The 57,671-nt window shown below is 56.8% G+C and carries 50 protein-coding genes (2 of these 50 running past the window's edge); 12 read left to right on the top strand and 38 right to left on the bottom strand.

The window, feature by feature from the left end; all coding sequences use genetic code 11:
• A protein-coding gene (locus C6V82_RS06220) for a hypothetical protein (protein ID WP_102586623.1) crosses the window boundary here: on the bottom strand, positions 1-115 show its 5' portion. 182 nt of this gene lie to the left of the window's left edge; the window shows 115 of its 297 coding nt (coding positions 1-115); it begins with the start codon at positions 113-115; its stop codon lies beyond the left edge, outside the window.
• Between the two features lie 349 nt (positions 116-464).
• On the opposite strand from C6V82_RS06220, the gene C6V82_RS06215 reads away from it, so the two are divergent.
• Positions 465-1,274 (top strand): helix-turn-helix transcriptional regulator, encoded by an 810-nt coding sequence (locus C6V82_RS06215; protein WP_102586624.1) that lies wholly within the window; start codon positions 465-467, stop codon positions 1,272-1,274.
• Positions 1,275-1,480: 206 nt separating this feature from the next.
• Here the strand turns inward: C6V82_RS06215 and C6V82_RS06210 are convergent, their stop codons facing one another.
• The 8 genes from C6V82_RS06210 to C6V82_RS06175 all read right to left on the bottom strand — a co-directional run bounded on the left by C6V82_RS06210 (position 1,481) and on the right by C6V82_RS06175 (position 12,875).
• Positions 1,481-1,861, bottom strand: a complete 381-nt coding sequence (locus tag C6V82_RS06210; RefSeq protein ID WP_102586625.1) for a histone-like nucleoid-structuring protein, MvaT/MvaU family — start codon at positions 1,859-1,861, stop codon at positions 1,481-1,483.
• A gap of 351 nt (positions 1,862-2,212) precedes the next feature.
• Positions 2,213-3,889 carry a 30S ribosomal protein S1 gene (rpsA, locus tag C6V82_RS06205; protein WP_102586626.1) on the bottom strand — a complete coding sequence of 559 codons (1,677 nt, stop codon included), beginning with the start codon at positions 3,887-3,889 and terminating at the stop codon, positions 2,213-2,215.
• A 214-nt stretch (positions 3,890-4,103) separates the two neighbouring features.
• Positions 4,104-4,799, bottom strand: coding sequence for a (d)CMP kinase (gene cmk / locus C6V82_RS06200; protein ID WP_102586627.1), 696 nt, complete (start codon positions 4,797-4,799; stop codon positions 4,104-4,106).
• On the bottom strand, positions 4,796-7,093 hold the full coding sequence (locus C6V82_RS06195; protein WP_102586628.1) for a bifunctional prephenate dehydrogenase/3-phosphoshikimate 1-carboxyvinyltransferase: 2,298 nt from the start codon (positions 7,091-7,093) through the stop codon (positions 4,796-4,798). Before C6V82_RS06195 ends, cmk begins: the two co-directional genes overlap by 4 nt.
• A gap of 2 nt (positions 7,094-7,095) precedes the next feature.
• Positions 7,096-8,196: a prephenate dehydratase gene (gene pheA, locus C6V82_RS06190; RefSeq protein ID WP_102586629.1), complete on the bottom strand. Its 1,101-nt coding sequence runs from the start codon at positions 8,194-8,196 to the stop codon at positions 7,096-7,098.
• 191 nt (positions 8,197-8,387) lie between these two features.
• Positions 8,388-9,521: a 3-phosphoserine/phosphohydroxythreonine transaminase gene (gene serC / locus C6V82_RS06185; RefSeq protein WP_102586630.1), complete on the bottom strand. Its 1,134-nt coding sequence runs from the start codon at positions 9,519-9,521 to the stop codon at positions 8,388-8,390.
• Positions 9,522-9,568: 47 nt separating this feature from the next.
• Positions 9,569-12,313: a DNA gyrase subunit A gene (gene gyrA / locus C6V82_RS06180; RefSeq protein ID WP_102586631.1), complete on the bottom strand. Its 2,745-nt coding sequence runs from the start codon at positions 12,311-12,313 to the stop codon at positions 9,569-9,571.
• Between the two features lie 139 nt (positions 12,314-12,452).
• Complete coding sequence (locus tag C6V82_RS06175; RefSeq protein WP_102586632.1) at positions 12,453-12,875, bottom strand: acyl-CoA thioesterase; 423 nt, start codon at positions 12,873-12,875, stop codon at positions 12,453-12,455.
• A 149-nt stretch (positions 12,876-13,024) separates the two neighbouring features.
• On the opposite strand from C6V82_RS06175, the gene C6V82_RS06170 reads away from it, so the two are divergent.
• From C6V82_RS06170 to C6V82_RS06160, 3 genes are read left to right on the top strand one after another with little or no spacing between them, the layout of a single operon-like run.
• Positions 13,025-13,957 carry a recombination-associated protein RdgC gene (locus C6V82_RS06170; protein ID WP_102586633.1) on the top strand — a complete coding sequence of 311 codons (933 nt, stop codon included), beginning with the start codon at positions 13,025-13,027 and terminating at the stop codon, positions 13,955-13,957.
• Complete coding sequence (locus C6V82_RS06165; protein WP_102586634.1) at positions 13,954-15,135, top strand: 1-acyl-sn-glycerol-3-phosphate acyltransferase; 1,182 nt, start codon at positions 13,954-13,956, stop codon at positions 15,133-15,135. The genes C6V82_RS06170 and C6V82_RS06165 overlap by 4 nt, the downstream gene beginning before the upstream one ends.
• Complete coding sequence (locus C6V82_RS06160) at positions 15,132-15,950, top strand: glycosyltransferase family 32 protein (RefSeq protein ID WP_102586635.1); 819 nt, start codon at positions 15,132-15,134, stop codon at positions 15,948-15,950. Before C6V82_RS06165 ends, C6V82_RS06160 begins: the two co-directional genes overlap by 4 nt.
• 51 nt (positions 15,951-16,001) lie before the next feature.
• On the opposite strand, the gene C6V82_RS06155 is transcribed toward C6V82_RS06160, so the two are convergent.
• The 15 genes from C6V82_RS06155 to C6V82_RS06085 form a co-directional block, all read right to left on the bottom strand.
• The gene (locus tag C6V82_RS06155) at positions 16,002-17,297 is read right to left on the bottom strand and encodes an O-antigen ligase family protein (RefSeq protein ID WP_102586636.1); all 1,296 of its coding nucleotides are present in this window, start codon (positions 17,295-17,297) and stop codon (positions 16,002-16,004) included.
• A gap of 97 nt (positions 17,298-17,394) precedes the next feature.
• Positions 17,395-18,777 (bottom strand): undecaprenyl-phosphate glucose phosphotransferase, encoded by a 1,383-nt coding sequence (locus C6V82_RS06150; RefSeq protein ID WP_102586637.1) that lies wholly within the window; start codon positions 18,775-18,777, stop codon positions 17,395-17,397.
• 88 nt (positions 18,778-18,865) lie between these two features.
• Positions 18,866-19,399, bottom strand: coding sequence for a dTDP-4-dehydrorhamnose 3,5-epimerase (rfbC, locus tag C6V82_RS06145; RefSeq protein WP_102586638.1), 534 nt, complete (start codon positions 19,397-19,399; stop codon positions 18,866-18,868).
• A complete protein-coding gene (gene rfbA, locus C6V82_RS06140) occupies positions 19,396-20,274 on the bottom strand; it encodes a glucose-1-phosphate thymidylyltransferase RfbA (RefSeq protein WP_102586639.1) in 879 nt (292 codons plus the stop codon). The genes rfbC and rfbA overlap by 4 nt, the downstream gene beginning before the upstream one ends.
• Positions 20,275-20,353: 79 nt before the next feature.
• A complete protein-coding gene (locus C6V82_RS06135; protein WP_102586640.1) occupies positions 20,354-21,469 on the bottom strand; it encodes a DUF1972 domain-containing protein in 1,116 nt (371 codons plus the stop codon).
• Positions 21,470-21,504: 35 nt separating this feature from the next.
• The gene (locus C6V82_RS06130; protein ID WP_102586641.1) at positions 21,505-22,629 is read right to left on the bottom strand and encodes a glycosyltransferase family 4 protein; all 1,125 of its coding nucleotides are present in this window, start codon (positions 22,627-22,629) and stop codon (positions 21,505-21,507) included.
• A gap of 44 nt (positions 22,630-22,673) precedes the next feature.
• Positions 22,674-23,516: a glycosyltransferase gene (locus C6V82_RS06125; protein WP_102586642.1), complete on the bottom strand. Its 843-nt coding sequence runs from the start codon at positions 23,514-23,516 to the stop codon at positions 22,674-22,676.
• A gap of 111 nt (positions 23,517-23,627) precedes the next feature.
• Entirely contained in the window at positions 23,628-24,935 is a 1,308-nt protein-coding gene (locus C6V82_RS18000) for a hypothetical protein (protein WP_146009655.1), read from the bottom strand.
• Positions 24,932-26,110, bottom strand: coding sequence for a polysaccharide pyruvyl transferase family protein (locus C6V82_RS06115; protein ID WP_102586644.1), 1,179 nt, complete (start codon positions 26,108-26,110; stop codon positions 24,932-24,934). The genes C6V82_RS18000 and C6V82_RS06115 overlap by 4 nt, the downstream gene beginning before the upstream one ends.
• On the bottom strand, positions 26,107-27,345 hold the full coding sequence (locus C6V82_RS17995) for an MATE family efflux transporter (RefSeq protein ID WP_146009656.1): 1,239 nt from the start codon (positions 27,343-27,345) through the stop codon (positions 26,107-26,109). The genes C6V82_RS06115 and C6V82_RS17995 overlap by 4 nt, the downstream gene beginning before the upstream one ends.
• 234 nt (positions 27,346-27,579) lie before the next feature.
• A complete protein-coding gene (locus C6V82_RS06105) occupies positions 27,580-28,383 on the bottom strand; it encodes a Wzz/FepE/Etk N-terminal domain-containing protein (RefSeq protein WP_102586646.1) in 804 nt (267 codons plus the stop codon).
• Positions 28,384-28,679: 296 nt separating this feature from the next.
• The gene (locus C6V82_RS06100) at positions 28,680-30,005 is read right to left on the bottom strand and encodes a UDP-glucose dehydrogenase family protein (RefSeq protein ID WP_102586647.1); all 1,326 of its coding nucleotides are present in this window, start codon (positions 30,003-30,005) and stop codon (positions 28,680-28,682) included.
• A gap of 118 nt (positions 30,006-30,123) precedes the next feature.
• On the bottom strand, positions 30,124-31,602 hold the full coding sequence (locus tag C6V82_RS06095) for an MBL fold metallo-hydrolase RNA specificity domain-containing protein (RefSeq protein WP_102586648.1): 1,479 nt from the start codon (positions 31,600-31,602) through the stop codon (positions 30,124-30,126).
• A 58-nt stretch (positions 31,603-31,660) separates the two neighbouring features.
• Positions 31,661-32,089, bottom strand: a complete 429-nt coding sequence (mscL, locus tag C6V82_RS06090; RefSeq protein WP_102586649.1) for a large conductance mechanosensitive channel protein MscL — start codon at positions 32,087-32,089, stop codon at positions 31,661-31,663.
• A gap of 93 nt (positions 32,090-32,182) precedes the next feature.
• Positions 32,183-32,761 (bottom strand): YqhA family protein, encoded by a 579-nt coding sequence (locus C6V82_RS06085; RefSeq protein ID WP_102586650.1) that lies wholly within the window; start codon positions 32,759-32,761, stop codon positions 32,183-32,185.
• Positions 32,762-32,915: 154 nt separating this feature from the next.
• On the opposite strand from C6V82_RS06085, the gene C6V82_RS06080 reads away from it, so the two are divergent.
• Both C6V82_RS06080 and C6V82_RS06075 read left to right on the top strand, forming a co-directional pair.
• The gene (locus C6V82_RS06080) at positions 32,916-33,350 is read left to right on the top strand and encodes a DUF488 domain-containing protein (protein ID WP_102586651.1); all 435 of its coding nucleotides are present in this window, start codon (positions 32,916-32,918) and stop codon (positions 33,348-33,350) included.
• Positions 33,351-33,465: 115 nt separating this feature from the next.
• Entirely contained in the window at positions 33,466-34,020 is a 555-nt protein-coding gene (locus C6V82_RS06075) for a hypothetical protein (protein WP_102586652.1), read from the top strand.
• Positions 34,021-34,037: 17 nt separating this feature from the next.
• On the opposite strand, the gene C6V82_RS06070 is transcribed toward C6V82_RS06075, so the two are convergent.
• The 10 genes from C6V82_RS06070 to dauA form a co-directional block, all read right to left on the bottom strand.
• Positions 34,038-35,192 (bottom strand): hypothetical protein, encoded by a 1,155-nt coding sequence (locus C6V82_RS06070; RefSeq protein ID WP_102586653.1) that lies wholly within the window; start codon positions 35,190-35,192, stop codon positions 34,038-34,040.
• A complete protein-coding gene (locus C6V82_RS06065) occupies positions 35,189-39,583 on the bottom strand; it encodes a peptidoglycan-binding domain-containing protein (protein ID WP_107164721.1) in 4,395 nt (1,464 codons plus the stop codon). The genes C6V82_RS06070 and C6V82_RS06065 overlap by 4 nt, the downstream gene beginning before the upstream one ends.
• Before the next feature lie 48 nt (positions 39,584-39,631).
• Positions 39,632-40,468: an SH3 domain-containing protein gene (locus tag C6V82_RS06060; protein WP_180978197.1), complete on the bottom strand. Its 837-nt coding sequence runs from the start codon at positions 40,466-40,468 to the stop codon at positions 39,632-39,634.
• A 762-nt stretch (positions 40,469-41,230) separates the two neighbouring features.
• A complete protein-coding gene (locus C6V82_RS06055; protein WP_102586656.1) occupies positions 41,231-42,196 on the bottom strand; it encodes an isopenicillin N synthase family dioxygenase in 966 nt (321 codons plus the stop codon).
• A gap of 41 nt (positions 42,197-42,237) precedes the next feature.
• Positions 42,238-43,023, bottom strand: a complete 786-nt coding sequence (locus C6V82_RS06050) for an ABC transporter permease (RefSeq protein WP_219724466.1) — start codon at positions 43,021-43,023, stop codon at positions 42,238-42,240.
• Between the two features lies 1 nt (position 43,024).
• On the bottom strand, positions 43,025-43,840 hold the full coding sequence (locus tag C6V82_RS06045) for an ABC transporter ATP-binding protein (protein ID WP_102586658.1): 816 nt from the start codon (positions 43,838-43,840) through the stop codon (positions 43,025-43,027).
• Positions 43,837-44,733: a LysR family transcriptional regulator gene (locus C6V82_RS06040; RefSeq protein WP_180978198.1), complete on the bottom strand. Its 897-nt coding sequence runs from the start codon at positions 44,731-44,733 to the stop codon at positions 43,837-43,839. Before C6V82_RS06040 ends, C6V82_RS06045 begins: the two co-directional genes overlap by 4 nt.
• A 14-nt stretch (positions 44,734-44,747) precedes the next feature.
• Entirely contained in the window at positions 44,748-45,770 is a 1,023-nt protein-coding gene (locus C6V82_RS06035; RefSeq protein WP_102586660.1) for an adenosine deaminase, read from the bottom strand.
• Positions 45,767-46,897, bottom strand: a complete 1,131-nt coding sequence (locus C6V82_RS06030; RefSeq protein ID WP_219724467.1) for an ABC transporter substrate-binding protein — start codon at positions 46,895-46,897, stop codon at positions 45,767-45,769. Before C6V82_RS06030 ends, C6V82_RS06035 begins: the two co-directional genes overlap by 4 nt.
• 438 nt (positions 46,898-47,335) lie before the next feature.
• Complete coding sequence (gene dauA, locus C6V82_RS06020) at positions 47,336-49,072, bottom strand: C4-dicarboxylic acid transporter DauA (protein WP_102586662.1); 1,737 nt, start codon at positions 49,070-49,072, stop codon at positions 47,336-47,338.
• Positions 49,073-49,282: 210 nt separating this feature from the next.
• Here dauA and C6V82_RS06015 point away from each other — a divergent pair, with 210 nt between their 5' ends.
• A complete protein-coding gene (locus C6V82_RS06015; protein ID WP_102586663.1) occupies positions 49,283-49,474 on the top strand; it encodes a CopG family transcriptional regulator in 192 nt (63 codons plus the stop codon).
• A gap of 39 nt (positions 49,475-49,513) precedes the next feature.
• Here the strand turns inward: C6V82_RS06015 and C6V82_RS06010 are convergent, their stop codons facing one another.
• The 3 genes from C6V82_RS06010 to C6V82_RS06000 all read right to left on the bottom strand — a co-directional run bounded on the left by C6V82_RS06010 (position 49,514) and on the right by C6V82_RS06000 (position 51,983).
• Positions 49,514-51,190 (bottom strand): putative bifunctional diguanylate cyclase/phosphodiesterase, encoded by a 1,677-nt coding sequence (locus C6V82_RS06010; protein WP_180978199.1) that lies wholly within the window; start codon positions 51,188-51,190, stop codon positions 49,514-49,516.
• Between the two features lie 287 nt (positions 51,191-51,477).
• Entirely contained in the window at positions 51,478-51,732 is a 255-nt protein-coding gene (locus tag C6V82_RS06005) for a Txe/YoeB family addiction module toxin (protein WP_102586665.1), read from the bottom strand.
• Entirely contained in the window at positions 51,729-51,983 is a 255-nt protein-coding gene (locus tag C6V82_RS06000; protein ID WP_102586666.1) for a type II toxin-antitoxin system Phd/YefM family antitoxin, read from the bottom strand. Before C6V82_RS06000 ends, C6V82_RS06005 begins: the two co-directional genes overlap by 4 nt.
• Before the next feature lie 250 nt (positions 51,984-52,233).
• On the opposite strand from C6V82_RS06000, the gene C6V82_RS05995 reads away from it, so the two are divergent.
• The 3 genes from C6V82_RS05995 (at position 52,234) to C6V82_RS05985 (ending at position 53,593) form a co-directional block, all read left to right on the top strand.
• Positions 52,234-52,938, top strand: a complete 705-nt coding sequence (locus tag C6V82_RS05995) for a transposase (protein WP_102586667.1) — start codon at positions 52,234-52,236, stop codon at positions 52,936-52,938.
• Between the two features lie 201 nt (positions 52,939-53,139).
• Positions 53,140-53,331, top strand: a complete 192-nt coding sequence (relB, locus tag C6V82_RS05990; protein ID WP_107164720.1) for a type II toxin-antitoxin system RelB family antitoxin — start codon at positions 53,140-53,142, stop codon at positions 53,329-53,331.
• Positions 53,318-53,593, top strand: a complete 276-nt coding sequence (locus tag C6V82_RS05985) for a type II toxin-antitoxin system RelE/ParE family toxin (RefSeq protein ID WP_107164719.1) — start codon at positions 53,318-53,320, stop codon at positions 53,591-53,593. Before relB ends, C6V82_RS05985 begins: the two co-directional genes overlap by 14 nt.
• 294 nt (positions 53,594-53,887) lie before the next feature.
• Here C6V82_RS05985 and C6V82_RS05980 read toward each other — a convergent pair whose 3' ends face one another.
• Entirely contained in the window at positions 53,888-54,373 is a 486-nt protein-coding gene (locus C6V82_RS05980) for a pilin (RefSeq protein ID WP_219724473.1), read from the bottom strand.
• Positions 54,374-54,683: 310 nt separating this feature from the next.
• Here C6V82_RS05980 and pilB point away from each other — a divergent pair, with 310 nt between their 5' ends.
• Together pilB and C6V82_RS05970 are read left to right on the top strand one after the other, a co-directional pair.
• Positions 54,684-56,483 carry a type IV-A pilus assembly ATPase PilB gene (gene pilB / locus C6V82_RS05975; RefSeq protein ID WP_102586963.1) on the top strand — a complete coding sequence of 600 codons (1,800 nt, stop codon included), beginning with the start codon at positions 54,684-54,686 and terminating at the stop codon, positions 56,481-56,483.
• Positions 56,484-56,848: 365 nt separating this feature from the next.
• On the top strand, positions 56,849-57,671 hold the 5' portion of the coding sequence (locus tag C6V82_RS05970; protein WP_102586964.1) for a type II secretion system F family protein. 416 nt of this gene lie beyond the right edge of the window; the window shows 823 of its 1,239 coding nt (coding positions 1-823); its start codon is at positions 56,849-56,851; its stop codon lies beyond the right edge, outside the window.

Genomic DNA, 57,671 nt, shown 5'->3' with positions numbered 1-57,671 from the left:
GACTATTGGGGTCATCGAGCTCACGCAAGGCATCGGCAAAGGCGTCATCAAGCTCTCGGAACTTGCGAAGTTTTTCGCGCTCATCCATCGGCTTTCGATTGGTTTGCTGTTTCATTCGTTTCCAGTTGTTTACTGTGCGCAGCCATCCCAGCATACATAATGGAGATGGGGTGACGCACTTGCGCCCACTAAAGAGCATTCAATTATACCGCCATCAACCTCGACGGCGAAGCATTTCCGCATCGAGCCTGGCCAGAACATGTTGCCAGCGGAAGCAATCTGCACCCCGTTACGCCACCCGGACCATCCGCCGGCCTTTCCTCAGAGGCTGAGTCAGCAACCAATCGCCAGATCGAAACATCCATCCGGACACGCACAAGTAAAAGGTTCCGGGCACAACCTAGGTGACAAGGAAGACAATTGCCTAAAGCTTCAACAACATTACGCACGGGAGGAGCCTGACCATGTTCAACGAGATGATGCGGGCGGAAATCTGGCTGCAGGATACCCTACAGGGCCAGAGTACTATCGAGGATCTTGCCCAGCACCTAGGTTACTCGGCTTCCCAGACTCGTCGACGATTCCGCCAGTGCTTCGGTATATCACCAAGTGCTTATCGAGACCGACTGCGGCTGGAGAAGGCCACCAGGCTACTGGTTCATACTCCTCTTGGCATAAAGGAAATCGCCGCACAGTGTGGCTATCGTAATCACTCATCGTTCAGTCGCGCCTTTCAACGCAACTTTATGCTCACCCCGCGCGCCTATCGCCAGAACCATCAGCTCGAGATCCGGCGCAGCGCTGCCTGCATCGAAAAGAAACTGCAACTCGAGATTCGACATATCCCCATGGCAACGGTACTGGTAGCCAGACGCTATGAAGAAATCAACAACCTTCCTCCCCCCGAAGACTGGAAACAACTCACCGAGGGTCAACTTCTCGCCAATCGCCTGAATGGCTCAATACCCATGGTGCTGTTGAGCGAGACAGTGTTCAGCCGAGAGATGCCTCGCACCGATGTCGGCGTCATGATCAGCGGAATGGATCCGCGAGCCCTGGCATTGCCGCCCGCATTGCGCCTGGTCGATCTCCCCTCGCAGCGCTGTGCCTGCGTGAAAATCGAGAGTCTTGCCGAACTCAGCCCCACCATTGGCAAGGTGTTTGGTGAAGCGTTGCCGGCCAAGTCGGAATTCTACAACGGTGAACCATTGAGAATATTGCAGCAGGCCACAGGGCTGGAACTGCAGTTTCCATTGCTGGCACAACATGGGTAGCCTGCACGACCGCACCTGAGCCACCGACGCTAGCCGAGTCTGCATGCTCTGGATATGGGTTTGATTGCAACTGGCAAGTCATCAACACGCAAGATGCTGAAGCCTTTCACGTCAAGGCGGCACCCGAGGGTGCCGCCTTCATCATCCATGGACAAGCCCTCACTGTTGCACAGGGCTTGTCGGGGCATGCATCGAAGCCGCCTGGATTACTCTTCTACGCGAACCAGCCAGGACTCGACGGTGTCATTGCCATGCTCGTCCTTCCAGGCTTTCAGGGTCTTCTGGTTGCCACCACGAGTCTCGACTACCTCGCCGGTATTCGGGTTCTTATAGATCTTCAGCTTACGCTTACGCCGTCCACCTGCGGCCGCTGTAGCCTTAGGTGCGGCACCGGCAGAAGCCGGCTTCGGGTCGAGCAGCGCAATGACCTCGGCTGCACTCTTGCCATATTCCTGCATCAAGCCTTCGAGCTTACCCTTGAATTCGAGTTCGGCTTGAAGTCGCTTGTCGTTCTGCAGTTTATCGAGATTGGCCTGGAGCTGCTTGAGCTGCTGCTCCATCTGCATGTATTCGCTAAGAAGGGACATTGACGTTTCCTTTTGGATGGCAGTTGTTGACGCTAAGAGAACTAATTCGACAGGTATTATGGTGTGACTTCCTGTTGATGGCAACATTGTGGCCAAAGTCTGCCAAACTCGCAACTCATTCAGTATTATCAAGTCTACTAAAGCCTCAGCAATCGCCCAATCCCTCTGTGTACCAAAATTGCGAAATGCACCCTCAACATCTTTGAAGAACCCAAAAAAAGCTCTCGGCCTGGTATTTGAACAGTCTACGCGCCGCACAAAGTGGATAAATCCTGTGACCATGAAAAAGCCGCCACCCCTGAGGGGTGGCGGCTTTCGAACGATCAAGATGCCGCTAAGCGGTAAATCCGATCAGTCCTGGCCCATCTGCTGCTTGATCAGGTCACCGATGGTGGTAGGCCCACCCACTTCGGAGCTCTCTTCGCGCAGCTTCTTCAGGTTCTGACGGGTGTCATCCTGATCCTTGGCCTTGACGGAGAGGTTGATCTGACGATTCTTGCGGTCGACACCGATGATACGGGCCTCGACGCTGTCACCTTCGTTGAGCACGTTGCGCGCGTCTTCGATACGGTCAGCACTGATCTCGGAGGCCTTGAGCACGGCCACCACGTCGGTTGCCAGCTCTACCTGAGCCTGCTTGGCATCGACTTCGACCACACGACCAGTCACGATGGCGCCCTTGTCGTTGACGGCCAGGAACTCGGCGACGGGGTCAGTATCAAGCTGCTTGATACCCAGCGAGATACGCTCACGCTCCGGATCGATGGACAGGATGACGGCTTCCGCCTCGTCGCCCTTCTTGAAGGAACGCACGGCCTCTTCGCCAGTCTCGGTCCAGGAGATGTCGGAAAGATGGACCAGACCATCGATTCCGCCTTCCAGGCCGATGAAGATACCGAAGTCGGTGATCGACTTGATGGTACCGGCAACACGGTCGCCCTTGTTGTACTGGCCGCTGAAGGTTTCCCACGGGTTGGCGGTGCACTGCTTGATACCCAGGGAGATACGACGACGCTCTTCGTCGATATCCAGCACCATGACGTCCACGTCGTCACCGACCTGAACGACCTTGGACGGATGGATGTTCTTGTTGGTCCAGTCCATTTCGGAGACGTGAACCAGACCCTCGACACCCTCTTCCAACTCGGCGAAGCAGCCGTAATCGGTGAGATTGGTGACGGTGGCATGCACTTTGGTGCCTTCCGGGTAACGATCCTTGATATTGACCCACGGATCCTCGCCCAGCTGCTTCAGACCGAGTGAAACACGGTTACGCTCACGGTCGAACTTGAGGACCTTGACGTTGATCTCGTCACCCACGGCGACGATCTCGCTCGGGTGCTTGATACGCTTCCAGGCCATGTCGGTGATGTGCAGCAGGCCGTCTACGCCACCGAGGTCGACGAAGGCGCCGTAGTCGGTGAGGTTCTTGACGATACCGATGATCTGCTGGCCTTCCTGCAGGGTCGCCAGCAGCGCTTCGCGCTCGGCACTGTTCTCGGCCTCGAGCACGGCGCGGCGGGACACCACCACGTTGTTGCGCTTGGGATCGAGCTTGATGACCTTAAAGTCGAGTTCCTTGTTCTCGAGGTGCGCGGTATCACGAACCGGGCGCACATCGACCAGGGAACCGGGCAGGAAGGCACGGATGGAGTCGACATCGACGGTGAAGCCGCCCTTGACCTTACCGTTGATCACACCCTTGACGATCTCATCCTTCTCGAATGCTGCTTCCAGAATCTTCCACGCCTCGGCACGCTTGGCCTTCTCGCGGGAGAGACGGGTCTCGCCGAAACCGTCTTCGACGGCTTCCAGGGCAACATGCACTTCGTCGCCGATGGCGATGGTCAGTTCACCGTTATCGTCACGGAACTGTGCCGAGGGGATCTGACCTTCGGACTTCAACCCGGCATTGACGGTGACCCAGTCACCTTCGATGTCGACAACCTGGGCCACGACGATGGCGCCGGGCTCCATGTTGATGTCCTGGAGGGATTGTTCAAACAGTTCAGCAAAGCTTTCGCTCATGGTGTTCCTACGTGATCATAGTCAAGTGCAGCTGTCGCCGCTTCCTCCGCACCACCAGCGAGTGCGGGCCTTATTTACCAAACCCCCGGAGATGTTGGCGCTGGTTCGACCTGGTTCGGCTCACGGCAATTTCCTAAACCTTATTCCTAAACCTTACTTCCATAAGGTGCCAAACCACGTCATGACATACTGCCGAGGGCGCCGCAAGGGAGTTTCAAATGACGGAAGTCAGACCACGCTCGGCCAGCAATTCCGTCAGACGATTCACCACTTCCGGTATCGTCAGGCGCGTGGTGTCAAGCGTGATGGCATCGTCTGCCGGCTTGAGCGGGGCCACGCTGCGCTGCATATCGCGTGCATCGCGCGCCTGAATCTCCTTTAAAAGACTCGATAGACTAGCATCCACCCCGGCTTCCCGCAACTGCAGATGGCGTCGATGGGCACGCTCCTGGGCACTGGCGGTGAGGAATATCTTCAGCGGCGCATCAATGAACACTACCGTACCCATGTCACGACCATCGGCCACCAGCCCCGGGGGGTTCTGGAAGTCGCGCTGACGCTGTAACAGCGCCTGACGAACCGCCGGCAAGGCGGCCACCCGAGACGCCGCATCGCCGACTTGCTCAGTGCGAATCGCCGTCGTCGCATCGCTGCCCTCGAGCAGCACCGTGGTGGCGCCACCCTCGGCGAGGAACACCACGTCGAGATTCGCCGCCACTTCCGCCAGGGCCGCTTCATCATCAAGCGCCACGTCATGCTTGCCGGCGGCCAAGGCCGTCAGGCGATAGAGCGCCCCGCTATCGAGCAGATGCCAGCCCAGACGTTCGGCGATCAGGCGGCTGATGGTGCCCTTGCCCGCACCACCGGGGCCATCGATGGTCATCACCGGGGCCGTCGCGACCTCGCTCATGCGCCCTCCCCGTCGCCGTCTTCCGCCTCCTCGGCAAGCGACAACCCGACCTTGCGGGCTAGGTCGATAAAGCCGGGGAAAGACGTGGCGACATTGGCGCAGTCGTCGATGACGATCTCGCCACTGGCCCTGAGTGCGGCGATGGCAAACGCCATGGCAATGCGGTGATCACCGAGGCTATCGATATGTCCGCCACCGTAGCTCGGGCCCTCAGCGGCCTCGCCCGGGCGACGCCCGACGATGTCGATGCCATCTTCGAACAGGGTGTTCTCGACACCGAGCTCACCGAGACCATCGGCCATGGCCTGCAGGCGGTCGGACTCCTTGACGCGAAGCTCCTCCGCACCACGAAGCCGCGTTGTTCCCTCAGCATTGGCGGCGGCAACGAACAGCGCCGGAAACTCGTCGATGGCCAGCGGCACCTGATCCACCGGAATGTCGATGCCCTTGAGCGGCGTATAGCGAATATGCAGATCGGCAACCGGCTCCCCCCCCACCTCGTGTTCGTTGGAGAGTGTGAGGTCGGCCCCCATCAGCTTGAGAATGTTGATCACACCGACACGGGTGGGATTGATGCCGACATGCTCCAGCACCAGGTCGGAACCCGGCGTAATGGCCGCTGCGACGAGGAAAAACGTGGCGGACGAGATATCCGAGGGTACATCGATGGGGGCGGCGGTCAGCTTGCCACCACCCGTCAGCCAGCAGGTATCGCCGTCGCGCTGAACGTCATAGCCAAAGCCCGTCAGCATGCGCTCGGTGTGGTCGCGGGTTGGCGCCGGCTCACGCACGCGGGTTTCGCCCTTGGCGTACAAACCAGCCAGCAACAGGCAGGATTTCACCTGGGCACTGGCCATCGGCATGTCATAGGTGATGCCGGTCAGCGCGCGGTCACCCTTGATCCTGAGCGGCGGCCTGCCGCCCTCGGCGGTCTCGATCTCGGCGCCCATGGTACGCAACGGGTCGGCGACCCGCCCCATGGGCCGCTTGGTCAGCGAGGTATCGCCGGTGAGTTCGGTATCGAAGGCCTGCCCTGCAAGAAGCCCCGAGAACAGGCGCATGGCGGTACCGGCATTGCCGACGTAAAGCGGGCCGGACGGCGCTTTCAGTCCGTGCATGCCGACACCGTGGATGGTGACCCGCCCCTGGTGCGGCCCCTCGATGGCAACACCCATCTCGCGAAACGCCTGCAGGGTCGCCAGGCTATCCTCGCCTTCGAGAAAGCCCTTCACCTCGGTCACGCCTTCGGCAAGCGCGCCGAGCATGATCGAACGGTGGGAGATCGACTTGTCACCCGGCACGCGAATGCGGCCGTTCACACCACCACCGGGGGTGACCCGGTAGCGCAGCTTGCCGTGTTGTTGCATGTGGTATTCCGCCTGATAACTGGTCTGGTTGAGCAGGGATTCAAAATAGTGCCGCGCGTGACTGGCACGCGAGAAGATCGCCAGCATGGCATCGGCGTCGCCACTCTCCACCGCCTGGCGGAGCCGGGCGACGCCGTTCTCGAAGTCATCGAGCGAGGCCAGCACCGCGTCACGATTGGCAACGAAGATATCGCGCCACATCACCGGGTCGCTGCCGGCAATCCGGGTGAAGTCACGAAAGCCACCCGCCGCATAGCGAAAGATCTCCAGGCGCTCGTCCTGTCGGGCCAGGGTATCGACAAGCGAAAAGGCCAGCAGGTGCGGCAGGTGACTGGTGCGCGCAAGCACTTCGTCATGGCGCGCCACATCCATCTCCAGAACGTCGGCGTCGCACGCCTGCCAGATCGCCCGCACGCGGGCCATCGCCACAGGATCGGTGTCCGGCTCGGGAGTAATGATGACCTTGTGCCGCGCGTAGAGCTCGGGATTGGCGGCCGCCACGCCACTTTTTTCGGAGCCAGCGATGGGATGGCCAAGCACCAGGTTGGCAGGCACTCGGCCGAACACCTTTCGGGCGACATCGCGAATGGCCGCCTTGGTGCTGCCGACATCGGTGATCACCACATCAGCAGTGGCACGTGGCAACAGCGGCGAGAGTTCCCCCATCACCGACTCCATCGCCAGCACCGGCACCGCCAGGACAATCATCGAAGCCGAATCGATCACCGCCTCGAGTCGCGTATCGCCTTCATCGATCACGCCCATCTCGATACCCAGGGCGATCTCGTCGGGATCCGGGTCGCAGCCCGCGATTGGGCCCACATATCCTGCCGCCCGAAGCCCCGCCGCTAGCGAACCACCAATCAAGCCGAGCCCGACGATCAGAATGCGTGACTCCGCCACTGGGTGTGTTGCTCGGCGCAACATGCCTAGAGCACCCCCTGGGGGTAGGAGCCCAGCACCTTGAGTTCGGAGGCACGTAGCCGCACTTCGTCGAGCAGTGCAGCCACACGGGGCTCGTCACGATGTCCCTTGAAGTCGATGAAGAACACGTAATTCCACACACCACTACGCGAGGGTCGTGTTTCCAGGCGGGTCATGTCGACCTGATGGCGGTGGAAGGGCTCGAGAAGATCATGCAGCGCACCCGGCTGGTTGCGCATGGCCACGATGATCGAGGTCTTGTCTTCTCCGCACATCGGCACGTCCTGATGGCCGATGATCAAAAAGCGCGTGGAATTGTCCGGACGATCCTCGATCTTCTCCGCCAGCCGCGTCAGGTCATAAAGCTTGGCGGCCATGTCGCCGGCGATGGCGGCGCTATGCCACTCGGTCTTGACCAGCCGCGCGGCCTCGGCGTTGGACGACACTGGCACACGTTCGGCATGCGGGAAATGGGCATCGAGCCACTTGCGGCACTGCGCGAACGATTGCGGGTGGGAGTAGATGCGCGAGACCTTGTCGCGACGCGTGGTTTCCCCCACCAACAGGTGATGATGAATGCGTAGCACCACTTCGCCGCAGATGCCGAGCGATGAATCGATGAACGAATCCAGGGTGTGGTTGACCACGCCCTCGGTGGAGTTCTCGACCGGCACCACGCCATAGTTGACGGCACCCGCCTCGACCTCACGGAACACCTCGTCGATCGCCGCCATGGGTAGGCTCACCGCACTCTCACCGAAGTGCTTGAGCGCGGCCTGCTGGGTAAAGGTACCCTCCGGCCCAAGGTAGGCAACCTTGACAGGCTGCTCCAGCGCCAGGCACGCCGACATGATTTCACGGAACAGGCGGGCGACTTCCTCGCTGTCCAGCGGACCCTGGTTGAGCGCCATGATGCGGCGCAACACCTGGGCCTCACGCTCTGGCCGATAGAACACCGCATCGGCGTCTTCAGCAAGCTTGACATGGGCAACGCGCTGGGCGCAGTCGGCCCGCTCGTTGATGAGCTTAAGTATCTCACCGTCGAGTTCATCGATGCGCCGACGCAGCGCATCCAGATCGACAGGTGCATTGGGGGTGTCACTCATGCTTGTCCCCTGAAATGGTCATAAATCCAAGCCTTTGGCCGCAACTCGCATCCCGCGGCTAGTCGGCGACAGGGCTTAAGCGGACACGCTGTGGACCCCTCCCTGGGCGCTAACTTTTTCATCCCTGAAAAAGATGTCCGCTACACCCTGTCCCCTGCGCCGCTTAGCCCGTAGCTCGTGGCCCGTAGCCCTCAACCGTTGCGTTGCTCGAAATCCGCCATGAAATCGACCAGCGCATTCACCGCCGCTTCGGGCACCGCATTATAGAGGCTTGCGCGCATGCCGCCGACGCTGCGATGCCCCTTGAGGTTCAGCAGCCCCGCCGCCTCGGACTCCGCGAGGAAGCGCTTGTCGAGCCGTGAATCGGCCAGCACGAAGGGTACGTTCATGCGCGAGCGGTTGAGCGGCGCGATCGGATTCGAATAGAAGTCGCTGGCATCGATGGCCGCATAGAGCTTGTCAGCCTTGCGCTGGTTGATGATATCCATGGCGCCAAGCCCACCGATGTCATCCTTCAACCATTCGAATACCAGGCCCGCCAGATACCAGCTGTAGGTAGCCGGCGTATTGATCATCGAGCCCGCATCGCTGAGCGCCTGATAACTGAACAGTGACGGCATGTCGTCACGGGCGCGGTCGAGCAGGTCGTCGCGCACAATCACCACAACCAATCCCGCCGGGCCGATATTCTTCTGTGCACCGGCGTAGATCACACCGAACTTCGAGACATCCAGCGGGCCGGACAGAATCGACGAGGACAGGTCGCATACCAGCGGCACATCGCTGCCATCGGGGCGGCGGGCGTCCGGGATATAGTCGAACTCAAGCCCGCCAATGGTCTCGTTGGCGGTGTAATGCAGATAGGCGGCATCGTCTGACAGCACGATGTCACGCGGGCGAGGCACCGCCACATGGCCGTTGGCCTCGCTGCTGGCCGCCACTCGGGAATCGCCAAACAGATGATCAGCTTCGGCCAGGGCCTTGTTGGACCAGATGCCGGTGGTCACGAAGTTGGCGCGCCCGCCCGCGCCCAGCAGGTTGAAAGGCACCGCCGCGAACTGCTGGGTCGCGCCCCCCTGGGTAAACAGCACCTTGTAGTTGGCTGGAATCGCCAGCAACTCGCGCAAGTCAGACTCGGCCTTCTCGGCGATCGCCACGTACTCAGCCGCGCGGTGGCTCATCTCCATGACTGAAAGCCCAAGGCCATGGTAATCGAGCAGCTCGTCTCGCGCGCGTTCCAGCACCGCCGTGGGCAGTGCAGCGGGGCCGGCGCAGAAGTTATGGTGGCGAATCGGGGACAGACCCCCATTTCCATTCTTACTCATCCGCCCCTCCATTCTGGCGAATCGGGGACAGACCCCCATTTCCATTCTTACTCATCCGCCCCTCCATCTGGCTTATCATCAGACGAATCGGTGTCGATATGAGGGTCTGTCCCCGTTTCTGCGGATTCTGCCGATTCGGCGTCGGTCGCCGCCACTTCCTCAACGGTTTCCTCCGGCTCGTCGACGCGCACGGTCTTGACCAGCTTCTCGTCGTTGCCCAGGCGGATCAGCATCACGCCCTGGGTATTTCGCGACGTAATCGAGACCTCTTCGACCCGCGTGCGCACCAGGGTGCCGCGGTCGGTGATCAGCATCATCTCGTCGGTGGTGTAGACCTGCATGGCGGCGACCAGCGACCCATTGCGCTCACTGGTCTGCATGGCGATCACGCCCTGGCCACCGCGTCCACGCAACGGGAACTCCTCGAGGCGCGAGCGCTTGCCATAACCGTTTTCGCTGGCGGTGAGGATATAGATCTGCCCACCGTTGCCGTTCTCGGTACCGGGCGTTGAGTCATCACCCGCATCGACCTCGGCTTCGACATCCGCGTTGGCATCGATCAACTGGCTCTGCGGAATGATCAGGCTGATCACTTCGGCGCCGCCCTGCAGGCGCATGCCACGCACGCCACGTGCGGTACGGCCCATGGCGCGCACATTGCCCTCTTCGAAACGGATCGCCTTGCCGTTGGAAGACAGCAGCATGGCGTGGTCGGAACCGGAGGTGATGGCAGCACCCACCAGGCGGTCTCCCTCCTCAAGATCGATGGCAATCAGGCCAACGCTTCTTGGCCGCGAGAACTGTTCAAGGCTGGTGCGCTTGACGGTGCCCTTGGCGGTGGCGAAGAAGATGTAGCTTTCCGGGTCATACTCGCGCACCGGCAGGATGGCATTGATCGCCTCGCCCTCTTCCAGCGGCAGCATATTGACCAGCGGCTTGCCCCGGGAACCACGGCTGGCATTGGGCATCTCGTAGACCTTGAGCCAGTACACCTTGCCGCGGTTGGAGAACAGCAGCACGGTGTCGTGGGTCGAGGCCACGAGCAGATGCTCGATGACATCCTCATCCTTCATCGACGTCGCCGACTTGCCGCGACCACCACGGCGCTGGGCCTGATAATCGGAAAGCGGCTGGGTCTTGGCGTAGCCGGAACGGGACACCGTGACCACCATGTCCTCCTCGGCGATCAGATCCTCCATGGAGAGGTCGAGGTGGCTGGCCTGAATCTCGGTGCGACGCTTGTCGCCGAACTGGTCACGCACGGCGATCAGCTCCTCGCGGATCACCTCGAGCAGCCGGTCGCTAGAGGCGAGGATCTCCATCAACTCGGCGATGCGCTCGAGAATCGAGAGGTACTCATCGAGCAACTTCTCGGTCTCGAGCCCGGTAAGACGGTGCAAGCGAAGCTCGAGAATCGCCTGGGCCTGGGCCGGTGACAGGCGGTATTCGCCACCGACCGGGTCGAGCCCGAATCCCTCTTCGAGATCCTCTGGCTTGCACGAGGTGGCACCGGCACGCTCCAGCATGTTCGTGACCTGCCCCGGCTGCCAGGTCCTGTCGAGCAGTCGTTGCTTGGCTTCGGCCGCATTCGGCGAGGCCTTGATCAGCTCGATCACCTCGTCGATGTTGGAAATAGCGACCGCCAGACCCTCGAGAATGTGGCCGCGCTCGCGGGCCTTCTTGAGTTCGAACAGGGTCCGTCGGGTCACCACTTCACGGCGATGGCGAATGAACGCCTCGAGCACTTCCTTGAGATTCAAGGTGCGCGGCTGGCCATCCTCGATGGCCACCATGTTGATGCCGAATACCGTCTGCAACTGGGTCTGGGCAAACAGGTTGTTGACCACCACGTCGCCGCTTTCGCCGCGCTTGACCTCGATCACCACGCGCAGGCCGTCCTTGTCGGACTCATCGCGCAGCTCGGCGATGCCCTCGATCTTCTTCTCCTTGACCAGCTCGGCGATCTTCTCGATCAAGCGCGCCTTGTTCACCTGGTAGGGAAGCTCGCTGACGATGATATGGTCGCGACCCGACTTGTCATCGTGCTCGATGGTGTGACAGGCACGAACATAGATACGGCCACGCCCGGTGCGATAGGCCTGGAGAATACCGGCACGGCCATTGATGATCGCCCCGGTGGGGAAATCCGGCCCTGGAATGTGCTCCATAAGATCATCGACGGTCAGCGTGTAATCATCGATCAGCGCCAGGCAGCCGTTGATGATTTCGAACATATTGTGGGGCGGGATGTTGGTGGCCATGCCCACGGCAATGCCCGAGGAGCCGTTGATCAGCAGGTTCGGCACCTTGGTGGGCAGCACATCCGGAATACGTTCGGTGCCGTCGTAGTTGTCGACCCAATCGACGGTATCCTTCTCGAGGTCGGCCAGCAGCTCATGGGCCAGCCGCGCCATGCGCACCTCGGTGTAACGCATCGCGGCGGCATTGTCGCCGTCGATGGAACCGAAATTGCCCTGACCGTCGACGAGCACGTGGCGCATCGAGAAATGCTGCGCCATACGCACGATGGTGTCGTAGACGGCACTGTCACCATGCGGGTGATACTTACCGATGACATCACCCACCACACGGGCAGACTTCTTGTAAGGCTTGTTCCAGTCGTTGCCGAGCTCGTGCATGGCAAACAATACACGCCGGTGTACCGGCTTCAGGCCATCACGCACGTCCGGCAGCGCACGGCCAATGATCACGCTCATCGCGTAATCGAGGTACGACTGCTTCAGTTCGTCCTCGATGTTGACTGGCAGAATCTCTCTGGCGATGTCACCCATGGGTCGTCGAATCCTTTGCGCTGCAACAGGTTGGCGCACCACCCCGGAAAGGCGGGTCGCGCCATAACAGCGCAACATCATACCACTCCGGGGGAACCATGGGCAGCGGGCTGATTGATGTGCTTGTCACCAGACGCCCTTACGCCTCCACCACCAGCGGCATCATCAGCTCGCGCATGGCGTCATCGATGGGCACCGCCTGGTTGGACTTCACATCGAGCATCACGAACGTCAAGGTCGCCGTGGTGACCAGCGCCCCATCCGCGACGCGGAAAATCTCCTGAGTCATCCTGGCACTGCGCCCGCCGATGGCCGAAAGCCGAGTCGTCACCTCCAGATCATCCCCGGCCACCGCCGCCGCTCGGTAATCGATGTTCAAATTCACCGCGACGAATGCCACCTCGCCAGTCCCCAGGCGACGAGTCAGTTCCGGTCGTTCATCGAAATACGCCCAACGGCCCTCTTCCATGAATTCCAGATAGCGCGCGTTGTTGACGTGGCCATAGCCATCGAGGTGAAAGCCACGCACACGCAGCGTGGTATGGGTGATGCGGGAATCCATCGGCAAAACCTCTTGACGGTTGAGTGAAATGACTCCCGATTCTAGCCACGTCAGACACTCAATATCAAACGCCCGTTTCAATTCCATCGCTGGCACCCGAGCGTTGCTTTGGCGATAATGGGCGCCCTTTTGACCTGGGAAAATGCTTCATGTGGTTCAAGCACTTGCATCTCTACCGCCTGCACGACGCCCCTGGGCTCGATGCCAGCGCCCTGGAAGACGCCCTGGCGGAACAGGCCGCGCGTCCACTGGGCGGCAACGACCCTCGCCGCATGGGCTGGTGCGCCCCCGCTGGGCGGGCCGGCAACGCTCGGCTGCATGACCTGCAAGGGCAACGGCTGATGAGTGCGCTGCGCCAGGAAAGGCTATTGCCCGCCGCTGTGGTGCGCGAGGAAGTCGACGAGCGCGCGGCGGAAATCGAGGCACGCGAAGGCCGCAAGCTGCCTCGCAAAGAGAAGATCACGCTAAAGGAACAGGTCACCGAAGAACTGCTGCCCCGCGCCTTCGTGCGCTGCCAGAAGATCGACCTGTGGTGGGACACCCGCCGCCATCTGATTGCCGTCAACGCAAGCTCACGCACCCGCGCCGAAGAAGTGCTCGACCTGCTGCGCGAGACCCTGGGCAGCCTGAAGGTCACGCCGCTGGCCACGCAAGCCTTGCCGATGCGCGCCATGACCGAATGGCTGAACGATCCCGGTTCACGCCCCGCCGACCTGGTACTGGGTGACCAGGTCGAGCTCAAGGCCAAGGGCGACGATGGCGTATTGCGCGCCCGGCAAGTGGACCTCGACAGCGACGAGATCCAGCAACTGCTGGAAAGCGGTCGCCAAGCCAGTAAGTTGGCGCTTGAGATTGAAGGCCGCTTGAGCTTCGTGTTGCATGATGACCTGGCGATCAAGTCACTGCGCTTTGGCGATGCCCTGATCGACGAAGCCAACGCCTCGGATGATGGCGACGACGCGTTGATCCGCCTGGAGACCGACTTTCTATTGATGGCCCAGGCGCTGGGTGAAAACATCGAACGATTGATCGCCTGGCTCGGCGGAGAAGCCGGCACCTCAAGCGAACCGCGGATGACATGACCGTGACCAACAACGACGCCTCACAGACGGACCCCTGGGCGGACATTCGCCCCTATCAGGATCACGAAGTGGCCGAGGTACTGTCTCGCCTGGCCCATGACCCCGAATTGCTGGACGCCCTGACGCGTTATCGGTTGCCGCGCCTATCGCGGTTCATGCCACGGCTCTCGCAGACAATGGCAAGCCTCGCCATTCGCCGGGAAGTCCGTGATGTGGCAAGCGTTTACGACTTCCAGATGCGTATTGCCAGCTACATGCAGCGCATGCTGCGCACCTCCACCGATGAATTCGTGGTCGACGGCCTCGACAAGCTCGACGACGACACCGCCTACTTGTTCATCGGCAACCACCGCGATATATCGCTGGACCCGGCCTTCGTCAACTACGCGCTGTACCTCGCCGGTCGCGATACGGTGCGCATCGCCATCGGCGACAACCTGCTCAAGAAGCCCTATGTCACCGACCTGATGCGGCTCAACAAGAGCTTCATCGTCCCCCGCAGCGCGCGCGGCAAGCGCGCCATGCTGACGGCCTACCAGAACCTCTCGAGCTACATACGCCACTCGATCACCGAAGACAATCATTCGATCTGGATGGCCCAACGCGAAGGCCGCGCCAAGGACGGTATCGACCGTGCCGACCCCGCCATCATCAAGATGTTGACCATGGCCAGCCGCAACGACAACCGCGACGCCCGGCTCGGCGATGCCGTCAAGCAACTGCGCCTGGTACCGGTGTCGATCAGCTACGAATACGACCCCTGCGACGAACAGAAGGCACGCGAGCTGCATGCCCTGCATACCGCCGGACGCTACGATAAGGGGCAATTCGAGGATATCCAGTCGATCGTTGCCGGCATCACCGGCCACAAGGGACGCGTGCGCCTGACATTCGGCACCCCGCTTGGCGACGAATTCGACAGCCCCGACGAGGTGGCCAACGAAATCGACCGCCAGGTACTGGCCGGCTACCACCTGTTCCCCAGCCACTACCTGGCACTGGAAACCACCGGCGAGGATCTTGACCTGCTCGACCTCTCCGAGGTCAGCGACGCCGACCGCGCGCGTTTTCGGGCCCGCTACCAGCAAGTGCCCGCTGAACTTCGCGACTGGTGGCTGGCCCAATACGCCAACCCGGTTCGCAACAAGGCCGGGCGAATCCAACAGGACACCCGATGAAGCCCATGGTGATTGTCGCTACCAGCCGCATCATCAAACTGGTGGCCAACCTCAGCAAGCTGTTCAGCTATGTGTTCCACGCACTACTGCCGAACAAGCGCTTCACGCTGCCGGAGCACGCCGCCCCGCTGCTGGGCGGCGGCACCCCAGCGCGTATCCCACGCATCATCTGGCAGACCAACTTCACCAACCGTGTGACGCTGCCGGTCTACCTCAACTACCTGTTCAACCGCCTGATGGCGCCACGCTTCGACTATCGTTTCATGATTACCGAAGCCCGCGAGGCATTCATCGCCGAGCACTTCCCGGAGCACCTGCCCCACTACCAGCGGCTACAGATCGGCGCCGCCCAAGCCGACTACTGGCGACTGCTGGTACTGGTCAAGCACGGCGGCGTCTATCTGGATATCGATGCCCACGCCATCTGGCCGCTCGCCGACACCCTCGGCACCGAACGTGACGAGCTCTACATCACCACCCGCCGAGGCGAGATCAGCAACTACTTCATCGCCAGCAAACCCGGCAACCCCAATCTCGAGCGATTGGTGGCACGGGTTCGCCAGAACATCGAAGAGAACACGCTGAACAACGTATTCGATATCACCGGGCCCGGTGTCTTCATTGCCCTACTCGACAAGGACAAGGTGCCCACCGTTTCGTATCGCCATGCGTGCAACCAGGGCAGCTTCACCAATGAACACTTCCAGTACATCGACAAGGCCGCTGGCAAGTGGACGCGGGAACAGACCAAGGTGGATGTGGTTCGGCCAGCCACGGCGGAGCCACAAGCGGGCGATACGGCAGGAAATGACTAGCCAGCGACAGACACCCCATACCTCGACGCTGCCGCGCTCAACACGGCAGCGTCAGGAATTTATGGGATGTCCTTCCTGCCGCATCTCGCCAGATAGAGTGTTTTCCCGCCTCATCACGCTATAAGTACCCCACAAGACAGCGAGCCAGAAGGCGTACATCATCACACCGCTGTTATGGGCCAGAAACACCTGCGAAAGACCGAAGTCGATATACGCCACTGGCAACAGAACACCCGCAATGGCCAATGATCGAAACTCGAGATTTCGCGCATGAATATCCCGAGCGAACAACTTCATTGGTATCAGGTAGAGGGCCAGAAGCGCTACCAGGCCGACGATGCCACGTTTCGCAAAGGCATCGATAAACTCGTTGTGGGCATGGCCAAACTGGAGCACAACTTCATCGATCACGCCCTCTTCGGCCAGTGCCCTCATGCCCTGCTGGTAACCGTTGTCTCCCCAGCCCGTCAGCGGCTTCTCGACAATGAGCTGCGTCGCACCCTTCCACATCTCAAAGCGAGCCCCTACCGAGCTGTTCCGGCTCTCACCTGAGACGTAGCGCGATATGTCATCGAAGGCCTCATGCAGGCGCGGCTGTACACCAGCCTGCGGAACCACATACACCAGGCTTGCTCCAACCACAATAGTGGCTGCGATAAGCCCCTTAGCCAGAACCGGCAGGTGCCGGCCATAACCCCGATAGAGCACCAGTAGAATGAATGGGATGCCTACCCATCCACCCCGGCTACCGGAAAAGAGCGACCCAAGGATGCCAAAGAACGCACCAAGCCCCAGGAGAACCAACCAGGCTAAACGATGGCGGTTTTGAGCCACGGCCCAACCCAATCCAGCTAAGCACAGCACTCCAAGCAGCATACTCAGGTTGCCGAACTGGATCACATAGGTGTGACCTTGTGCACGCCAAACACCCTCGATGAGCTTTTGCCAGCCCGCCCACCCACCGGCGCCAATGGCACCAATGGCTAAGCCGCACCACACCCAGGCCAACCGAGGCGGATATACCATCACCATTAGCATCGCAGGTACCGCCAAGATAAAGCGGCTAGGCTTGTCCAAGCCGGATGTCCCCTGTCCATCCCACCAAGCCTCAAGCATCCCGATGGCAGCAAAGCCCACCAAGGCACCTATAATGCACCAATCCGGTTTTTCCAAACTGAGAGCAGGACGTTGGATGAGCAGCCAAAAACTGCCAAGTAATAGCAACACAGCCCCAAGCGAGTAGCCGCTGGGCACCACCAAGGCGAGGGCACCCAGCAGAAAAGCGGCAAAGCTTGTGTAACGTGTCAGGTAGGCTGAACCGGAAACAGGAAGTAGCAAGGGCGACATCGTAACAGGGGCTCCAGGAACTGAATGGCCGGCTCGAAAGGCGACTATTCTAGCATCGATATGGTCAGCTTTGACCAAGGTGCATGCCGTTCACGGGTCAATAGGCATTGGGGTTGATGAATCCCTTGAAGATGGTCAACAGGATGATCCGCAGATCCAGCCACACTGACCAGTTATCGATATACCAAAGGTCATACTCGACCCGTCGCTCCATTTTCTCGAGGGTATCTGTTTCCCCACGCAGGCCATTGACTTGGGCCCAGCCGGTAATACCCGGCTTGACTTTATGCCTTCGCATATACGACTCCACAAACTCCTTGTAGTGCTCGTTATGCGCCAGGGCGTGTGGCCGTGGGCCAACGATCGACATTCTGCCCTGCAACACATTGTAAAACTGGGGCAATTCGTCGAGGGAGGTGCGACGAAGAAAGGCACCTATGGAGGTGAGGCGAGGGTCATCCTTGGTGGCTTGAGTCACTTGACCTTCTTGTTCCTGATGAATTTTCATCGAGCGAAACTTATAGACCTTGAACTGCTTGCCATTGGCTCCCGTGCGATACTGTTTGAACAGCACCGGGCCAGGTGAGGTGGACTTGATCGCAATGGCGATACCGATACACACTGGCAGTATAAATACACTAATCAGCCCACCGACTACGATGTCTTCGAGCCGCTTGACCACCCTGGCCATGCCATTCATGGGCGTCACGCTCAAGTCGATGGCATAGTGCCCGGCCACTTCGCTCACGCGATGGTTCAAAAGGTGCATGTCTCGAAAATCGGGAATGAAACGAACTTCTGCCGTATGGTTACGAAGAGAATAAAAAATCGAACGAACGGTGCTCCCCATCTCCAGGGGAACACATATCCACACCTCTCGAGCAGCGCATTCGGTAACCCGTCTGGCCAGACGCTCGAGCCAAGCGTCACCAACACTCCCGTTGATGCGCTCGATGCCGGCAATGGAGTAGCCTTCACCAGGAGAAGCCCTCATGCCTTTAGCCACATTTACCAAGTTATACCCCGGACCCACGAGGAATACCGAGCGGCGCGCCCTCCCCCTTAAGCGAACTCCTCGTAATACAAGTTGCACCGCCACACGTGCACCGCCAGCCATAGCAAAGGATAGCAGCAATGTCACACCTACCCACAAACGTGAGTAGCGTTCCGACGCCTGAGCAAAGTAGATAATTGACGTAGCAAGCAGTGCCACCACCAACCAGACCAACAATAATCGCCCAAGCAGCGTCCATAAACTAGTGACCCGCCAACGGGTATAGCCAGCAAGAACAATATTTAACATAACGACAAATAACGCCATGATGGCTATAGCCAACACAACGCGTTCCGGTAACTGAGTATCCCCGAAACGCCACCAATATGCCAAGAAGCCACCCAAGACGATAGCAAGTATATCAACCAAGGGTACTATAAGTTGCGCAGGATAACGTTCCGTCAATCCCTGAGTTTTTCGTGACATAAGACGTCCAATATCCCGCACCGCGAACTACGGCAGCATTCCATAAAGATTATTAGGCCAACCATTTTCCTAAACGCCAAATAGCGTTTCAAGCCAGCAGATCACGCAATGTTGGCAGTTGCTGATCTTTTTCAGAGATCGTTGGCGACTCGATAGGCCATGGAATCGACACATCTGGGTCATTCCACAACAGTCCACTTTCATCATTGGGAAAGTAGAAATCCGTGCACTTGTACTGAAAATCTGCTTCACTACTCAACACACAAAACCCATGCGCATAGCCAGGTGGGATCCAGAGTTGCCGGTGATTGTCGTCGTTGATCTCCACCCCCACATACTGGCCGCATGTCGTGGAGGCTGGATCGATATCCACGGCTACGTCATACACCGCACCACGGCTAACGCTGACCAGCTTACCCTGGGGCCGCGTACTTTGCAGATGCAGGCCACGCAACACGCCGCGCGGGGAGCGGGAATGGTTATCCTGTACGAAAGGCAGATCAATTCCTACCTCGCGGTAACGCTCCACCTGGAAGGTTTCCAGGAAGAAGCCACGCTGGTCACCAAATACTTTCGGCTCGATGATCAGTACACCAGGCAACGTAGTTTGAATGACCTTCACGGTGTCACCTCCGTGGCCAGAAGCCTAGAGAGATACTGTCCATACCCCGTCTTGCTCAACGCCTTGGCTTGTCTGGCGAGCTGCTCACTCGACAGCCAACCTTGGTTATATGCAATTTCTTCAAGGCAAGCTACCTTCAAACCTTGACGGTGCTCGATCGTCTGCACGTACTGTGATGCTTCAAGGAGGCTATCGTGTGTACCGGTATCCAGCCAAGCAAAGCCACGGCCCAAGCGTTCGACTCGTAGGTCGCCGCGCTCGAGGTACGCATTGTTCACACTTGTAATTTCCAGCTCGCCTCGCTCCGAAGGCTTCACCTGCTTGGCGATCTCTACAACGTCATTGTCATAGAAATACAATCCTGTGACAGCATAGGATGATTTTGCTTTCAGTGGCTTCTCCTCAATGGAAATTGCAGTTCCGTTGGCATCGAATTCCACCACGCCGAATCGCTCAGGATCCGTCACCCAGTAACCAAAGACTGTAGCTCCGCTATCCATAGCCACGGCTCGCTTGAGCTGGTCGGAGAAATGTTGGCCGTGAAAAATATTATCCCCTAGTACCAGGCAGACGGAATCATCGCCAATGAACTCCTCACCGATAATGAATGCCTGAGCGAGACCATCAGGAGAAGACTGTTCTGCGTAGCTCAGCTCAACACCAAAGTCGCTTCCATCACCCAGCAGCTTTTCGAAATTCGGAAGATCCTCAGGTGTTGAAATGACCAGGATTTCACGGACACCTGCCAGCATAAGAACAGAAAGTGGATAGTAGACCATCGGCTTGTCGTATATGGGAAGCAACTGCTTGGATACACCTCGTGTAATTGGGTGAAGCCGCGTACCGGAACCTCCAGCGAGAATGATACCTTTCATGTATTATCTCCAAAACCTTCCAGTCGACGAGTACTACATGACACGCGAGACCACGACTGACAATAGACAAATCTTGCACTCATGAATCACTACCCTTTGGATACCATTTCAGCAATAACTGTTCATACTCATGCAATACTTTCTCCCAAGTAAAACACTCATGAAAGCGCTGCTTGCTGGACTCTTTCATTTCCTTGACGGATGCATCATCTGACAACAATCGATCTAACACCTCTGCACAGGAGCTTTCATCTTTAAAGTACGCAGCACCATCACCCGCAACCCATCGATTGAAATGATTATCATGGGCGATCACTGCACAACCTGCACCCAATGCCTCAACCAGGGAGGGATTAGTACCGCCAACGCGATGGCCATGTAAGTAGAAGCGGCTGTGGAAACGTAAAGCTTGCACAACCTTTGGCTCATAAATGGCCCCTGGAAATATTACCTCGTCACTGGCAGCAGCCATCACTGCTTTATGAAAGGCATTGCTTTCCGGTGTGAAACTCCCAAGAACAACCAATCTATGCTGACGCTGCTTGCTACTAAAGGCACGTATCATTTCCAAAAACGAGTTTTCTGGCTCAGGCCGGGCAATAATTACAGAAAACTCATCCGGGTTAATACCGTAAGGCTTTAGCTTAATTGGGTCAGCAGACGTTATCTCATCAGCACCATAAGGAATCATGGTAATCTTTTCGTGCCTGACTCGCGTTGCCAAGTGATCCTTTATCTTGGGGTGGTCTGCAACCAAATGATTACCAATCCAGCAGCCCACTCGTTCATTCATCCATAGCCAAGTTTTAGCAATAGCCCCCCACTTGTCTCGCCTCCACTCGATACCGTCCATATTTACTATATTAACCTGTCCCTTGACGCGCTGAAGCAGATTAAAAATAATTGTATTATAGCCAAGTGTAAGGAACAGCCCCTCCCGATTTAGTGCATGACGTGCCACTTTCCAATCAAAGGCAATTGTTCCTGCCGCACCTTGCTGGGCAACAGGAATATGGATCCGGCGTATACCTGACCACGTGCTTTCGCATGATTCATTCTCAAGGTCTTCTTGGCAGTAAACTACCACCTCCCACCCTCGCAACACTAGAAAGAGTGAAAGCTTTTCAGCGAAAGTCTCGAACCCCCCATGCTTTGCTGGTACGCCACGTGTTCCCAGGATATGCAATAATTTCATTTAATATAAGCCCGATAAATATTAAGTAGTGATGTTCATAATTTAAACACAGACCGCAGGCTTGACTGATAACTATGAATGGAAAAATCCTCTCTGAAACGCTGATAAGCAAAATGACTCAATTTTGAATAACGATCATTGGATAATTTCAATAACTCACTGATGCGAGAAGCCAATGCAGCCACTTCGCCTGGCTCGAAAAGAAAGCCACTCACGCCGTCCTCGACAATCTCTACCAGTCCGCCATGGCCGGCTGCCACAACTGGTTTTCCATAAGAAAATGCCTCGATTGCTACACGCCCAAAAGGTTCTGGCTGAGTCGAAGGCACTACAACATAGTCTGCCCATCTATAGTGTGATGATGGATCAGCACAAAATGAACTCATAGAAACAATATCGGACAAACCTGCTTGATTGATTTTCCTCTTGAGATCATCAAGAAGATACTCATATCCCTCAAACGGACTCCCAACTATGCGCACACTCACGCGTTTAAGAATATCAGGAGTTAACATAGCCAAGGCCTGAACAAGGAAAAGCTGCCCCTTCCACTCATTAATTCGACCTATCAGCAAAATGTTGATGGTATCATTTTCTCTTTCCCAAGACTCTTTAACAACATCTTGGCACTGAGACACCTCACCAACCCCATTGTAAATGACATTTCCAGCGAGATCGAAGGCCGCTTTCGTTGCCTCTGAATTAAAAATCAACTGAGCGCCTGAAGCTCTCAACAGGACCCGGAAACACTTTAACTGCCATCCGGTAGGTATTTCACGAACATGACAAACAAAACGTTTAGATGAAAACCTGTAGAAAACAGCAGCAACCAAAGCTGAAAACATCACGACAGTATTAATATAAATAACTGGGTATTTTTTAAATAACCGCAAGTAGAAAACAAATCCAGCTAGCAGGTTCCATAAGAATGACAGTGGATTATGCAACTCACGCTTTCTCAATATGCCCTTTGAATAAAAAACCAGATTGATATCATCAAACTTCCTCAACTCACATGCAAGCTCGCCATCTCCCGGCAAAATTACAGTAAGATCTGCATCCGTCTCATTTAAAGCATTTACCGAAGAAAGAAAGCTACGATCTGATCCATATAGCTCTACCCCTTGATGAATACACAATATTCTAGAAGCATACCCCATACCCGAAGACCTCCCATCACGGCTTGAAACCAAGCAATTCCCTTTCACCTCTTGAACAACGAAGAGACTGAAAGTGCAACAAGGAGAAACCTGGGATTCCTCCTCACCAAAGACAGTTTCAACGAGTAATAGAGAATATAAAAAAATAGCTTCAGTCGATAAAACCTGACACCATCAAATATAATTGGCCATGCCGCTGCCAGCCTTCTATGCCGAACAATCTGTTCTTCAACAGGCATACTCACATCACGAAGAGCCGAATGATGCGTCATTACAACATCTAGTACATATATTTTTGAGTAGAAACTTGAGTAATCAATAAAGAATCTAGTATCAACACCGTAGAGTTGAAGGCGTTCATCAAAGTAAACACCGGAACCAAATACACTTGAACTTACTACTGTGCCGCTCATCATAGCAACAAATTGCTTAGAGCTTCGCACACCTGTGTAAAGGGAAACTTCAGGCAGCAGTTTACCCTTAATACCTCTCACAGCCCCTGGGGAAATGATAACACCATTATGCAAAATCTTTGGCACAGCAACCGGTACACCACTGGCAAAAAAACTCTTCAAAGAGATAAGATAATTTTCATCAACACACGAGTCATCATCAAGAAAAACATACCAGCCGATGTCACTAGAATCCAATACGACTTTATTGTATGCACTTGAAAGCTTTTCATTTAATCCCGAGTGGTAATATTTAACTCTTCCAGGCATAAAGTCTAATGAAGACTCTCCGAACCCGTGGCTCGAATTATCCCAAACAACAAATATTGGATCTATATAAAACTCAGAATAATTATGCTGTGACAAAGAAACCAATGTGGCGCTGTGTTGAGGATGAGTTTTATAAAGAACTACTACAAATATAATTTTTTCCATATATCTCAATTCTTCCAAAACCCTGTGTATTCAGTCAAATTTTGCATATAGCATCTAGTAACTAGTAACTAGTAACTAGTAACTAGTAACTAGTAACTAGTAACTAGTCCATCACGCATTAGCCCCATATTGGCGTCCCCCAGACACAACAAAAGCTGTAGACCTCCCTATAAGGGTCAAGAAAAAAATAAAGAGGAAATAATAGGCAGAACCAGCCACATGCTGGAAGGTCGCTAAAAATAAAAATACCGAAATCTGCAGATAAATTAAATCTGAATACTTTGACGGCCTCCTGCCTTCTCCATGATTCAAGTGTTTGAAGATAATATAAAATATTAAAAATGCAACAACACCGGCTTCGAGAAATACATATACCAGTAGTGAGTCAAACATACCAGGGAACGAACCAAGACCTTGTCCGAGCAGAACAAATTCGGTTATAAATATTTGATACTGATCAAGCCGGCCTAATGATGACGAATCAATGCCTGCACCACTTCCATGTAGCAGATAAACCAGCATCACTAGAAAGGCGATTCCAGGAACAATGAACAGGTAAAGTTTTTTTATTAAATCACTTACTACGACCTTATAAAGCAAGATCATAAGAAATCCGAAAAACACCATCACGAATCCAGACCTCACTTGCGTGACATATATAAATGCAAGCAGAATAAGAAAAGCAAACAGGCTGCCCATAAAACTTACCTTCTTAAAGGTTAGCAGAAGCCACAATAAAGAAACTGCAGCAAAGGCATATAGATATGAAGCTGTTAGTGCCGAAACAATAAAACCGGATGATCTCAGATTTTCATCACGAACCATTTGGTATACAAGTTGTGATTCATTATAATCTTTATATAGCTCTGATTTTGAAGCAAGCAATGATTGATAGCGCCAGTAAGCCTTATATTCCCCATCAAAATTCATATAATCCCATACTGAGAGCCCCCCATTAGCCATCAAGACAAAAAGGCTAAAGCCAATGACCACTCGTACATTAATTCTTTCGAAGAATCTTGCTGTCGACAAAATCACACATGCCAGAACCGGAAGTAAAATTGACCGGAAATCGACATAAATCATCCTCAATGAATATTCATTCGAAATGCCCACCATGAAGACAAAGGTAACGACAAAGAGAGACAAGCAAATACTATTAATATCAGATACTCTCAGCCTACCCCTACATACCACCAGTAAAGATGCCACAATTATTAAAATTTCAAGAAACAGCTTTGTCGAAATTACCTCAAATCCCATTTTAAGATTTAGATGGTAATTAATATAATCGTATAAAAAAATCCAACCCACTATAAAGCAGGCAAGAAATGTCTTAGCGCGTCGCCCAAGAGTTAAAAGAAGTGCTACTGAGAAAAGAGACAAAAAAATAGCAATCTCAAAGACCAGATAAGTCATTCGATCAACCTATCCAAGAATTCACTGGCGATATTTTTTTGGCGCTCAACATCTCGCATTATATCTGAGCTATTGACTTTCAGTGCATTAATTCCCAGTTCTACAATTTGATCCTCATCACACTGTTGAGAGAGACTCCTTACACCCCACTCTTTGAGATATTCCCCCACCTTCTTGATTTCCTTATTCAACGGAACATAAGGGACTCCAAAACTTAACGAAGTTATTACACCATGTAGACTAGTACCAATATACAGAGAAGATTCCTTGATCAAGCACATTAGATCAAACACATTAAGCATGTCGGATATTATTATGAAATTATTTTGTCCGTCAGCTTGGGACATTCTGTGTAATGACTGCAGTGGCTTCAAGTCTTCGTGCCCCAAAGCATGGCCGATTGCACACAATACCACTGCATAACCCGTCTCGTTGGCAAGGCTCTTCAATTCATTGTAGATGACATTCAAATCAGAATATTTTTCATTGCCAACCTGAAAATAGATATATTTTTCTGGCAATTTATACTTTTTTCGTATCTTAAGTTCATCTAATTCTTTTGAATAAAAACGCTGCATGAGAATTGCTGAATCAGGTACCAGCTCTACAGCCATTTCTGATCTAATTTTTTTTAAAGCTGAATAGGTTAAATTGTCTCTGACACCAATCAACTTTGAATCATTAATATTTTCTACAAAGCGATGCAGTTTTTTGTATGGCCAAGTATTTAGTGCCGCACCTCCAACTGCATTAAAACTGATACTGACATCTAATTTAAGTTCTCTCGGAGAAAATGCAAAAGGATACCTACTTTGGCCTGAGCATATCGAGCGAGCAAGCCATGAAAAAATATTTATACGTCTATCTATCCCTTTTGCTATACGATTACCGTAAATGTAATCAAATAATTTATTGAGATAGGAATAGAGATCAGCCCAAGAGGTGCATAACGACTCGCCACCAGCAATTATCACCTTGTCGCCCTTGGAAAGGTCGCTATAGAAATTTGAAATAGAAAGAGTTTTCACCGCGCCATAATTTGTAAAGTCACTCTCTACCAATCCATAAAATTCCACCTGATAACCTAGAGATTCAATTTTGTATTTTAAAATCAAAGGGAATAACAAGTCACCGTAATTATATCTGTCGAACGGCCCAAGGACTCTATAGATCATTCTGCAGCACTCCTCAGGCGATATCCATAGTAGTACTTTATTACAACACCACTAGTGTAAAATATCAAAACCGATACTGCTACATAAATAACATCCACTACAAAAAAACTCCATATCAACCCTAAAAACACCATAGTTACCAGCAATGACAATAAATTCGATATTAATATCTCCCTATCTTTTCCGTGGCAATATAGGATGTAGTGAAAAAATATATTCAATGCATTCATCACCACCCCAATCATGACAAGTGTGAAGAGTTGCAATTCAGATTCAAAATTCAACAAGGAGTTTTCAACATAGGTCCGCAACACCATGAAAAAGGCAGGCACTAACAGGACGCCGATAACTGCCATACTCATCGTGCTCAATAGCATTGACCTGCGAACTTTTAAGTATCTGTTTTCATCTTTCTCAGATATAGACCTTATCAATGCTGGGTAACTCTGTGCGGCACCCATGAAGTTCAGCACGGCTCCAACCGCTGCAGCCACACTTGTATAAAAAACATAAACTCCCAGCGTATCTGGCGTGTCACTTATTCCAACCAATACCCTGTCCACCACATTAACGCTGCGCATGACCAGAATACTGCATAAAAAGACTAAACTTGTTCTTAAGCTATCATAGAACCAGGTTAGATCAATCACAGGCCACAGGACATCTTTAAAGTATGTTTTCCTGAGATTTAATCCAGCAAATAGATTTGAAACTCCTCCAAAAACGATCCAAAAATAGAAAACAACTTCAATATCAGGCTTAACATCCTGAAAGAAATAGCTGGAGACAAACAACATCGGCCATATCGCATTTTTAGAAAAAAGAAATATTGACGCTTCAAAGGGCCTCCTCAGCGCTATATATCTTCTATATATTTCTTGTCCAGAATACTCGACTAAACATAAAGCGAGCAAACACAGTATTACTGTTTGGTTTGCTGGGAAAATCACAGCATAGGATAAAACCAGGATGGCAAAGACAATCGAGCTTACTAAAAATACACCATGTTGTTTTTTGATAAGCCCGACCCATTCTTCTGGTTTTTTTATCCCTTGCCTATTAACCGATGAATGTATCTCAAATCCGAGTAAGTAGACAGAATACCCTGCCAACGCAGCGACCAATCCATACAGGCCCACATCTTCTAAAGAGTAATAAAACCCAAGGAATAGTATAAATAAAAACTTAACACCAATTGCACTAACTCTGAAAAAAAAAGCTACTAGCTTCCTCATCCTTTATTCTCAAAATAAGAAAAAAAACAATCGCTTTGCTGGTGATTATTTGTATGAATCGTGGCACTGATACGAATACAATAATTTTGGGGCAATGAAGGTTTGGTCATACTGTAAAGACTACAAAAAATCAAACGCATCCCGTTTGGTGGCAAACTGATCAACCCATGTAGAGCTGTGCATAAAGGTTCTACATCACCCCTCATATATAGCCATAAATTGGCATCATAATGACTACCAAGAGGACCTGTTCGCTCTTTCCCTTCTCAAATTCGCATAGACCAAGCTGGCGAATTCTAGGATAAACACCCCTATCACGGCCAGCATGCCACCGAGTACGATGCCCAACGCCAGTATCAATTTGGGACTGGTACCAACGGGCTCTAGACTCTTAACTGCTATCTGGCCAACCTTACCGTTCCTCAGGTCCGACAGATCAGTCTCCAGTTCGGCGACTCGGGACGTATAGGTCGCGATCAATTCTCCAGCACTAACGCTATCGGAGTCGCGTACGGCCTCAAGCGCCTGCCGGTTACTTTCCAGTTGACGCTCCAGAGTCTCCCGCCGACGCTCCACAAGATCTTGCTGTGCTTGCTGCAAGCTTTCGACGACCTGCATATGCAGCTCTTCCACTAGCCCCGCGTGCTCCGGATTGGCATCACTTGTCAATGTGACGAGCAGTGTATCGGAGGGGTTGCTGCCCTGCACCTCGAACGGCAAATGTGCCAAGTTCTGCTGTTCTAGCAGCTGACGCGTCTGCGGTCCCAGATAGATGTTGTGCGCTTTGGCAACCAGCGACGAGGGCGACTCCAGCGCTTGGGTCGGATTTTGTTCAGCAACATTGTATACCGACACATACTGGTAATTGCGCGGCATCAACAGAGCATAGGCGAGAGAGACGGCAACGATGACGACAAAGATGATCAGCAGCGCCTTCCAGCGCCTGGCCAGGATCATAGCCAGGTCGACCAGTGATATCTCATCGTCGACATGGTCGCGGCGTTCGTTCTGGGTGATCGGTGGGGTCGAGTTTGTCATGATTCCATTCGTTCCGTTCAACTAGAATAATCAGGCACGCTACCGCCCAGGGATTGTTCCGGGCGGATTCCCATGCCCTGCCACACCTGACAATTTCCCTGCCATGGTACGTTGCTCGTGGCCATCTCTGCGTTCTGGCTAGCCAGAACACGTTGTCTCTGTGCAAATTGCTAATTTTACTTGAATATCAATACGTACACCATCGGACAGAGGGGATGATACTCATCACACCTCCTGCCTGAACCCCGCTACTGCGCACGCCGGCCAAACCACTGAGCAAGACAGGGCGCGGCAACTCAGGCTCTCCCTATACCATGATAGACAAAGCCCTTGCGCCTGATGCGCTTGGGGTCGAATAGGTTGCGGCCATCGAAGATCACGGGTTCGCTGAGCTTTTCATGTATCAGGTCGAAATCCGGTGCCTTGAAGGCTTGCCAGTCGGTCACGATAACCAGGGCGTCGGCGCCTTTCAGGGCGGCTTCCTTGGTGCCGCAGAGTGTCAGCTCGTCAATGTGCCCGTACAAGCGCTGGGCTTCTTCCATCGCTTCGGGGTCGTAGGCCTGCACGTTGGCACCTGCTTGCCACAGCGCTTCCATCAGCACGCGGCTGGGTGCGTCTCGCATGTCATCGGTGTTGGGTTTGAACGAAAGGCCCCACAGGGCAATAACCTTGCCGGCAAGCGCACCTTGATAATGGTGGTGGATCTTGTCGAACAGCGTGGTCTTCTGTTCGAGGTTGCGCGCCTCGACGGCCTTCAGCACCTTGGGATCGAAGCCGATGCCCTCTGCGGTATGGATCAGCGCCTGCACGTCCTTGGGGAAGCAGGAGCCACCATAGCCAACACCGGCATAGATGAAGTGGTAGCCGATTCGCGGGTCGCTGCCGATCCCCTGACGCACCATTTCGATATCGGCTCCCAGCCGCTCGGCCAGGTTGGCCATTTCGTTCATGAAGCTGATCTTGGTGGCCAGCATGCAGTTCGCCGCGTACTTGGTCAGCTCGGCGCTACGCACATCCATGACGATGATTTTTTCATGGTTGCGGTTGAAGGGGGCATAGAGCTCTCGAATCGCCTCGATGGCATCGTCGCTCTCACTGCCGATGATGATGCGGTCGGGTTTCATGCAATCGCCGACGGCACTGCCTTCCTTTAGAAACTCAGGGTTAGAGACTACCTCGAAGGTCAACTCGCCTCGCCCACGCTCGGCAAGGGTGCTGGTGATACGCTCACGCACCTTGTCGGCGGTGCCCACCGGTACGGTCGACTTGTCGATGACGATGCAATGTCGCTCCATGTAACGGCCAATCGTCTCGGCCACCGCCAGCACATGTTGCAGATCGGCGCTGCCATCCTCGTCCGGTGGCGTGCCTACGGCGATGAACTGCATCTCGCCATGACTCACGCCTTGCTCCGCACTGGTGGTGAAATTCAGCCGCCCGGCATCGTGATTGTCACGCACCAGTGGCACCAGGCCAGGTTCGTAGATCGGGATGATGCCCTGTTTCAGGCGCTCGACCTTGCCGGCATCCACGTCAACGCACATCACGTCGTGGCCCACTTCGGCGAGTACCGCACCCTGCACCAGCCCCACGTATCCCGTACCGAAAACGGTCACTCTCATCGTTTACCTTCCCTGCTGAAATTCCGCCGGCATCATGTTGCCGAGCATTCGATAACACAAGGCTACCGCATGCGGATGTCCGAGACATGTAATGAAAAGACAAACCCGCAGACCCGCATCATGTCGTGTGTTGCTTGCCGGGGTCATCGCTGAACTGCGCCCCCAACGTCACCTCAAGCCTATGCCCCTTTTCGGTCGCCCAAGCTTCCAGGCAGGTTTTCAGCCCCTGCTGGGCATCGGCCTCGCCATGTACCAGCCGGATATGCCGTGGCGGGTGGCGCATGCGGCGCACGAAGTTGAGCAGATCGTGCTGGTCGGCATGGGCGGAATAACCCGACACGGTCTCCACACGGGCGCGAATATCGATGCGCTGCCCATCCAGCACCACCCAGCCGCCGCGCGGGCCGTAGCGCTGAATGTCGCGGCCCGGCGTGCCCGCCCCCTGGTAGCCGATGAACACAACGGCATGACGTGCATCGCCCAGCATACGCTTCAGGTAATTGACCACACGCCCGCCACTGACCATGCCGCTGGCGGCGATGACCACCGCTGGCCGGCCACTGGTGGTCAGGTAGTCCACGGTTCGTTCATGGGTGGCGTGCTCATCCACGGTATAGAGGTTATCGAAGCTCAGTGGATGCCGGCCACTGCGCAAGCGTTGATGGGCCTCGGCGTCCCACCAAGGCTTGAGTTCACGGTAGATGGTGGTGAAACGCGCCGCTAGAGGCGAGTCGACAATTATCTCGAGCTCTTGCCAGCGCACATCGCGTGCGCCATGAATCAGCGTCTCCATCTCGTAGAGCAATTCCTGGGTGCGCCCAATGCTGAAGGCGGGTATGACGACCGTGCCGCCATTCGCAAGCGCCCTGTCGATCGCCGCCTTGAGCCTTTGGCGACGATGCCGACGGTCTTCATGACGGCGATCGCCATACGTGCTCTCCAGCACCAGCTGGTCGCAGCGCCATGGCGAGCGCGGCGCAGGCAACAACGGCGCATGGGGCGCCCCCAGGTCACCGGAGAACACCGTGCGTACCGGCTTCGCCTGCCACCCTGGCCCGCGTACCTGGCTTTCCACCTCGACATAGGCCGAACCGAGAATATGCCCGGCGCGTTGCAGCTTTACCCTGAGCAGCAAACCCTCATCGTCCACCAGGGTCTGCCACTGGCGGTAGTCCAGCGCCAGCAAGCGCCGGTCTACCTCCTCGAGAAAGCGCTCAATCAGTTGCCTGTCGCGGGTGAAACCGATCTTCAAGGCGTCCTCGATCACCAGCGGCAACAGCCTGCGAGAAGGCACCGAACAGAGGATCGGCCCCTGGTAGCCCGCCGCCAGCAGGTAAGGCAGCCTGCCGATATGGTCGATGTGCACATGGGTCACCACCAGCGCCACCACATCCTCGACGGGAAAGGTGACCCGATGGCGCGCCAGCTCGTCGTCGCCCTGTTTCTCGCCCCGCAGTTCGGCATCCTGCCCCTGGAACAGCCCGCAATCCACCAACAGCGCCCTGTCCTCGGTCAGTTGCAGACGGTGGCAGCTGCCTGTCACGCCACTGCCGCCGCCATGATGCACGATCCTTGGCCACGCCTTCATATCGTCCATGATGTCTCTCCTTGAACGCCAATCACTCCCTGAACGTTCATCACTCGCTGAACGCCAATCACTCCCTGGGGGTATTCACCAGGCTATCGCGGATCTCCCGCAGCAGCAGGATGTCCTCGGGCGGGGCACTGGGTGGGGTCGGTGCCTCGGCCTGCTGACGGCGCAGCCGGTTGATCACCTTCACCAACAGGAACACCGCGAAGGCCACGATCAGAAAGCTGATCACGTGGTTCACGAACAGCCCGATATTGAGGGTCACCGCCCCCGCTTCGGTGGCCTCGACAAGGCTTGCGTAGGGGCCGTCACCCTTGAGCACCACGAAGATATCGGTGAAATCCACGCCACCCAGCAACAGGCCGATGGGCGGCATCAGGATATCCTTGACCAGGCTCGAGACGATGGTGCCGAACGCACCACCGATGATGATCCCCACCGCCATGTCCACCACGTTGCCACGTACCGCGAATTCCTTGAATTCCTTGAGCATATTCCTTCCCTCGTGGCCTTTCCTAAAAGTTATCGGCGCCCCTCGCGCCGATACCGGTCATGGCAGATGATGCCACGCACCGGCCCAGCGCGCTCAATCATGCCGCTGCGCCAGGCTCATCAGATAGAGCGCGGCGGCAAGCGCCAGCACCGAAAGTGCCAGGTAGATGGCATCCAGCGGGCTCTGGAAGCGAATATCCACCACCGCGCGAAAGAACTCGATGATCACCGCGAGGATCACCACCCGAGCGATCTTGTCCTTGAGCTGGTCGAAGGATTCGACATTGAAGGGGTGCTTCGGCGCGTGGTCCTCGGCCTGCTCGATCGGCGACACGAACAGCCGATACACGCCCAGCCCGAAAATCAACAGCACGATGGCCACCAGGTAGATGTCCACCGCCAGGATGATGCTCGGCACCACGGTGTCATGAATGTCCTGGCTGCTGTCCACCAGGTAGTAGGTCAGCGTATCGACAAGCACCTTGAGAATATCCAGGGTGCCGATGATAAACAGCACCAAGGCACCCAACAGGGTCGGCAACACCGCCAGCATCACCAGGAATCGCGAGTTCCACAGGAAGTGCTCGAAGGCACGTTCGCGCCGGCCCTGAACGGATTTTTCCTCTTCGGGCTTATGTTCTTCGGGCTTGCGTACTTCCGGTTCCACCGCCATTTGTCACTCCCTCTTCGGTCCAATGCGAGAAAATTACTATCTGCCACCTGCGCCGCCTCACCAGCGAAGCGCCTGCCCAAGCGCCAGCAATGGACTTGCCAGCGACATCCTGCATGGCAAACTGGCACAGTCTTGTCATCAAGGAAACGGACCCATGGCCTACGACATCCAGCTCAAGCGAGTCTACCAGCCCGCCGAACCCGACGATGGCGCAAGGGTGCTGGTCGACAGGCTATGGCCGCGTGGCAAACGTCGCGAAAGCCTGGCGCTTACCGAATGGTATCGCGATGCCTCGCCCACCCCCGCCGTGAGACGACAGTACCACCAGGGCGACATCAACCAGACGGTATTCGCGGCGCGTTACCGGGGGGAGCTACGTGATGCCCCACAAGCCCTGATACCGCTGATGCGTCATGCCCGTAAAGGCAGGCTTACCCTGCTCTCGGCCAGCCGAGATCTAACGGCATCGCACCTGCCGCTGCTGCGCGACGCCGTATTGCAGGCACTCAACGAAGAGGATGCCAGTGATAGCGAGCCGGCTTCGTCGCCATGCTATCTGGACGCATCAGGCCTGCCACCGACCACCTAAGTCAATTCAATTCATTCAGCACATATGCTATTGTGAATAAGAATGAATTTCACTCAAGGAAGACGTCAATGGAAGGGCAAGATGCCGCATCCATCAATGCCTTGGCGCCAACAGCATGGCAATGTTAGGTGCATTATTCGGCAAGAAGCCCATACAGTGCTGGGTGATCAAGCAGGTCGATGACGGCCTGTTGCACCTGTGCGAAAAAGGTACCCTGGACACCCGCCAAAAGCATCGTCAGGCACTGCAAGACATGCGTACCGGTCACTATCAAGGCGGTGTGCGCATGGGCAACACCGGCATCGTGCTCAACAGCAACCTGTTCGCCACGTTGATTCCGCTGGAGGAGTTGAACCTGGGTGACGACTACCGTGCCCAATGGCAAGGCGCGCAATGGGAAGTCTCCAAGGTGCCCCAACGTTGCTGGACCTGGACGGGCCGCCTGACCACACAGCCCAACACCCTGGGTGCCCTGCCACGCCTGGTCAGTACCGAGGACATCGGCTCACTCAGCAAGCGCGTCGACACATCCGCCACACCGCACGGCAAGGTGGTGTTCCGTGCCCATGGCGACCTGGAACCCCCCACCAGAGACGTCGACGACGCCATGGAAAGGGCCCGAAGGCAACGTCGACTGAAAGATGACGGCTGGAAGGATCGCGACGAGTAGACGTCGCACTTCACCCCTCACAGCACCGGCGTGGCACCCTCCACCACGCGCAAGCGTTCCTTCAATTCGGCAACCTCGGCGAGCCGCGCCAGAAAGTGATTGATGGCCATCGCATAGCCATTCGTCACCTCGACCCGGTAGGTGGTGACGTCATGAACGCCGCCGCGATCGAGCGTCATCACCAGTTGGCAGGCCCAGGGCCCGATATCCGAGTTATGTGTCGCGATCGAGCCACGATTCCACAGCGCCATGCTGCCAAGGCATGCGCCAGGTTGATGGGGACCCTGCTGGGCGGGTTCACCGTTCAGGTCGTATAGCCAATACCACTTGTTGCGCTCATCCACCAGGGTGGGCGCCCCATAGCGCTGGGTGATGCTGTCATCGAAGGCCGAGATGACATTAGGGGGATTTAACCGCGCCGCGAACCACATCGCGTAGATGGCGTCCCACGGCCACCCCGTATGCTCGGCGGCCATGGCATACCCATTGAGCGTCTCCGGCGCGTTGTTACGCGGTTGTGTGCCAATTCGCGCACTGACGTTCTTGTGGGTTCCCCGTGTAGAACTCCGCAGCGGGCCGACGAGATACTCGACCGGGGCATCGTCGAGTACCGGCCCCAGGCGTGCCTCGCGAATGCTGTGAAGGGAGAAGATCGGCAGCGCCCAGTCGATGGCCTGCAGGGGGACGCGCATCAGCACCTCGCGCCGCCGGTTGTAGCGCGCCAGTGACGTTGAGGCGCCAGGCACCATCGAATCCGGCACCTGGTTCTCGGCGACGATTCGTACCTCGCCTCCCTCCTCCAGGATCAACTCGAACGGGTAGCAAAGGCTTGGGTTGCGCACGCGCGGCGCTGTCGGGTCGAAGGCCAGGCCGAAGGTGATCGAATCCCCCTTATAGCTGCCCTCGCGCTGCCAGGCGACGCAACTTCGCTCGCTGCGGCTCATCACCGCCGCATAGCTGCCAAGCCCGGAAACGAACGTCACCAGGAAGGCCGAGTTGCGACTGGCGCCCAGGGCTTGGCTTGCCAGTGGATCATTGAGCTCAATGACCGTAATGCCATCGAAGCCGGCAGCCGACGCCGGCGCATGCGCCGCCATGCCGAGGCATAACAGCATGATGATGGTGGCCAGACGCCGGCACTGGCGGCTCAGTGAGAACAGGTGGCCCCTCATAGCTTGATCTCCAGGCTGACGGTTTGGCCTTCGGCACCGCTCTCGCCGGATTTCACGATCTCCTGGCTGCGCGCATGCACCCGCAGGTAACGATTGGGATCGGTCAGGTGCAGGCTGAACAGATCGTGCTCCTCGCCAGGTGCCGAGGAATCGAGCACCAGCGAGACGCCACACTCGCGCCCCTGCAGGGCATGTCGGCTCGCCAAGCTGATACCCGGGATCGTCAGCGCCTTGCCCGCAAGGCCAGTCACCGACTCCGCCGAGCTGCCATCCTCAAGTGCCCACAGCGGGTCACGCCCATTGCTGCGCATCTGGCGCATCTCGGGCATGCATGGATGAGCGCGCAGGTCACTGGGCCGCGCGCTGGCAAATCCATCGCCCCAGCCCACCTTCAAGTGATTCTCGTCACTCCAGTTCTCCTCGCCATACTTCTTGCGCAACTCGCCCAGCAGCAGGCCCGTCGTGACTTGTCCCTTGGGGAAGGCCAGTTGCCGCGTCACCCCCATCACCACGCCCTCGGCGACGGGTGGCTCATCGTAGAGCACGATCAGCTCACTCATGTCGTCGGCGACGAACAACCGGCTGGAAGAGAAGGTCTCGAACTCTCCCGAGGCAAAACGCGGGTCGAGCTTGCGGTCGCGCACCAGCACATGGCCCACTGTCATATGATCACGGATGATCGCCTCGGCCTCGTCGATGCTCATGCCGAGCTGAATGCCCAGCACATCCGGGCCGTAGGGTGCGTCGGGGGGACTGGAAAGCGCTTGCGCATCGGGAACCTCGAGTGCCGCCAGATCGAAGGCCGGTGGCTCGCGCAGGGCCAGATCGTCTATCCACTCCCCGGTTCCCTTGTTGACGAACCCCGCGGAGCGCAGCTCGGCCTCGAACACGAAATAGCGCTCGGGAGGTGCGGCCCCGCTGGTGCCGGGCCGTGCGCGTGGCGGCTGATACCCCAGCATCTCGCGGATAGTGGAATTGTTGGATGTGAACCGAAAGTTCTCATCCCAACCGAGTGCCTGCTGATAGGCCATGATGCGCCGCGAAGCTTCCACCAAGCGGACCGGCAAGGGTTGCGTCTCCACCCGCGCACCGCGCACCGCGAACTCCACCAGCACCCCGGCGCCGCTGGCGGCATCGGCCTCAGCCTGGGTTCCGGCGAAGACAACTTCCTTGTCGAGTACCAGAATATCCCTGAACCCCGGTTCGACATTATTGGTACCCACCTTCTCGAACAGCTCACGGCGCGCCTTGCAATAGGCCGTTTCAGGGTCACCGGAACGCCCTCGGCGCAACGCCATGCCACAGCTCACTCGCGGGCCGACCGTCTGATAGCCAAGGCCCAGCGGATAGCTGTGCGAGGTGCTGCTCAACACACTTTCCAGGTAGTCGCAGGCGGGCGTCAGTGCCTCACGGTTCTGCGCGGCGTGACGGCAAGAGCGAATCTCGGCCGAGGCATACTGCAACTCGATTGGTCCATGGGCCAGGTTGCGCGACCCCAGCAACTCCAGTGGCCTGTCCGGCCCCAGCGGCACATGGGCCTGGTAGAGCGTGAAGGTCTCCGGCATGGCCTCGGTGCGCGCCAGAGTCCACGCCTTGAAATCCTCCAGCCGCTCGGCGAACCCGGCCTCATCGGGCTTGGCCCGCCCCGGCACGAAGAAGCGCCCCCACTCGGGCTCCGCTCCCCCCAGCGGCAGGCTGTCTTCATAGGTCCAGCGCGCCTCGAGCATCATCAGGTAATCCGCATCGCTGACCGCCTCCGGCACATGCCGCACCATCAGCAGATCCATCACCTCCGACGTCAGTGGCAGTGGCCCTTCTGGCGCCACCACCGTGCTCGAACTCGCGACCTCCTGTCGCTCACTGGCCAGGTCCGGCACCTCATACTCATGGCGATACACGACCTCGCTTCCGGTTCGGTCGTGGCTGTAAAGCCCCACCGGTTCAGCGCTCACCACCAGCGCTTCGTTTCGCTCATCAAGGGTGACGAATTCACTGCCATCGATTCTCAGCGCAAGCTCCATGACATGCCGGCCACTCGGCCCACCAAGAATTCGCTCGGCATCCTGCTGTGAAACGTCAGGCACATAACGGCTGGCCAGATTCGGCAACACCAAAAAAGGCCTGCGCTTGATGCCGGGGCCGGCCATGATCGCCGGATCGAAGTCGATGCCGACGCCGATCGGGTTGAGGTCCGGCTGCAGCACCTGATGCGTCGAATAGCCCTGCTCGCCAAACCACTCCACCAACCGCGCGGTATCCCGCCGCTCCGCCATCACCGGCAAGCCAATCGCGGCGGGCTCGTTGCCGCGCGCCGATATGCCTATGCGCAAGTTCAGCGCTTCGGGCAAGCGTGAGGCTCGAAGCATCGCCCACTCCTTGAACAACGCCATCTTCTCAGCGCTGAAGTCGTTGTTCTGTCGATAGCGTTCGCCCTTGGGGAAGAACGGGGTATAGCGAGGGTCGAATCCGCTGCGCTCGACATCGAAGCGCTGGCTGCCGGTATCCCGGGAATAACGCCGCTCGTAATACGCCTGATCCGCATCCGACTGCTGACTCAACAGCAACCGCCAGGCGGTATCGCTCAACACATCGCCATGGTCACGCAGAATCACAAGCGCCAGCGACTCCTCATCCAGCGTCACCTGATCAGGCAACGCTGGCTCAGAAAACGACAGCGCCTCGGGCAGGCCCGTCAACAACACCGGCGCCGTCGCGGAAGACACGCCAAAATCCTCGATCAAGCGTTCGAGGTCAGGGTCTTCGTAGGCGGCGATAGAGGTCACCTCGGCCCACAGCGGAATGCGACGGTAATTCAGGCGAGGATCGAGATCTTCATCGATCGGCATCTCGCGCAACCTGACGCCAATCGCGACATGCACGCTGCGCTCGCTCAACCGCTGCAGCACCTGTTCGGCGCGCTCGGGCGGCATGCGCCACACCTCGGGCACCTGCACGGCGGGCGCTGACACCTTGAGTGCCCGGATCGCGCAAGCGGGGCGGTGGCGACCGGCGCCGAGCATGCGCTCGATATCGCCAAGACCATTGACGCTCGGTGCGATACCGCTCAGCGGGAACCCGCCAGTGCCCTGGTCATAGCCCTGTAAACGCGTTTTCTGGACCATCATGAACTCCAGCGGAAAAGCCACCGCCTGGCTTCTCAAACGCTCGCCATGCTGCTCCAGGAACCCCTCGCGAGCGCGCGCCCGCTCGAACTCATTGTCGCCCCGCCACACCTCCATGCTGCCGCTCGCCCACCCACCGCCAAGAAATGCCGGCTGCTCCGCCTCGCTGAGATAGGTCTGCGCCCAGCACTGAGGGTCGTTCTCGACATGCTCCGGCGTCGCCCCAAGCGCCGCCAGGTCCAGCAACCGCACACTCGCCTTGGCCTGCTCCTCGGAAAGCACGCCACTGCTTCCCGTCAGCACCGGCAGCCCCTTGAGCATACGCAGCCCCAGCCGCTGGGCCATGGCTTGGTAATCATGCGAGGGTGGCATCGCAGGCGCTCTTGTCGAGGCACTTGCCGCCCCTCCCGCGGACGCTTGCCCCGCATCGATCATCGCGCTCGCTTCCACAGACGCCTGTGCAGAGCCACCGACCGGCGCGGCGCCCGGCAGCGCAGGCGCCACCAACGGCCCACTGGGCTGGGCCACTCCCGCAGCCGCTTGCGAGGTGTCGGCATTCTGGCGCGAACCGACCATGGGTGCCTGAGAAGACGCTATGGCGCTTTCGCCCTGTTCACAACCGACCGGATTGCCACATCGAGCAAGGTGCAACTGCGCGAGCAGATCGTGATTCACCCTGTCGCTGTATGGCAGCTGGCGGTCGACCATGAACGCCGCAATGGCGGTGCGGGTGCGCTGGCCCACCAAGCCATCGGCGGGGCCGGGTTGGTAGCCAAGTTCGCTCAGCAAACGCTGGGCCTTTGCCACATGCGCGGTGGTGACCGGCCCGGTGGGTGGCAACATGGGTGGAACCACAGGAGTGTCCGGGGTGGCCGGCGGCGCCATCGCCACCAACTGGCCATCGCTGCGATGCCGCCAATGCCCCGCCACCTGCCCCCCCGCAAGCCCCGTCAGCTCGAGCTCCTGAACGGCGGGACACTCAAGCGTCAGAATCTGGCGCACCCCGCCAATCAACAACTGCAGCTCACGGGTATTGGGGTCCAACTGGGCACCAGAGGGCGCCTCCACATCGACCCGCACGATTGGCCCGCACCAGTTGCTGGCGGAAACGCTGGCCCGAAGCTCGCCCATCCTGGCAACCGTGCGTTCAGCGGCCAAGGCTTCACCCGCACCCCATAAGCACACCATCAGCGTGCCCGCGCGCAGCGGCCAGTTGCTCTTGCCCATCATCCCCACCCCCCCCCCCAGCATCTCGTTGCGGGCGCCCACCCTTATCTCAGTTCAGGCGCCCCCCTCCCCTTGCCTCGTGCGGCGGGGTCAGGCCTCTTCGATTACATAGCCATCCGGCCCCTGGCAGATGCGAATCCTGTCTTCCACCACCTCGCCATTCGGCTGGGTCACGCGGGTGGTATTGACGTTGCAGGTCTGGCTCGCCTCCACCAGCATCACATCGCCGCCGCCGCTGCTGGCCGGTGTCACGGGCGCCTGCTGCTCCGCCGGGACGGGTCTCAGCAGGCTCGACGACACGAACCCATTGGCCGCGCCACCCTCGGAAATCAGGTACCAGTCGCTGCCCTGCACCTTGCCGACCACCTGCACCCGCTGGCCCGAAGAAAGGCTTCCCACACTGCGATAATCGGTGCCCGGGCCGCCCCGTACATTGCTGCCGGTACTGGCCACGTACGTGGCGCCAATCAGGTCGATGGGAGGAATCTCATCCACCCGGTCGCGCTTCACGCTAACCTGCACCTGCTGCTGGCGGGTGCTGCGCTCGCTCACCGCGGTTTCGCCGCGCGCGCCGGTTTCCGGGTCTTCCCACACCTGGGTCTGCCCGGTATCCAACGCCCGCTGGTTGGCAGTCGCCATCTGCTGCTGGCCGGATTGGCTCAGGTGCCTGGCGATCTCGCGGCCAATCAGCCCACCCACCACCGCGCCAGCCGCCCCAGCAACGATACGCCCGCTGCCCCCGCCAATCCGCGAACCCAACAAGGCTCCGGTGCCCGCACCGATCAAGGTGCCCAGCGAATCCGACTCAAAGCCGCCCCCGGTCGTCTCGCAACCCGAAAGCGCGAAGACCAGGCCGCCCGCCGCCACACCCATCGTCAGCGCCTTGATTGGCCCCCGTACCCACATCGTTGTTTTCGAATCGTTCATGCCCATCCCCTGCGTCTGAAGTGCGCCCCAAGACCGACTGATCCCGCGCTGTTCCCCTCGACATCCATTCATCAAGATTCATCAATCCAACCATCCTCTCTTGACGCATCCTGATTTACAGACCGACTGATCCCGTTGTGACCACCTCTGTTTCCTATCATCAAGATTTATTGAATCTTGGATTTGTAACAAAATGTGTCAATATGGTTTCGCTGCGCTCGCGTGCTGATGGTTCTCATACCCGGCGCATGGGAAATGCCCGCCGACAGAAGGAGGCAGATACTTGTCACGGCGGACCGTGAGGCATGCCAGCGCCCGGAAGATGGTGCCGGGCGCAAGTCTCAGTAGACATGCAATGGGGCGAGTCGGGTGGGTGACTGGACCGCATCAGCATGAGAGCGGCTCGGTCTACAGCCACTAAGGTGGCATGAGCTGTGATGTGATGTGATGTGATGTGAGTCATGACAGCACCAAAGCGGATGGGCCAGGCGTGCACTTGCTCATTGAGATCGCCCGGGCTTATAACGTCGATACCGACAGCCCGTATGGCTTTGGAGGGGCACCTCACTCCACCGGCATCAATGACAAGCTATGCAAGATGAGCCAGTGAGTGATTTTTTGCCGGTTCCCAAGACACGCGCTATCAGTAGCGTACCTTGAGATACCGGCAATATTGCAGGCTAATGTGAGGTTAGATTTGACTTGAAGAAAGCGAGATCAGCTATCTATTGTTCGTAAATCTGACACTTGCCATGAACCGCCTCACCCTTTGTACTTCTGGACTTCGCGAAAGCGCTTCACCAAATAATCGCCAGACTTTATCGGCGCGTGACGCGGTGGGTTATCCGCCGATTGACAATTATCAAGGCAGGCCACAGGGGTATCATAATCCAGGTTAAAGAATGTCGGAATTGAATAGCGTTCCTTGCCGGTACGATTCACTACACGGTGCGGTGTTGAAACAAAGAGATCGTTTGTCCAAATCTTGAACATGTCACCGAGATTGATAACGAAAGTGCCCGGAACAAATGGCGCCGAGATCCACTCTCCGTCGCGCTTGCAGAGCTCCAACCCACCGATAGGATCCTGAGTCAGGATCGTGACCATTCCATAATCGGTGTGTGGTGCAACACCGAGTTCCTTTTCATCTGGAGCGTCTTGCTTTGGATAGTGGAATAACCTCGACTGGACCATTGGCTTTTGACACCATTGGAGGAAGAACTCCTCATCCTGTTCAAGTGACAGGGCAAACAAGCGTAACAGGTCTTTGCCAAGACGCATCGTATGCTCAAGATACGCTTCTGCGGCCGGTTGTAGCCAAGGTGCCTGCTCAGACCATTGATTGGGACCGTGTAGCGGGCGCCCTGCCGCTACATCAGGATCATCCAGCGGCAGGTCGATACCGAACTCATAGCTCTCCTTGAGGTCGGGCTTAAAGCCGGCATGCTGATTGATGCCATAGGGCATGAAGCCACGCCGGAAACGTTCGTCCATAAGATCAACCATGCGTTCGTCATCTGGCAGACTAAAGTAACGACGAGTCGCCTCGAAGACGTCGTCGATCACCTGCTGAGGCACACCATGGCCTGACACATAAAAGAATCCGGTTTTCGTGCAAGCATGCTTCAATTGCTCTATCAATTGGGCAGGGTTACCCCCATCCAGCCAATCCGACAGATCAAGTACCGGAACTTCGTTGCTGCTAGCTTTGCGTGGGGCTTCCAACATCTCTCACCTCTTCTGTGTTTTCGTTATAACTCTATGGGTTATTACTGACGCAGGTCTTCGCTGGTTTCGGACCAGAAAACCGTGCGTTTTGCGATAAACTTCATGATGGTATGGAGCCCAATCCCTATTGCAGAAAGAACAATAAGAATGGCAAATACTCCAGTGATATCCATCGAAAAGTTACGTTGAAGTATCAGATACCCTAATCCGGCCTGCGCGCCGACAAACTCACCCACTATCGCACCAATAATAGCGAGTACGATCCCCACATCCAAACCGGCAAAAATATAAGGGAGAGCGTGCGGGAAACGCACCATGAGAAACTTCTGCCAGGGTGAAGCGGTAAATGCAGCCATCATTTCAATTTGCTCACGTGGTGCCGAGCGCAGCCCAACAATGGTATTTGCCAGAATGGGGAAAAATACGATTGTCGCCGTGATAATGATTTTTGATGTGACGCCAAAACCAAACCAAGCGACGAATAGCGGAGCTACTGCCACTTTAGGCATGGCCTGGAAGGCGACTATATAAGGATAGAAGATCTTCTCGAGCAATCTGATTTGCCCAATCAACCCTCCGAGTACCAATGCAACTATTGCACCTATCACGAACCCCATCAGGGTCTCATACAAGGTGACGCCAGTATGGAACAGGAATTCACCACTAGCGATCCCTTGATACAAAGAAACCACAACACCCCAAGGTGCCGGAAACACTAGCGGAGAGATATCAAGTAGTGTGACAGAAAAGTGCCAAAGCGCAATAACAAAGACAAAAAATCCTACGCGCAGCATCATATCGCGTTCGTTGAATGTCACTTTTTTCATATCAATCCAGCCCAACCTTGGAATTAAGAGCATGCCTTATATGGCTATCGTAGGCACCAAATTTTTCAGAATTAATAATGGAAAGCTCCCTCTTTTCAGGAAGATCTATAGTCATTATCTCTTCCACACAGCCAGGTCTGGGTGACATGACCACGACTCTGTCACCGAGAAATATCGCTTCGGGTATGCTATGCGTCACCAACATGATAGTAGCCCCGATACTCTCCTTAAGGCGAAGAAGCTCCATATTCATACTTTCACGAGTCATGGCATCCAGAGCACCAAACGGTTCATCCATCAGCAAGATGGATGGGTCGTTGATCAATGCACGAGCAATGCCTACTCGCTGCTGCATTCCACCCGATAGCTCCTTCGGATATTTTGTCTCAAACCCATTCAAACCTACCATGTTGAGTAGTTCGTAGGCCTTGTCCTTCGACTGTTTCTTGTCCCGCTTCTGTATCTCGGCAGGAACCAGTACATTTTCGAGGATATTTCGCCAAGGAAGTAATACAGGCGATTGAAATACAACACCTATCTCAACACTAGGCCCCTGTTGAAGCACACCGTTTATTTCAACTCGGCCACTTGTAGCATCGGTAATGCCTGCCAAAATTTTCAGCAACGTGCTTTTACCACAACCACTTGGTCCCACTACCGTAACAAACTCCCGCCTTGAAACTTCAAAATTTATATTCCTAAGCGCTTCGACATTCAAGCCATCGCGACTCGGGTAGAGTTTGTTGACATCCTGAAAGCAGAAGGCCGGACATGGGGAGTCTGTATTATCTAAACCTTCAGACAAAGCATTTTTCACTTACTATTCTCCAGCCGCAAAAGTGATTTTTTCATAAATTCTATCAACGTTAGAGCCGTGACAGGAAGGTTCCTTCCATGTCTGATACAGCATGTCAAACGTTGTGGTTTCACTCTTGGATCATCAAAAGGGATATACCGATACTGCATATCAGGGCTTGTTTTATTCGAGATATGATTATTGACGACTGCAATGGACAAGCCCTGCATTGCTACACTACGCAACAACTCATATGAGTTGCTGGTGAGGAGGCTACGCGGTTCGATCCGCGAGTCTGAGAACATTTGATCGTAGACAACTTTCGCACTTACGCTTTTATCGGGCATCGCAATATCATATTCAGCGCAATCCGATAGCCTGACACTTTTCTTGCTGGCCAGTGGATGGCTCACATGAGCCAGCACGCAGGTAGGCAAAAGCATCTCAAAAATATGATTGATATCACTCATCGGCTGCGGATTGAAACTCAACGCAAAATCCAGCTCATCTCGGGCAAGCATTTCTAACAATTCAGGCGTACCCGAGACATGAACGCTATAGGTAATATTAGGATACAACTTCTGAAACGCTGCCAATGTCTCAGGTAGGAAATCTCTAACGAACGACTCCGGCACGCCAAGACTTACTTGACCTCTACGCATGCCTTTAAGTGCATCAATTTCCGAACGCATGCGCCTCATTTCACTTTCCGTATTGCGAATATAGTTCATGAGGAGCTCTCCTGCGGCAGTTAACCGCAGGTGCTTTCGACCTGCCCCGCGTTCAAATACAGGTTCACCAAGCTCGTCCTCCAGGAGTTTTACTTGCCGACTTATTGCGGAAGTCGCTACGTGCAGTTTTTCGGAGGCGGCGCGAAATGAACCACATTGATACGCCACCAAAAAATAGCGCATGGCATTGCCTGGTATCATGGGATAGCTACTGCATGGCGAGAAAAATTAACAAGCGCATCGTAATATTTCCGTTTCAAACCAGGATCAAGAAAGGCCGCTTCGATACTATTCCTTCCCATCACCAAGCAGTCCTCCTCAGTTAATGAAAGCGCTTTCTGACACGCTACCAGATTATCATTGATATAACCCTTGAAATATGCCGGGTCATCAGAGTTGATAGTCACGCACATGCCCTTTTTCAACATCGTGCGCAGCGGATGACTTTCCAATGAATCCACCACATTGAGGCACAAGTTCGATAATGGGCATAGGGTAAGTGGCGTGCGCCTCTCAGCGAGGTGCATGACTAGACCCGGATCGTCCAGGCAGGCATTGCCATGATCGACACGATCAATGCCAAGCCGCTCGACGCTTTCACGGACATACTCAGCAGGACCCTCTTCACCCGCATGAGCCGTAAGGTAGAAACCACGTTTTTTTGCGGCTTGAAATACTCGCTCGAACTTGCCAGGAGGGTTCCCAAGCTCGCTACCTCCCAATCCAATACCTAGCAATTTATCACGCCATGGCATGGAAGCCTCCAGGATTTCGAACGCTTCCAGCTCAGTACGGTGACGCTGTAAACCCAAAATCAACCCACTGGTAATACCCCAATCAAACTGCGCTTCTTCCATCGCCGCCAACGTACCATCAAGCATGTCGCTCCAACCCACCCCATTCGCCAGATGAGATTGCGGGCTCAGAAACATCTCGGCATGAACGACATTGTCATCTTTTGCCCGCTTCAAATAGGCGAGTGTAATATCATGAAAATCTTCGGCCCGCTTGAGCACGCGGCAACCGTTGTAAAACAGCGTTAGAAAATCTTCCAGACAAGTGAACTGGTAAGCATCGAGTATTTGCTGCTTATTTTCCCACGGTAGCCTGACTTCATTCCGCCTGGCCAGCAGCAGAAGCATTTCAGGCTCGATAGCGCCTTCAAGATGAATATGCAATTCGGCTTTCGGCATCCGCTTGCAGAACTCTTCAATCATCATGATTGCGAACTTCCCATCACATCACAATTTTTGGCTGATTCTATGATTTCTTCATGGTCGAAATCATTGGTCGCCTCAAAGAAGCCCTCGCGATGAATCACCAATTCATCGGTATCGATCGTATCGCCAATCATTTCACTGTCGTAGAGAAACTCCTGAATACCAACGAACGCGTCGGGGTCCACGTATCCCAACAACTCGCCTCCATGCAACTCGTAGGCACTGCGCATCGTGTCCAATTGGGCATTGAGCAGGTTCAAGTCCCATTGTTCGAGAGTTTCCGTGTCGGCCCCGGTAGGCTTGGTGCTAGGAAAGTGCTCCCAATGAATGCGCCGCACGCACTCAGGATTGGTCATGGCAAAAAGGGTGGCCTTATTAGCGCCGCGCACGATAGCCTCAATCATCTCAGGGTCTTCGTCTATGGTGGATTGCAATGTGCCCAGGGTAAAATCAGGCATTTCGCGCCACTCAGGGTCACGCAAAATCCTTAGCTCGGTACCGGCATTCTCGAAGGAGGTCAAGGCAGACTGCCAGAACATCAGGCCTTGTACCTGTCCGGAACGCAGAGCTTGCAACGCCTGGGTGCCTGCACCAACAGCCACGATATTGACGTCGCGATCAGGATCGATGCCGTTCTGACGCAATAGCGCTCTCAGCATGGGCACGCCACCGGTCGCCAGGCTGACTATCCCGATACGCTTTCCCTTCAAGTCATCGATGCTCTGAATAGGGCCATCCTCTTTTACGCCCAGCCCCCAGTCGATCACGCCATTGCCCATGACGCCACGAGCTGAAATTCCGTTTTCGACATTGGCCTGGATCAGCACCGACGAGTTGAACTGGACCAGATCGACACCGCCAGAGGCCATCATCTGCAAGCCCTGCAAGGAACCCTGCACGCCTACGACATTGACGTCATAGCCTTCATCACGCCAGTAACCGAGCGCAACCGGCATCATCAGCCAGGGGTAAGTCACGTTGAGCACCTGACTACCCAAGGCAATCGAGACTTCTTGCAAGGGTTCATTCTCTTGTGCTTTGACAGAAGCCGAGAAAGCCAATGTCGCTGACATAAGGGCAACGCCAAGTGAAGGATGCGAGAGGGTTCTGGTCAGGGAGAAGGTCATTGTTATTTGCCTCAATCAGGGTTTAAAGCACCCTACCACAGCACCTCGGGCTCCTTAATTATCGTTTTTAGGAAAAAAAGGCCTAAAAATTAGAACAGACGCAACCGCTGACCCATTGCTATCCGGTTGGGTATCGCCCTTGCTGGCCTGATTCATCGCCGGCTACCCGATGTCCTTCCCGATGTAATGATCCGTCGTCTTGCATATCCGCTTCCAGGCCGCGCATCATTTTGCCCAGCAGCGCATTCAGGGTGCGCTATTCCTCACCGTTCAGCGGCGCGAGCGCCCGGGCCGCGTTCGCTGAAGAAAGGCTCCAGGTAGTCATATGTAATGAGACGACTGGCGGCCCCCAGGTGTGCGGTCAGCTCCATGGGAAATGCCCGCCGACGGCAAGGCGGCGAGTGGGAAATCGGGGTCTGTCCCCGATTAGCGCCCCGTTTAGCGCCAGCGCAGCGCCACCGCCCTCGCCTGCGGCAGGCTTGTACAGTACGTCAGCATCCCGGTGGCCTTGCGAATACCCGCTCGGCGAAGCTTGACGATGATGCGTGCCGGCAATCCCACCAGGATCAGCGCGACGCCCTCGCGATGCATTTCGTCGATCAATGAGTGGAGGGCCACGATGGCGGTCCCGTCCATGCTCGGTACACCGTGCATGTCGACGATGATGACCTGGACCTTGGGGTCCACCAGACGCAGCGAGGTGAGTGCCTTTTCGGCAACACCGAAGAACAGCGGACCATGGATATCATAGACAGCCACGTAAGCAGGCATTGGGGCGAGTGCGGGATGACGTTCGCTATCGATGCGCTCGGTTCGCGTCAATGACGCCATGCGCCGGATGAACAGCGCCGCGGCGAGCCCGATGCCCACCGCCACCGCCAATACCATGTCGAAGAGCACCGTGAGGCTGAAGCAGGTGACCAGGATGGCCACGTCTCCAGGGGGCGCCGAGCGCAGGATATGCACGAAACGCCGGGCTTCGCTCATGTTCCAGGCGACGATGAACAGCAACGCCGCCAGCGCCGCCATGGGAACCAGCCCCAGCAGGCCCGCCAGCGCAATGACGGCCAGCAGCACCACCACCGCATGCACAATGGCCGCGATAGGAGAACGCGCCCCACTGCGGATATTGGTCGCTGTCCGGGCAATGGCGGCAGTGGCCGTGATCCCGCCGAAGAGAGGGGCGACGATATTGCCAAGGCCTTGACCGAGCAGCTCAGCGTTGGGGTCATGCCGGGTCTTGGTCAATCCGTCCGACACCACCGAGCACAGCAACGATTCAATGGCCCCCAGCACGGCAATCGCAAAGGCGGGCCCCAGCAACGCCCGTATCAGTTCGAAGCTAAGCTCGAGCGGCTCGCCGTTCGCTCCCGGCCACCGCCAGGGGGCCATGAGCGTCGGTGCGATCGGCGGAATGCCATTGCCGCTCTCCCCATTCGCCTCCCAGGTAAAGCGTGAGGCGATCGTTTCCACGGTGGCCCCAGCGCCACCGAACCATTGGTTGACCCCATAAGCCGCGATGGCACCAACGACCAGGCCGATCAAGGGTGCCGGGATGGGCACGTGCAGACGGGACCACAGCAGCATGACCGCCAGCGTGAACGCCCCGATACCCAGCTCGAACGGATTGAGGGTGCGAAGCGAGGTGATGATTCGCCCCAGGTTCTCGACAAAATGTTCACCGAGTTGCCCCACGTTCAGCCCCAGGAAATCGGGGATCTGCAACACCGCGATCACCACCGCGATCCCCGCCGTGAAGCCCAGCACCACCGGATACGGCACGAACTCGATGAGTCGGCCCATGCGGGCGATTCCCATCGCCACCAGGATGACACCCGCCATCATCGAAGCAATCAGCAGGCCCCCCAGGCCATACTGCTGAACGATAGGAAAGAGAATGACGACGAAGGCTGCCGTTGGCCCGGAAACGTTGAAGCGTGCGCCACCGCTCAGCGCGATGACGGCACCGGCCACGATGGCCGTGTAGAGGCCGTGCTGGGGAGACACGCCCGTGGCGATCGCCAAGGCCATCGACAGTGGCACGGCCACGGTACCGACGGTGAGGCCAGCCATCACATCCTTGCGCAAATCCGCGAGCCCGTACCCCTCCCGCCAGGCGGCGCGAAGTCCCGCGGCGATGCTTGGCAGGCTAACGCCAGGCCGTTGGCGCGACATAGGAAAGTCCTCGTTGCAGCGCGCCCTCGCCGGGAAGAGTCGAACGACGTATCTGGCTCAGGGAGCATATTAATGTTAACAGCATTAACATACTATGATAATTCAATGCAACGACAAGACACGCCGCCTCAGGCAAGGCGCAATGCCAAGCCGTTGCGATGAGACAGGGCAAGCATTAACATTGAATGTTAATGCAATGGGAGGGGTCTGATGGAAAAGAAAACCGCTCGACTCACGCTGCTGATAGACCCAAGAAAGAAACAAGCCTTCGAGCAGCTATGCGCGTCACAGGACCTGACGCCTTCGCAAGTGGTTCGGCAATTGATCCGTGACTACCTGAGCAAGCACGGAGTGGATTACCCAACACAAGCGACCAAAGACGGGAACGACACCTCAAGTTGATGCCGGAAATCGGTGCCGGAAATCGGGGTCTGTCCCCGATTACGCCCACTGGTCCGAGCGGTGCTGATCATGCCAGGCGGTGTACTCCCCCGGCGGCAGTGCCTTGGCATACACAAACCCCTGGGCCTGATCGCAACCCAGTTGGCAAAGCGCCCAATGCTGCTCGAGGGTTTCGACGCCTTCCGCCGTTACCTCGAGGTCCAGCGTATGACCGACATCGATCAGGCAAGCCAGCAAGCGCTTCGCGCGCGGGTCATCACCAATCCCCTTGACGAAGGCGCGATCGATCTTGAGCCCGGTGATAGGCAGATGCTGAAGGTACTCAAACGAGGAAAACCCGGTGCCGAAGTCATCGATGCTCACCTTCACCCCAAAGCAGCGCAGCCGCTCCAGTGCCTTCCTGGCCGCGACCATGTCACTCATCAAGGCGCTTTCGGTGATTTCCACCTCCAGCCGTGCCGGTTCGATAGCGTACGACTCGACCAGTGCCTTCATCGCGTCGAGCAGATGCTCATCCTGAAGGTTGCGTACCGACAGGTTGATGCTCACAAAACCCGTGTGGGTACTGGCGAACTGGCACGCTCGCTCGGCCACGAACCGCGTCACCGGCTCGATCAGCGTGGTGTTTTCGACCTTGGGCATGAACATGCCAGGGGGAATCAGCGCGCCGCTTTCGTCACGCCACCGAATCAATCCCTCGCAACCACTCACCCGGCCATCGCTCAGTCGTAACTTGGGCTGAAAGTGCAGCTCGAACTTGCCGCGGTCGAGGTCGCGTCGAACCTTGGAGATAAGCTTGACGGTTTCCAGCTTGTGCTGGGTAAGTTCCGGTGAAAAATGGCAATGAGATCGGTGCTTTTCGATGGCCGCCAACATGGCAATGCGGCAATCGAGAATCAAGGACTCGGGCCTCACATCCGCGGCATCCCGCAGGCGACTCCCCAGCGCCAGTTGAACCCGTAACGGCACACCCTGGATCAGTAGATTCTCCTCGCCCACCTCGGTCAGCCGATCCGCAATGCGCCGTATCCCCGATTCATCCACCTTTTCCACCAACAAGAACAGCTCGGCGTTACTAAACCGGAACACATCAACGATGGCGGAATCCTCGTATTGCAGGCGCTGCGCCGTAGCAAGCGCCAGCAAGTCAGCGGCCTCGGGCCCCAGCGCTTCCAGTACGTCGGAGATATCGGTGATGCGTACAAGAATCAGGCCAAATTCATGCTGCGGCCAGCGCTGTGCCAAGAGTTGGGCAAGCGCTTCCTCCAATGCCACCTGGTTGGCAAGACCGGTACGGGGATCGATACGCGCCATCCGCTCGCTGTGCAAATGCATGCGATTCAGGAGGCTGAACAGGCTGCCGGCAACACCGCCGATGACCAGATACAACCCAAGGCGAATCAGCCAATTGAGCGAGGATTGCGGCTGCTCGGCAACGACATCCATCGGCATCGCCGCCATCAAGCCACCGGCAAGCGCGGCGCTGGCCAGCGCCCCGCGTATGCCATAGAAGGCCGCTCCCATCAGTACCGGCACCAGCATCAGGTACGGATAGGCGTAGCGCGTTCCCCCGGTCACGTACACCACCCAGGTACCCAACCCCATCATGCCCGCCAGCAGGGCCAGGGTCAGGCCATGACGCAGCCCTGCCGGCCATCGCATCATCAGCTGTTGGAACGCCTCCCACCTGGCGCCCGGGATGCTCGGTGCCTTCATGCCAATCCCCATGTCAGGTACGAACTGTCCAGGCCCCTGATTGGAATCGGGGTGCACATCGCTCAAAAGTAAACGTTTGCACCCTACCATGCACTCACCGTGCCTCCAACGTCATGTCGTGAAAGGGAAACGGAAGAAAACGCAGGACTGACAAGAATTCACAATTCGCCCGCGATGGCGAAATCCGAGGGGACAAAACGTCGGGGTGCACCACCAACGCAAGCGGCCGGCATCTCTGCCGGCCGCCGTGTCACGCTAGTCCCCGATAATCGGGGACAGACCCCAATTCAATAATGATACCGACACTGCACAATGACAATGGCCCCATCGGTGACCTTATAGACAAGGCGATGTTCCCGGTCGATCCGTCGCGACCAGTACCCCGACCACTGATGGCGCAATGGTTCGGGATCACCCAAGCCAACGAACGGCTGGCGTTGGATATCCTTGATCAGCAGGTTGATCCGCTTGAGGGTCTTTCTGTCCCGGGTTTGCCAGTGGAGATAATCCTGCCAGGCCTGGCTGGCCCAGGTCAGCATCATGGGTCGATGAGACCATGCTCGGCGTGATCGCCGCGCTCCACCTCGGCGATAGCCTCGTTCAATCGTTGGGCGTTGCGCGGGCTGGCCATGAGGTAGGCAGTTTCCTCGTAGGACTTGAAGTCCTCGACCGACATGACGATGGCGGGTTTGCCATTCTGGCGGGTGATCAGCACCGGCACGTGGTCGTCGCTGACCCGGTCCAGCACCTTGGCCAGGTGGCTGCGAAAATGGCTGTAGGTCACGGTATCCATGTATTTATCCTCAGGCTGCTGAATCATTGTACGCATTCTTGTACTTATTTGCCAGCGGTAATCGGGGACAGACCCCGATTACCCTTCGTTCCTACGCTGCGTATAGGCTTCCGCTTACAGCCACAGCGGTAATCGGGGACAGACCCCGATTACCCTTCGTTCCTACGCTGCGTATAGGCTTCCGCTTACAGCCATACCGATCTCTCGTCCGTAAGATGGCATTCGACAGGGCCAACCTACGGGAGGCGTCATGGCACGTCGCGCTCGCCTGCTACTACCCGGCACCCCGCTACACCTCATCCAACGTGGCAACAACCGCAGTGTCTGCTTCGCCGACAGCGAAGACTGCCTCACCTACCTGGAACTGCTCCACGATGCCAGCCGCGACTGCGGCGTCGATGTGCATGCCTATGTGCTGATGACAAACCATGTGCACCTGCTGGCCACGCCCCGGGTCGACCCGGAAGCCATCAGCGCGATGATGAAACGAATCGGTCAACGGTATGTGCAACGCTTCAACCGGCGCTACCAGCGGACCGGAACACTCTTCGAAGGCCGTTTCCGCTCCTGCCTGGTCAACGAGGCCCACTACCTGCTGGGTTGCCACGTATATATCGAACTCAACCCAGTTCGCGCCGGCATGGTTCAGCATCCCGCGGAATATCGCTGGTCCAGCTATTCAAGTAACGCCCAGGGCGCCCCTGATCCCATCATCACCCCACACGCTCTCACCCTGGCACTCGGAAAGACACAGGCCGAGCGCCAGGAGGCCTACCGTGCGCTATTCCGTCATCACCTTGACTCGGGGCTGATTGATCAGATTCGTCAGGTCACCCACAGCGGGCTGGTACTCGGCACTCCGCGCTTCCAACAGCAGGTCGCGGAACTGCTGGGGCGCAGCACCATCCCCGGAAAACCAGGCCGCAAGCCTAGGGCCACTACGACAAACGCATGAAGGCCGGGAGAAACGGAAAAAACAGCGGCCGGGATCTCTGCCGACCGCTGCTTTATGCTGGGGAAATTGGGGTCTGTCCCCGATTACCTCGCCTGGGGAAATTGGGGTCTGTCCCCGATTAGCCCGATTAGCCTTGATTACCCCGACTTCCCACGCCGGATGACATCCTCTAAACTGAACCCAACTACAGGAGGTCACCACATGAGCACCCCGCTGGATCCGCGCATCAGCGAGTTCGACACTCAGGAGCAGGCCGACAGTTACGACCGCTGGTTCCGAGAGCGCGTGCAGCGCAGCCTGGACGACCCTCGCCCCAACATCCCCCATGACGAAGCAATGGCACGTATTCGCGGTTTGATCGAGTCCAAGAACCGTCGGCATGCTACCGGTTGAGTGGCGGCCTCATGCGCTAAATTCGCTTGAGAACATCGCCGCCTACCTGAATGAGCGCAATCCTTACGCTGCTGAAGTGCTGCTGTACGCCATCGAGCAAACCGTTGAGGCCCTGCCCCAGCATCCCTATCTTTACCGCCACGGTCGGGTGCTCGGAACCCGGGAAGCCGTGGTACATCCTAACTATCTGTTGGTTTACCGCATCGCCGTCGATCATATCGCCATCATCGACGTGCTCCACGCTCGTCGAGAATATCCCTGAGCCAATAAGGGAAATTGGGGTCTGTCCCCGATTAACCGCGATTACCGCATCAAGAGCGGGAGAACCGAAAAAAAAACAGCGGCCGGCATCTCTGCCGACCGCTGCTTTATGCTGGGGAAATTGGGGTCTGTCCCCGATTACACCCGGGCGGTTGTTTAGCAAAATACAGCGGCGACGCTACGAAAGACGCATGAAGGCCGGGGAGAGAAATAGAAAAACAGCGGCCGGCATCTCTGCCGACCGCTGCTTTATGCTGGGGAAATTGGGGTCTGTCCCCGATTATCCGCCCTCTAATTAGCTACAAGAAGATGGTAGATACCGTAGATTAACAGATCCACCTGTACATTCCCAAACTACACCAGTGTCACTTCCAGTACCCTCAAAAACAATAGTGGCATCATCAGTTAGACCACCGACAGGATTAACAGTCACAGTAATTGTTGAAACTTGATCAGAGTCACCATCAACAGCGTACGCCATGGATTTAATAACATTTAGTCCTGCTGCTGTTGCATCTGCAGCCGCAACATCGACTCGAGCACCTCCATCAGCTGTTGTGGGCATAACTCCATTAGATATATAAGACTCCGATATTGTAGTGCGGGCCGCACCTACAAAGCTCAACGCTTCAGACACCTGTGCCCTAGTTGTATAATCCTGATACCTCGGAATCGCTATCGCCGCCAGAATACCGATAATCGCCACCACGATCATCAGTTCAATCAATGTAAAGCCGCCCTGCCCACGCTTTACGTACCGGTTCATCCCTTGCTTTTTCATGGTCCTGCCTCTCAACTTTAACCGCCGTGGCCCGTCTGGCTGATGCCTTCTTCTGACGCCCCGTGCGGGTTTGAATTGGTGGGGCGGCGTCCTGCGTGCCCTACCACCTATGCCAATCATGGGCGGCTATGTGAACCCGCCCTTCACGATTACATTAATTTACGCACCGATACCTTGCAAGGACAGAATGCGGCTTTTTTGTCGGGCGTGGCTAAAAGGTTGAATCGTCTAGCCCTCCACGCTGGGCGGGGGCCACACCAAAGCGCTAGAATCAGCACAAGATGCCACCTTTGCTGCACTGCGAGGCACCATGAATGATTTTCGCACTCCGCCTGCCGATGCTCCCTCGGCCGAGCCCATGACGGCTACCCCCCTTCAGCATGCCAGGCCCGGCGAGGGCGCGCTGCTGCGCGGGCTGGCCCGCCGGCTGGTGGAGGATGGCCAGCTTTCCGAAGCCGCTGCCGTGCGTGCCGAACGCGAGGCCAAGGAATCGGAGGTGTCGCTTTTAGAGCATGTGATCGACACCGGGCTTTCCTCGGCGCGCAAGGCGACACTCAGCGCGGCCTGGGAATATGGCCTGCCGATGATCGACCTGGACGCCATCAAGCCCGAGAGCCTGCCGCGCGCCGATGCCTTCCCGGAAAATATCCTGCGCAAGCTGAAGGTGCTGCCGCTGGTGCGCCATGGCCACCGGCTCACCGTGGCGGTGCCCTTCCCTTCGACGCTTGCGTTGCTCGATGAGCTGCAGTTCGCTACCGGCATGACCCCGGATGGCGTGTTGGCCCCGGTGGATCAGCTCGGCCCGGTGCTTGAGATCTACCTCGCCCAGAGCGAGAAGAGCATGCTCGACGAGCTGAAGGGCGTCGACGATGCGGTGGGCGAGCTCAGCTACGACCAGGGCAACGACGCCGAGGTGGATGTCGAGGCGCCGGTCAAGGACACCGCCGACGACGCGCCAATCATCAAGTTCGTCAACAAGATCCTGCTCGATGCGATTCGCCGTGGCGCCTCGGATATCCACTTCGAGCCCTATGAAACCAGCTACCGGGTGCGCTTTCGCATCGATGGCATCCTCCACGACGTGGCCCACCCGCCGTTCGCCATGCGCACACGTATCGCCGCGCGCCTGAAGGTGATGTCACGGCTGGATATCTCCGAGCGCCGCCTGCCCCAGGATGGCGCCATCAAGTTGAAGCTTTCCAAATCGCGCTCGATCGATTTTCGTGTCAACTCGCTGCCCACGGTGTATGGCGAGAAGATGGTGCTGCGCATCCTCGACCCCACCTCGGCGCAGCTGGGGATCGAGCAGCTCGGCTTCACCGCCGACCAGCGCGAGATGTACGAAACGGTGCTTGGCCACCCCCAGGGCATGATCCTGGTGACCGGCCCCACCGGCAGCGGCAAGACGGTGTCGCTGTATACCGGCATCAATATCCTCAACCAGGTGGAGCGCAACATCTGCACCGCCGAGGACCCGGTGGAGATCAAGGTGCCGGGGGTCAACCAGGTCAACGTGCTGCCCAAGATCGGCCTGGATTTCGCCAGCGCCCTGCGCGCCTTCCTGCGCCAGGACCCGGACGTGGTGATGGTCGGCGAGATCCGCGACCTGGAAACCGCCGAGATCGCCGTGAAGGCCTCGCAGACCGGCCACCTGGTGCTTTCCACCGTGCACACCAACTCGGCGGCGGAAACCCTCACACGCCTGGCCAACATGGGCGTGGAGCCGTTCAACATCGCCAGTTCCGTCAGCCTGATCATCGCCCAGCGCCTGGCGCGCAAGCTGTGCACCCACTGCAAGCAGCCGGCGGACATCCCGCGCGAGGTGCTGTTGCAGCAAGGCTTCAGCGAGGCCGAGGTGGAAAGCGCGACGATCTTCGAGGCGGTGGGCTGCAAGCACTGCACCCAGGGCTACAAGGGCCGGGTCGGCATCTACGAGGTGGTGCCGATCTCTGATGCCATGAGTCAGCTGATCATGAAACGCGGCAACTCCATGGATTTCGATATCCAGGCCCGCCAGGAAGGCCACCCGGACCTGCGCCGCAGCGGCTTGTTGAAGGCCATGCAGGGCATCACCAGCCTGACGGAGGTCAACCGGATTACCAAGGACTGAGGCGTGAGCGCTTCGCTTGTGAGGCGTGAGCGCTTAGCTGGTAAGGCGTGAGCGCGCTTCGCGCTGGTGAGCGCTGCGCTTGTGAGGCGTGAGTCGAGATACGTGAGCGGCGCAGGGGACAGGGCGTAGCGAGGGTCTTTTGCCAGGGATGGCAAAAGTAGCTTACAGGGAGGTATTTACAGCGCCCCCGCTTCGGTCCGACGCTTCGGGCCCTGTCGCCGTCGAGCCGCGGGATCTATGTGAGGCGTGAAAGCCCCGCCTGGCTGGTTGGGACAACAACCCGCCACGAAATAATATCAATACACCGGAGACATCGCGCACCGCTCTTAAGAAGGGCTCCGGTAAACGCAGGGAAACGTTCGCTTATGGCAACTACGACACGCAAGCAGCGAGCCGCGAAGAAAACCAAGCTCTACCGCTGGAAATGGAGTGGCCGGGGGCCAGGGGGGCGGCGCGTGGGCGGCGAGATCGTCGCCGCCCAGAAGGCCGAGGTGGAACGCATTCTGATGGGCCAGAGCATCATCACCAAGAGCGTTCGCCGCAAAAGCGGGATCGGCAGCGGCATGGGCAGCATCAAGCCCCGCGATATCATGCTGTTCGCCCGCCAGATGTCCACCATGATCCGCTCCGGGGTGCCGGTGCTGCAGGCCTTCCAGGTGGTGGCGGAAAGCATCCGCAAGCCGGCGATGAGCGCGCTGGTGCAGGAGTTGATGAACGATGTCTCGGCGGGCTCGAGCTTTTCCGAGGCGCTGCGCCGCCATCCCAGGGATTTCGACCGGCTGTTCTGCAACCTGGTGGAAGCCGGCGAACAATCGGGCTCGCTGGACAGGATGCTCGACCGAGTGGCCACCTATAAAGAGAAGGTGGAATCGCTCAAGGGCCGCGTGAAGAAGGCGCTGTGGTACCCGGCGGCGGTGATCCTGGTGGGTATTGGCGTGACCGCGCTGCTGCTGATCAAGGTGGTGCCGCAGTTCGAGAGCCTGTTCCAGGGCTTTGGCGCCGAGCTGCCGGCGATGACCCGTATGACCATCAGCATGTCCGAGTTCGCCCAGGCCTACTGGTGGTGGGGGGTGCTGGGGTTTGCCGGGCTGGTGTTTTTCATTCGCACCGGGGTGAAACGCTCGGAACGCTTCGCCTACCGCATGCACGCCTGGTCGCTGAAGATTCCGGTGATCGGCAAGATTCTCG

The organism is Halomonas urumqiensis (genome assembly GCF_003028575.1).
In the GTDB taxonomy this organism is placed as follows: domain Bacteria; phylum Pseudomonadota; class Gammaproteobacteria; order Pseudomonadales; family Halomonadaceae; genus Halomonas; species Halomonas urumqiensis.
The sequence above is the reverse complement of the archived record's forward strand: the minus strand, read 5'-3'. Positions and strand labels throughout refer to the sequence as shown.

Excerpts from the sequence above, each read along its gene's own strand:
- C6V82_RS06095 (WP_102586648.1), bottom strand. The coding sequence starts at position 31,602 with ATGGACGATATGAAGGCGTGGCCAAGGATCGTGCATCATGGCGGCGGC.
- C6V82_RS06195 (WP_102586628.1), bottom strand. The coding sequence starts at position 7,093 with ATGTTGCGCCGAGCAACACACCCAGTGGCGGAGTCACGCATTCTGATC.
- C6V82_RS06130 (WP_102586641.1), bottom strand. The coding sequence starts at position 22,629 with ATGGGGTATGCTTCTAGAATATTGTGTATTCATCAAGGGGTAGAGCTA.
- C6V82_RS06150 (WP_102586637.1), bottom strand. The coding sequence starts at position 18,777 with ATGTCACGAAAAACTCAGGGATTGACGGAACGTTATCCTGCGCAACTT.
- C6V82_RS06085 (WP_102586650.1), bottom strand. The coding sequence starts at position 32,761 with ATGGCGGTGGAACCGGAAGTACGCAAGCCCGAAGAACATAAGCCCGAA.
- C6V82_RS06035 (WP_102586660.1), bottom strand. The coding sequence starts at position 45,770 with ATGATGATTGAAGAGTTCTGCAAGCGGATGCCGAAAGCCGAATTGCAT.
- C6V82_RS06210 (WP_102586625.1), bottom strand. The coding sequence starts at position 1,861 with ATGTCCCTTCTTAGCGAATACATGCAGATGGAGCAGCAGCTCAAGCAG.
- C6V82_RS06170 (WP_102586633.1), top strand. The coding sequence starts at position 13,025 with ATGTGGTTCAAGCACTTGCATCTCTACCGCCTGCACGACGCCCCTGGG.
- C6V82_RS06030 (WP_219724467.1), bottom strand. The coding sequence starts at position 46,897 with ATGACCTTCTCCCTGACCAGAACCCTCTCGCATCCTTCACTTGGCGTT.
- C6V82_RS05995 (WP_102586667.1), top strand. The coding sequence starts at position 52,234 with ATGGCACGTCGCGCTCGCCTGCTACTACCCGGCACCCCGCTACACCTC.
- C6V82_RS06215 (WP_102586624.1), top strand. The coding sequence starts at position 465 with ATGTTCAACGAGATGATGCGGGCGGAAATCTGGCTGCAGGATACCCTA.
- C6V82_RS06055 (WP_102586656.1), bottom strand. The coding sequence starts at position 42,196 with ATGTTGGAAGCCCCACGCAAAGCTAGCAGCAACGAAGTTCCGGTACTT.
- C6V82_RS06115 (WP_102586644.1), bottom strand. The coding sequence starts at position 26,110 with ATGATCTATAGAGTCCTTGGGCCGTTCGACAGATATAATTACGGTGAC.
- C6V82_RS06080 (WP_102586651.1), top strand. The coding sequence starts at position 32,916 with ATGGCCTACGACATCCAGCTCAAGCGAGTCTACCAGCCCGCCGAACCC.
- C6V82_RS06100 (WP_102586647.1), bottom strand. The coding sequence starts at position 30,005 with ATGAGAGTGACCGTTTTCGGTACGGGATACGTGGGGCTGGTGCAGGGT.
- serC (WP_102586630.1), bottom strand. The coding sequence starts at position 9,521 with ATGAGTAAGAATGGAAATGGGGGTCTGTCCCCGATTCGCCACCATAAC.
- C6V82_RS06135 (WP_102586640.1), bottom strand. The coding sequence starts at position 21,469 with ATGAAATTATTGCATATCCTGGGAACACGTGGCGTACCAGCAAAGCAT.
- C6V82_RS06040 (WP_180978198.1), bottom strand. The coding sequence starts at position 44,733 with ATGCGCTATTTTTTGGTGGCGTATCAATGTGGTTCATTTCGCGCCGCC.
- C6V82_RS06175 (WP_102586632.1), bottom strand. The coding sequence starts at position 12,875 with ATGGATTCCCGCATCACCCATACCACGCTGCGTGTGCGTGGCTTTCAC.
- C6V82_RS18000 (WP_146009655.1), bottom strand. The coding sequence starts at position 24,935 with ATGACTTATCTGGTCTTTGAGATTGCTATTTTTTTGTCTCTTTTCTCA.
- C6V82_RS06005 (WP_102586665.1), bottom strand. The coding sequence starts at position 51,732 with ATGATGCTGACCTGGGCCAGCCAGGCCTGGCAGGATTATCTCCACTGG.
- C6V82_RS06105 (WP_102586646.1), bottom strand. The coding sequence starts at position 28,383 with ATGACAAACTCGACCCCACCGATCACCCAGAACGAACGCCGCGACCAT.
- C6V82_RS06050 (WP_219724466.1), bottom strand. The coding sequence starts at position 43,023 with ATGAAAAAAGTGACATTCAACGAACGCGATATGATGCTGCGCGTAGGA.
- C6V82_RS06165 (WP_102586634.1), top strand. The coding sequence starts at position 13,954 with ATGACCGTGACCAACAACGACGCCTCACAGACGGACCCCTGGGCGGAC.
- C6V82_RS06125 (WP_102586642.1), bottom strand. The coding sequence starts at position 23,516 with ATGGAAAAAATTATATTTGTAGTAGTTCTTTATAAAACTCATCCTCAA.
- C6V82_RS06015 (WP_102586663.1), top strand. The coding sequence starts at position 49,283 with ATGGAAAAGAAAACCGCTCGACTCACGCTGCTGATAGACCCAAGAAAG.
- dauA (WP_102586662.1), bottom strand. The coding sequence starts at position 49,072 with ATGTCGCGCCAACGGCCTGGCGTTAGCCTGCCAAGCATCGCCGCGGGA.
- C6V82_RS06010 (WP_180978199.1), bottom strand. The coding sequence starts at position 51,190 with ATGAAGGCACCGAGCATCCCGGGCGCCAGGTGGGAGGCGTTCCAACAG.
- mscL (WP_102586649.1), bottom strand. The coding sequence starts at position 32,089 with ATGCTCAAGGAATTCAAGGAATTCGCGGTACGTGGCAACGTGGTGGAC.
- rfbA (WP_102586639.1), bottom strand. The coding sequence starts at position 20,274 with ATGAAAGGTATCATTCTCGCTGGAGGTTCCGGTACGCGGCTTCACCCA.
- C6V82_RS06000 (WP_102586666.1), bottom strand. The coding sequence starts at position 51,983 with ATGGATACCGTGACCTACAGCCATTTTCGCAGCCACCTGGCCAAGGTG.
- C6V82_RS06060 (WP_180978197.1), bottom strand. The coding sequence starts at position 40,468 with ATGAACGATTCGAAAACAACGATGTGGGTACGGGGGCCAATCAAGGCG.
- C6V82_RS05980 (WP_219724473.1), bottom strand. The coding sequence starts at position 54,373 with ATGAAAAAGCAAGGGATGAACCGGTACGTAAAGCGTGGGCAGGGCGGC.
- C6V82_RS06070 (WP_102586653.1), bottom strand. The coding sequence starts at position 35,192 with ATGAGGGGCCACCTGTTCTCACTGAGCCGCCAGTGCCGGCGTCTGGCC.
- C6V82_RS05985 (WP_107164719.1), top strand. The coding sequence starts at position 53,318 with ATGCTACCGGTTGAGTGGCGGCCTCATGCGCTAAATTCGCTTGAGAAC.
- relB (WP_107164720.1), top strand. The coding sequence starts at position 53,140 with ATGAGCACCCCGCTGGATCCGCGCATCAGCGAGTTCGACACTCAGGAG.
- pheA (WP_102586629.1), bottom strand. The coding sequence starts at position 8,196 with ATGAGTGACACCCCCAATGCACCTGTCGATCTGGATGCGCTGCGTCGG.
- cmk (WP_102586627.1), bottom strand. The coding sequence starts at position 4,799 with ATGAGCGAGGTCGCGACGGCCCCGGTGATGACCATCGATGGCCCCGGT.
- pilB (WP_102586963.1), top strand. The coding sequence starts at position 54,684 with ATGAATGATTTTCGCACTCCGCCTGCCGATGCTCCCTCGGCCGAGCCC.
- gyrA (WP_102586631.1), bottom strand. The coding sequence starts at position 12,313 with ATGGGTGACATCGCCAGAGAGATTCTGCCAGTCAACATCGAGGACGAA.
- C6V82_RS06155 (WP_102586636.1), bottom strand. The coding sequence starts at position 17,297 with ATGTCGCCCTTGCTACTTCCTGTTTCCGGTTCAGCCTACCTGACACGT.
- rpsA (WP_102586626.1), bottom strand. The coding sequence starts at position 3,889 with ATGAGCGAAAGCTTTGCTGAACTGTTTGAACAATCCCTCCAGGACATC.
- C6V82_RS06075 (WP_102586652.1), top strand. The coding sequence starts at position 33,466 with ATGGCAATGTTAGGTGCATTATTCGGCAAGAAGCCCATACAGTGCTGG.
- C6V82_RS17995 (WP_146009656.1), bottom strand. The coding sequence starts at position 27,345 with ATGAGGAAGCTAGTAGCTTTTTTTTTCAGAGTTAGTGCAATTGGTGTT.
- C6V82_RS06160 (WP_102586635.1), top strand. The coding sequence starts at position 15,132 with ATGAAGCCCATGGTGATTGTCGCTACCAGCCGCATCATCAAACTGGTG.